General features: G+C 49.5%; 51 protein-coding genes and 2 pseudogenes (1 of these 53 cut by a window edge). 43 read left to right on the top strand and 10 right to left on the bottom strand.

The window, feature by feature from the left end:
- Window positions 1-240: 240 nt before the first annotated feature.
- The 10 genes from A0G03_RS06935 to A0G03_RS06890 all read left to right on the top strand — a co-directional run bounded on the left by A0G03_RS06935 (window position 241) and on the right by A0G03_RS06890 (window position 8,109).
- Window positions 241-876, top strand: a complete 636-nt coding sequence (locus tag A0G03_RS06935; protein WP_048258584.1) for a hypothetical protein — start codon at window positions 241-243, stop codon at window positions 874-876.
- Window positions 877-1,257: 381 nt separating this feature from the next.
- On the top strand, window positions 1,258-1,914 hold the full coding sequence (locus A0G03_RS06930) for a hypothetical protein (protein ID WP_053075286.1): 657 nt from the start codon (window positions 1,258-1,260) through the stop codon (window positions 1,912-1,914).
- Window positions 1,915-2,141: 227 nt separating this feature from the next.
- Window positions 2,142-2,855, top strand: coding sequence for a TIGR03759 family integrating conjugative element protein (locus tag A0G03_RS06925; RefSeq protein WP_011092173.1), 714 nt, complete (start codon window positions 2,142-2,144; stop codon window positions 2,853-2,855).
- On the top strand, window positions 2,855-3,442 hold the full coding sequence (locus A0G03_RS06920) for a lysozyme family protein (protein WP_048258804.1): 588 nt from the start codon (window positions 2,855-2,857) through the stop codon (window positions 3,440-3,442). The genes A0G03_RS06925 and A0G03_RS06920 overlap by 1 nt, the downstream gene beginning before the upstream one ends.
- Window positions 3,443-3,964: an integrating conjugative element protein gene (locus A0G03_RS06915; RefSeq protein WP_048258585.1), complete on the top strand. Its 522-nt coding sequence runs from the start codon at window positions 3,443-3,445 to the stop codon at window positions 3,962-3,964.
- On the top strand, window positions 3,961-4,578 hold the full coding sequence (locus tag A0G03_RS06910) for a restriction endonuclease (protein WP_048258586.1): 618 nt from the start codon (window positions 3,961-3,963) through the stop codon (window positions 4,576-4,578). Before A0G03_RS06915 ends, A0G03_RS06910 begins: the two co-directional genes overlap by 4 nt.
- The gene (locus tag A0G03_RS06905) at window positions 4,562-5,038 is read left to right on the top strand and encodes a hypothetical protein (RefSeq protein ID WP_048258587.1); all 477 of its coding nucleotides are present in this window, start codon (window positions 4,562-4,564) and stop codon (window positions 5,036-5,038) included. Before A0G03_RS06910 ends, A0G03_RS06905 begins: the two co-directional genes overlap by 17 nt.
- Window positions 5,039-5,041: 3 nt before the next feature.
- A complete protein-coding gene (traD, locus tag A0G03_RS06900; RefSeq protein WP_048258588.1) occupies window positions 5,042-7,135 on the top strand; it encodes a type IV conjugative transfer system coupling protein TraD in 2,094 nt (697 codons plus the stop codon).
- A gap of 1 nt (window position 7,136) precedes the next feature.
- Window positions 7,137-7,892: a TIGR03747 family integrating conjugative element membrane protein gene (locus tag A0G03_RS06895; RefSeq protein ID WP_048258589.1), complete on the top strand. Its 756-nt coding sequence runs from the start codon at window positions 7,137-7,139 to the stop codon at window positions 7,890-7,892.
- Between the two features lie 22 nt (window positions 7,893-7,914).
- Window positions 7,915-8,109 carry a hypothetical protein gene (locus A0G03_RS06890; RefSeq protein WP_048258590.1) on the top strand — a complete coding sequence of 65 codons (195 nt, stop codon included), beginning with the start codon at window positions 7,915-7,917 and terminating at the stop codon, window positions 8,107-8,109.
- A 104-nt stretch (window positions 8,110-8,213) separates the two neighbouring features.
- Here the strand turns inward: A0G03_RS06890 and A0G03_RS06885 are convergent, their stop codons facing one another.
- Together A0G03_RS06885 and A0G03_RS06880 are read right to left on the bottom strand one after the other, a co-directional pair.
- A complete protein-coding gene (locus A0G03_RS06885; RefSeq protein WP_048258591.1) occupies window positions 8,214-9,110 on the bottom strand; it encodes a TIR domain-containing protein in 897 nt (298 codons plus the stop codon).
- Window positions 9,110-9,397: a hypothetical protein gene (locus A0G03_RS06880; RefSeq protein ID WP_048258592.1), complete on the bottom strand. Its 288-nt coding sequence runs from the start codon at window positions 9,395-9,397 to the stop codon at window positions 9,110-9,112. Before A0G03_RS06880 ends, A0G03_RS06885 begins: the two co-directional genes overlap by 1 nt.
- Before the next feature lie 309 nt (window positions 9,398-9,706).
- On the opposite strand from A0G03_RS06880, the gene A0G03_RS06875 reads away from it, so the two are divergent.
- From A0G03_RS06875 to A0G03_RS06825, 11 genes are read left to right on the top strand one after another with little or no spacing between them, the layout of a single operon-like run.
- Entirely contained in the window at window positions 9,707-10,027 is a 321-nt protein-coding gene (locus tag A0G03_RS06875) for an integrative conjugative element protein, RAQPRD family (protein WP_039290430.1), read from the top strand.
- 1 nt (window position 10,028) lies between these two features.
- Window positions 10,029-10,268, top strand: coding sequence for a TIGR03758 family integrating conjugative element protein (locus tag A0G03_RS06870; protein ID WP_048258593.1), 240 nt, complete (start codon window positions 10,029-10,031; stop codon window positions 10,266-10,268).
- 26 nt (window positions 10,269-10,294) lie between these two features.
- Window positions 10,295-10,636, top strand: coding sequence for a TIGR03745 family integrating conjugative element membrane protein (locus A0G03_RS06865; RefSeq protein WP_048258594.1), 342 nt, complete (start codon window positions 10,295-10,297; stop codon window positions 10,634-10,636).
- A 9-nt stretch (window positions 10,637-10,645) separates the two neighbouring features.
- On the top strand, window positions 10,646-11,008 hold the full coding sequence (locus tag A0G03_RS06860; RefSeq protein WP_048258595.1) for a TIGR03750 family conjugal transfer protein: 363 nt from the start codon (window positions 10,646-10,648) through the stop codon (window positions 11,006-11,008).
- Window positions 11,005-11,661, top strand: coding sequence for a PFL_4703 family integrating conjugative element protein (locus A0G03_RS06855; RefSeq protein WP_048258596.1), 657 nt, complete (start codon window positions 11,005-11,007; stop codon window positions 11,659-11,661). The genes A0G03_RS06860 and A0G03_RS06855 overlap by 4 nt, the downstream gene beginning before the upstream one ends.
- Before the next feature lie 56 nt (window positions 11,662-11,717).
- On the top strand, window positions 11,718-12,584 hold the full coding sequence (locus A0G03_RS06850) for a TIGR03749 family integrating conjugative element protein (protein WP_053075289.1): 867 nt from the start codon (window positions 11,718-11,720) through the stop codon (window positions 12,582-12,584).
- Window positions 12,574-14,106, top strand: coding sequence for a TIGR03752 family integrating conjugative element protein (locus tag A0G03_RS06845; protein WP_048258598.1), 1,533 nt, complete (start codon window positions 12,574-12,576; stop codon window positions 14,104-14,106). Before A0G03_RS06850 ends, A0G03_RS06845 begins: the two co-directional genes overlap by 11 nt.
- 9 nt (window positions 14,107-14,115) lie before the next feature.
- Complete coding sequence (locus A0G03_RS06840; protein WP_039290443.1) at window positions 14,116-14,559, top strand: hypothetical protein; 444 nt, start codon at window positions 14,116-14,118, stop codon at window positions 14,557-14,559.
- Complete coding sequence (locus tag A0G03_RS06835; RefSeq protein ID WP_048258599.1) at window positions 14,552-14,962, top strand: TIGR03751 family conjugal transfer lipoprotein; 411 nt, start codon at window positions 14,552-14,554, stop codon at window positions 14,960-14,962. The genes A0G03_RS06840 and A0G03_RS06835 overlap by 8 nt, the downstream gene beginning before the upstream one ends.
- Complete coding sequence (locus A0G03_RS06830; RefSeq protein ID WP_048258600.1) at window positions 14,962-17,823, top strand: conjugative transfer ATPase; 2,862 nt, start codon at window positions 14,962-14,964, stop codon at window positions 17,821-17,823. The genes A0G03_RS06835 and A0G03_RS06830 overlap by 1 nt, the downstream gene beginning before the upstream one ends.
- Complete coding sequence (locus A0G03_RS06825; protein WP_317615883.1) at window positions 17,820-18,359, top strand: acetyltransferase; 540 nt, start codon at window positions 17,820-17,822, stop codon at window positions 18,357-18,359. Before A0G03_RS06830 ends, A0G03_RS06825 begins: the two co-directional genes overlap by 4 nt.
- 61 nt (window positions 18,360-18,420) lie before the next feature.
- On the opposite strand, the gene A0G03_RS06820 is transcribed toward A0G03_RS06825, so the two are convergent.
- On the bottom strand, window positions 18,421-19,467 hold the full coding sequence (locus A0G03_RS06820; protein ID WP_101749493.1) for an AcrVA2 family anti-CRISPR protein: 1,047 nt from the start codon (window positions 19,465-19,467) through the stop codon (window positions 18,421-18,423).
- A gap of 194 nt (window positions 19,468-19,661) precedes the next feature.
- On the opposite strand from A0G03_RS06820, the gene A0G03_RS06815 reads away from it, so the two are divergent.
- From A0G03_RS06815 to A0G03_RS06795, 5 genes and pseudogenes are all read left to right on the top strand, one after another.
- On the top strand, window positions 19,662-20,066 hold the full coding sequence (locus tag A0G03_RS06815; protein ID WP_048258601.1) for a TIGR03757 family integrating conjugative element protein: 405 nt from the start codon (window positions 19,662-19,664) through the stop codon (window positions 20,064-20,066).
- Complete coding sequence (locus tag A0G03_RS06810; RefSeq protein WP_048258602.1) at window positions 20,059-21,033, top strand: TIGR03756 family integrating conjugative element protein; 975 nt, start codon at window positions 20,059-20,061, stop codon at window positions 21,031-21,033. The genes A0G03_RS06815 and A0G03_RS06810 overlap by 8 nt, the downstream gene beginning before the upstream one ends.
- Before the next feature lie 36 nt (window positions 21,034-21,069).
- Window positions 21,070-22,467 (top strand): annotated as a pseudogene (locus tag A0G03_RS06805) (integrating conjugative element protein).
- A gap of 2 nt (window positions 22,468-22,469) precedes the next feature.
- A complete protein-coding gene (locus tag A0G03_RS06800) occupies window positions 22,470-22,841 on the top strand; it encodes a hypothetical protein (RefSeq protein ID WP_048258603.1) in 372 nt (123 codons plus the stop codon).
- Window positions 22,838-24,376, top strand: coding sequence for a conjugal transfer protein TraG N-terminal domain-containing protein (locus A0G03_RS06795; RefSeq protein ID WP_048258604.1), 1,539 nt, complete (start codon window positions 22,838-22,840; stop codon window positions 24,374-24,376). The genes A0G03_RS06800 and A0G03_RS06795 overlap by 4 nt, the downstream gene beginning before the upstream one ends.
- 60 nt (window positions 24,377-24,436) lie before the next feature.
- On the opposite strand, the gene A0G03_RS06790 is transcribed toward A0G03_RS06795, so the two are convergent.
- Window positions 24,437-24,862, bottom strand: a complete 426-nt coding sequence (locus A0G03_RS06790) for a hypothetical protein (RefSeq protein ID WP_048258605.1) — start codon at window positions 24,860-24,862, stop codon at window positions 24,437-24,439.
- A gap of 308 nt (window positions 24,863-25,170) precedes the next feature.
- On the opposite strand from A0G03_RS06790, the gene A0G03_RS06785 reads away from it, so the two are divergent.
- From A0G03_RS06785 to A0G03_RS06765, 5 genes are all read left to right on the top strand, one after another.
- Window positions 25,171-26,097: a hypothetical protein gene (locus A0G03_RS06785; protein ID WP_048258606.1), complete on the top strand. Its 927-nt coding sequence runs from the start codon at window positions 25,171-25,173 to the stop codon at window positions 26,095-26,097.
- A gap of 179 nt (window positions 26,098-26,276) precedes the next feature.
- Window positions 26,277-27,281, top strand: a complete 1,005-nt coding sequence (locus A0G03_RS06780; RefSeq protein WP_048258607.1) for an Abi family protein — start codon at window positions 26,277-26,279, stop codon at window positions 27,279-27,281.
- Window positions 27,282-27,525: 244 nt separating this feature from the next.
- Window positions 27,526-29,424, top strand: a complete 1,899-nt coding sequence (locus A0G03_RS06775; RefSeq protein WP_048258608.1) for an HsdM family class I SAM-dependent methyltransferase — start codon at window positions 27,526-27,528, stop codon at window positions 29,422-29,424.
- Complete coding sequence (locus A0G03_RS21950) at window positions 29,411-30,391, top strand: hypothetical protein (RefSeq protein ID WP_053075288.1); 981 nt, start codon at window positions 29,411-29,413, stop codon at window positions 30,389-30,391. The genes A0G03_RS06775 and A0G03_RS21950 overlap by 14 nt, the downstream gene beginning before the upstream one ends.
- A gap of 1,105 nt (window positions 30,392-31,496) precedes the next feature.
- Window positions 31,497-32,387, top strand: coding sequence for an integrase domain-containing protein (locus A0G03_RS06765; RefSeq protein ID WP_048258610.1), 891 nt, complete (start codon window positions 31,497-31,499; stop codon window positions 32,385-32,387).
- Between the two features lie 7 nt (window positions 32,388-32,394).
- On the opposite strand, the gene A0G03_RS21740 is transcribed toward A0G03_RS06765, so the two are convergent.
- Complete coding sequence (locus A0G03_RS21740; protein WP_072061991.1) at window positions 32,395-32,685, bottom strand: helix-turn-helix domain-containing protein; 291 nt, start codon at window positions 32,683-32,685, stop codon at window positions 32,395-32,397.
- A 439-nt stretch (window positions 32,686-33,124) separates the two neighbouring features.
- Here A0G03_RS21740 and A0G03_RS06760 point away from each other — a divergent pair, with 439 nt between their 5' ends.
- The 12 genes from A0G03_RS06760 (at window position 33,125) to A0G03_RS06705 (ending at window position 41,063) form a co-directional block, all read left to right on the top strand.
- Window positions 33,125-33,400, top strand: a complete 276-nt coding sequence (locus A0G03_RS06760) for a hypothetical protein (RefSeq protein WP_131701679.1) — start codon at window positions 33,125-33,127, stop codon at window positions 33,398-33,400.
- A gap of 79 nt (window positions 33,401-33,479) precedes the next feature.
- Window positions 33,480-33,806, top strand: a complete 327-nt coding sequence (locus A0G03_RS06755) for a hypothetical protein (RefSeq protein WP_048258612.1) — start codon at window positions 33,480-33,482, stop codon at window positions 33,804-33,806.
- A gap of 81 nt (window positions 33,807-33,887) precedes the next feature.
- The gene (locus tag A0G03_RS06750) at window positions 33,888-34,361 is read left to right on the top strand and encodes a hypothetical protein (protein ID WP_048258614.1); all 474 of its coding nucleotides are present in this window, start codon (window positions 33,888-33,890) and stop codon (window positions 34,359-34,361) included.
- Window positions 34,362-34,449: 88 nt separating this feature from the next.
- Window positions 34,450-34,854 (top strand): hypothetical protein, encoded by a 405-nt coding sequence (locus A0G03_RS06745; RefSeq protein ID WP_011092211.1) that lies wholly within the window; start codon window positions 34,450-34,452, stop codon window positions 34,852-34,854.
- Between the two features lie 207 nt (window positions 34,855-35,061).
- Window positions 35,062-35,475, top strand: coding sequence for a RadC family protein (radC, locus tag A0G03_RS06740; protein ID WP_011092212.1), 414 nt, complete (start codon window positions 35,062-35,064; stop codon window positions 35,473-35,475).
- 102 nt (window positions 35,476-35,577) lie between these two features.
- Complete coding sequence (locus A0G03_RS06735) at window positions 35,578-35,793, top strand: hypothetical protein (protein WP_039290461.1); 216 nt, start codon at window positions 35,578-35,580, stop codon at window positions 35,791-35,793.
- A gap of 17 nt (window positions 35,794-35,810) precedes the next feature.
- Complete coding sequence (locus A0G03_RS06730; RefSeq protein WP_223250551.1) at window positions 35,811-36,248, top strand: hypothetical protein; 438 nt, start codon at window positions 35,811-35,813, stop codon at window positions 36,246-36,248.
- The gene (locus tag A0G03_RS06725) at window positions 36,245-36,517 is read left to right on the top strand and encodes a hypothetical protein (RefSeq protein WP_011092214.1); all 273 of its coding nucleotides are present in this window, start codon (window positions 36,245-36,247) and stop codon (window positions 36,515-36,517) included. The genes A0G03_RS06730 and A0G03_RS06725 overlap by 4 nt, the downstream gene beginning before the upstream one ends.
- A 70-nt stretch (window positions 36,518-36,587) precedes the next feature.
- Window positions 36,588-37,073 (top strand): hypothetical protein, encoded by a 486-nt coding sequence (locus A0G03_RS06720; RefSeq protein ID WP_039310474.1) that lies wholly within the window; start codon window positions 36,588-36,590, stop codon window positions 37,071-37,073.
- 62 nt (window positions 37,074-37,135) lie between these two features.
- Complete coding sequence (locus tag A0G03_RS06715; RefSeq protein WP_048258617.1) at window positions 37,136-39,097, top strand: ArdC-like ssDNA-binding domain-containing protein; 1,962 nt, start codon at window positions 37,136-37,138, stop codon at window positions 39,095-39,097.
- Between the two features lie 73 nt (window positions 39,098-39,170).
- Window positions 39,171-40,064 carry a hypothetical protein gene (locus tag A0G03_RS06710; RefSeq protein ID WP_048258618.1) on the top strand — a complete coding sequence of 298 codons (894 nt, stop codon included), beginning with the start codon at window positions 39,171-39,173 and terminating at the stop codon, window positions 40,062-40,064.
- A gap of 78 nt (window positions 40,065-40,142) precedes the next feature.
- Complete coding sequence (locus A0G03_RS06705) at window positions 40,143-41,063, top strand: hypothetical protein (protein ID WP_048258619.1); 921 nt, start codon at window positions 40,143-40,145, stop codon at window positions 41,061-41,063.
- A gap of 219 nt (window positions 41,064-41,282) precedes the next feature.
- Here the strand turns inward: A0G03_RS06705 and A0G03_RS21945 are convergent.
- The 5 genes and pseudogenes from A0G03_RS21945 to A0G03_RS06685 form a co-directional block, all read right to left on the bottom strand.
- A pseudogene (locus A0G03_RS21945) lies at window positions 41,283-41,625 on the bottom strand (transposase); the annotation flags it as partial.
- An 82-nt stretch (window positions 41,626-41,707) separates the two neighbouring features.
- Window positions 41,708-42,955, bottom strand: coding sequence for a crotonyl-CoA carboxylase/reductase (ccrA, locus tag A0G03_RS06700; protein ID WP_039313155.1), 1,248 nt, complete (start codon window positions 42,953-42,955; stop codon window positions 41,708-41,710).
- A gap of 149 nt (window positions 42,956-43,104) precedes the next feature.
- Window positions 43,105-43,536 (bottom strand): PaaI family thioesterase, encoded by a 432-nt coding sequence (locus A0G03_RS06695; protein WP_039313152.1) that lies wholly within the window; start codon window positions 43,534-43,536, stop codon window positions 43,105-43,107.
- A 61-nt stretch (window positions 43,537-43,597) separates the two neighbouring features.
- Complete coding sequence (locus A0G03_RS06690; RefSeq protein ID WP_048258620.1) at window positions 43,598-49,984, bottom strand: type I polyketide synthase; 6,387 nt, start codon at window positions 49,982-49,984, stop codon at window positions 43,598-43,600.
- Window positions 49,981-57,671: the 3' portion of a type I polyketide synthase gene (locus A0G03_RS06685; protein WP_048258622.1), read on the bottom strand. It continues 439 nt past the right edge of the window; 7,691 of the gene's 8,130 nt are visible here — the last part of the coding sequence; its start codon lies beyond the right edge, outside the window; the stop codon is at window positions 49,981-49,983. The genes A0G03_RS06690 and A0G03_RS06685 overlap by 4 nt, the downstream gene beginning before the upstream one ends.

The following is a 57,671-nucleotide window of genomic DNA, read 5'->3' as shown; positions in this document are numbered from 1 at the left end:
ATCATGACATCTTAATCATAGCGAGTAGAACTAAGAACAGTAGCGTACGGAGTAGTGTGGCTGAGGCTGTACGATGCTTACGTTATCGTTAATATACATCCCTAATGGCCATCTATGCTTTCAACTTCATTTATCTCCGTATGACATAACGCATCTGATGGTCTATACGTAATGAATTTTATTTGATTCTTTTTTTGAATCAACTTAAGATTCATTTAAATTGTCACCGGAGATGCAAAAGTGAATGATTTTCTGTCTTTAATTGAAAACTCTAGAAAGATCAAAAAAGAATCTATAGCTTCCACCATAAGAATGCCTGAGTCACTGCATACATTTATTGAAACGCTCGCCTCCGATCTTGAGCTTTCAAAGCAAGAAATCATGCTTAAACTACTTGAACAGGGTGCCAAAGCTGCCCAAGAGGCGTTAGCTGAGGTTGAAAAAAAAGAGTTAGCTCATTTAGCTGTTACAGAAAAAAACGTGCCGCATGTAACTGCAGGTTTCCATATTTTGAATACCAACAAAGCTCATAGCGATGAAGATTCTGAATGGATGGCCACTAAAGGTATTGCTGCTGCTTTTTATGACCCTTGGAAATGGAACATTAATCGGATTGATGCCAATGATGTAGTATTCCTATACGAAAATGGTAAAGGCATAGTGGCCTATGGTAGAGGCGCTGGAGAGGTCAAAGTATGCGATTACAATGGCGATAAAGATCAATGCCACTACCAAGAGCTGGAGGGATTTAAGGTTCTTGAAAAACCGATATCGGCTGCGGAGATTAAGAAGATATTGGAGCGGAACGTAGTGTTTTTGAGGACAATGTCGGCTATGCCAGATGGTCAAAAAGTGCTGAATTTTATTGAAGGGTGATGCCTAACACTTATCTCTCCTTTTCGCTTATAACTGAATTGGCACACTAAATGTTTCCACAGTGTTGTTGGAGATAATCAGTGTAAAGATAGAGCCTCCCCTCGGCAGTGGAACTGTAAACTGCCGATTGACTTTCCGTCTGCCGAGTATTCCTCCACTACAGAACATAGCCAGATAAAGTCCGATCCAATACAACTGAATAAAGAAGAGAACCTAATATCCCTCTCATTGTTTGAGATAAAAGCTACATTCTCAACCGCCTTATCCTGCAAGTCTTAGTTTAAATTTCCCAATCTCAATATTCAGTTGTTTGTCGTCTCTGGTTCTCGGTTTTTGCAAAGTAATGGCGAAAACCGTTAACCAAAGGCAAGGATTTGAGGCATGACAACTGAGTCCTCTGTTACAGACACCGTAATACCACCTTTATCTGAAGCTCAAGAAGCCGATCCATTCGCTGAAGAGGTCGATGCACATTACGCAAAGACTTCCTCCGCTGATGTTGCTGCACGACGTATGGGGCTCTTCGAACGAGGGGAGTCTACCGATAAAGGTAACCAATCTTCGCGGCTGTCATGGCTCTTTAAAAGCCTGCTTGTTGTTTTATTTTTTGTTCCGTTAGCCGTTTCTGTCGTGCTGTTTCTAATCGTCCAACAGCAGAGTGTCCAGTTGGACTCGCTGGATGCCGCATTTCGGCATGGTCAGCTTCAGCAACTGCCGACAGAGATACAAGAATTGAAAATTAAAGTTGGCGAGCTTCGAAGTGAATTTATCACTGTGCAGGAGTTCGATACGTTCCGCCAGTCTCAGCAGAGTCTGGCTCGCACACTGGATGAAAAGCTGAATCAGTACATTAAAAACGCGGAAGGGCAATCAGCTATACCTGAACGCCTGGTACTCCTTGAACAGCGAATTAATGGTCTCCAGGGAACAGCAGATGCGCATGATAAACGTATTTCCTCTTTAGCCTCTGACTGGCAAAACAGATTTGAAAAGTTAGCGCCTCAGAAGGCTACCCCTGCAAAAAGTCTCAACGGGTGACTAAACCCGTACCTGCCCCTTTTGCATTAACCAGTATTGAACATCGGGGAGGGCAGCAATATGCCGTCATTATCCCCCATTCAGCAGGTAATCGCTGGTCAGATCTACGAATGCTAACGCCTGGTGAGTCTGTTAATGGCTGGACGTTAGCCAGTATTGACGGAAATCAGGCGCGTTTTTTGGTTAATGGGAAATCTCAAATTCTCACATTGCAGTAAGGAACCGTTATGAGATTGAAAGCAATGGCGATGGTGCTTGCTTTGGCAGGAACGGCACACGCCTCAGTTAATACCAGTATTCATGTTACACCTGAAGCGAACTCACAAACCCGAGCTGTTGATCAGGGATTATCCCGCCTTCAGTCAACGCAATGGGGTCTTACTGATGACGAGTGGGCGCGATATCAGGACATGATTCGAGGGAAAACCGGTATTCAATCCCCTGGGTTGGATCCATTAACCACGCTAGGTATTGAGGCTCGCAGTGATGCAGAACGGCGGCAGCTAGCAGAGAAGTGGGTTAAAGAAGAATATCAGCGAACTGAAAAGATCCTGAAGTTTCAACGTGAGGTTGACGCTGCTTGGGAACGTATTTATCCGAATGCATTGCCCGTCAATATGGGTAACGCGGGTGGTATTGCGCATGATAATGGCGGCAGATTGGCACTATTTATGAAGGCTAACGATTGCGGAAATTGCAATACGCGCCTTGCTGCTGTTCTTGCTGATAATCGCCCAGTTGATATCTACCTAGTTGATAGTGGCGGGGATGATAACAAACTGCGTGAATGGGCCAGAGAGCGCAATATCCCTGCCGAGCGGGTACGGAGCCGTCAGATCACATTGAACCATGATGGTGGTCGCTGGATTCGGTTTGGCAATGGCTTGATGCCAGTATTGTTGCAACAGGGAGAAGATGGATGGCGCGTTGCGGCATTCTGATGCTGATTATATTCAGTATTTTCTCTGCCAGTGTTAGTGCGTCACGACAGTCAGTGCCTGACGGGTATCAGCGTGTTGCGTATTTACATCAGGTTCCGCCTGAGCTGTTCTATGCACAATCATTACAGGAGTCTAGCCGCAAGCTGCCTCATGGCGTTCGCCCCTGGCCCTGGAGCATTAATGTCCAGGGGAGGAGCTATCAATATGACAGCCGACTGGAAGCCTGGCAGGCACTACAACGTTTTTTGAAGAAGGTTCCACATAAAAATATTGATGTCGGATTAGGGCAGGTTAACTGGGGTTGGAACGGTCGTCGTTTTGCAAACTCCTGGGATGCGTTTGAACCGTATACCAATCTGAATGTTTCGGCTCAAATCCTACGTGAATGCTACGAGAGAAAGCTGGGCAGTTGGTTGCGTGCGGTTGGTTGTTACCACCATCCGGCCGGTGGTGCCCCAGCGGCAAGATACATTTCTGCGGTACAGCGCAAGTTGGCCATGATTGAACCTTCGACAGCAGCTTCCCCCCTTCCTGAGATTGCTCATGCTACTCAACTTGTCTGGATCGAACCCCGGAGCGTCAAATAAATGAAAATTATTTCTGCATCTATGCTGTGTTTGCTGGCAATCCCATTCTTTGTTCATGCGGAGCTGAATGTTGTTGCCGATCTGGGGGGGAAAGATGCCGCGCCTTTCTTTGAGAGTATTAATCGCCAGGACAACGTCGGTAGCAATAATACTGAAAGCCGTACCTGGCAAGGCCAGCCGGGAGAAGGCGCTATGCTGCCGATTGTGACGCCAGAACTGACCATTGGTATTGAAACGCCCAGATCGCTGAATTTGCCAGGCATTGGTGCGTTATTTCTCATTGGAGGCGATCCGGCGTCGCGTTCCTGGCTACAGATGAATGCTGCAAAACTGAGTCAAATGCATGCAGTTGGCTTAATCGTCAATGTAACGGATATGGCTGCGGTTCAGTCCCTGCGCTCACTGGTTCCTGATGTGCAGATGGCTCCTGCGTCAGGTGGTGAATTAGCTCGTCGATTACAATTGCGACATTATCCCGTGTTGATTACGGAGACCTCTGTATCTTCAGAGGTACAACCATGATCCCACAGCGTCCATATCTGGCTGAGATCGCAGAACCTGTTTTGGGTATTGTACCTATTCTTTTTTTCATTCTTACTGTTGCCGCTATAAGCATGTTATTCCGCTGGCGTGGCAAAGCTAGCGTGCGTCGCCATCGGCGTTATCGTAAAACTGCCGAACGCTTGTTAAAAAGACTCCCCACTTTGGCAGGCGATGCGCAGCGTTTTTCCTATCTCCGTCGTGTTAACCCATATGTGTTTGAAGAAATCCTTTTGCTGGCAATGGAGCGTCAGGGGCTAAAGGTGATTCGCAATGCATCATATAGCGGCAACGGTGGATTGGACGGGCAAGTCTTTATTAAAGGGCAGCGTTGGCTAATCCAGGCAAAACGTTACAGCAGAGCGATAGACCCCGCGCATGTCGAGGCATTCTCGGTATTACTGATACAACATCGGTGTTGCGGACTATTTATTCATACCGGACGAACCGGAGCTAAAAGCAAGCAGCACGCAAGTTCAAGTCATAACAATACATTTCCCCTTTATATCATCAGCGGTCAACAATTACTGGCTTTGTTGGCTGGTAATCCAAATTGGATAAACTTAGAAGGTAGTGAATATGAAAGTATCTATTAATTATAGATATATCATGTCGTTTGCAAAAGACCTCAGTACCATGCTATATCGAATGCTAATTATGTGGCCGAGCCTTATTGTCGGATCATTATTGTTTTTATTTTTTGTTATAGGAACATTGAAAGGAGATGTTGAGCGTATTTATCTGAATGTTTTATCGTCTCAGGCACAGGCCTATCAAGCAGCACCATCTGGATATATGAATGTGCGAGACTGTGTCGAATTACCTATTGAGCTGGAGGGGGGGTATTTCGGTCAGTGTGTTAATAAATCGGTGGCATTATCAGAAATCGCTCATCGGGATCTTAAAAACGTTAATAGCTTTTATTGTTTTCTCGTTCTTATCTCAATGTGTATTGAGGGAGTTTATCGTTTCTGGCTATCCCATAAGATGAGTAAAGGAGTATATGGATATGGTCACGGAGGAGCTGTTTCAGCAAAGCAGCGCTGGGATGAGTGATATATGAGCGATCGTTATGTCATTGAGGCATTGCTGCGGCCCGCAGTTGAACTGAACACTGCCGTAGTTTCGGCTACAGTAGCATTTGTCTGTGTGCAGGCACCATGGGCGATTGCGTTGGCCCCTTCAGTCAGTTATGTGACGGCCGGTGGGTTCGCTGTTCTGGCCATGGTACGAACCCGCCAGGGAATGAAGGTACTGCGTTACCGTCGTAATTTACGACGCCTACCACGTTACGTGATGAGTAGTAAGCAGATCCCTGTAAGTAAACGGCGGTTGTTTATCGGTAAGGGATTTATGTGGACGCAGAAACACACCCAACGGCTGCGTGACACGTTACGTCCGGAGGTCGAGCGTTATATTCAGCCGCCAACCCTGTATCAGGCCGCCCGTAAACTAGAGAATGCAGCAGAGCATAACTTGCCCTGGCTCACGAAACTACTGAGCGTAGATTCTCCTCTGAACCCAGTGCGCCCATTACCGCCCGTCGGTGGAAAGCCGGTACTACATGGTATTGAGCCTGATGAGGTTGATGTCACTATGCCACTGGCCGATCGCCCCGGTCATACCATCGTATTGGGTACGACTCGTGTTGGAAAAACACGGTTGGCCGAACTGTTTATTACCCAAGATATCCGCCGTGGTGACGTGACGATTGTCTTCGATCCAAAGGGTGACCCTGATTTATTACGTCGAGTCTGGGCTGAAGCGCACCGTGCCGGGCGAGGTGATTCGCTCTACATCTTCCATCTGGGTTGGCCCGAAATATCAGCTCGTTATAACGCCGTTGGGCGGTTTGGGCGTGTCTCTGAAGTGGCGTCGCGTATCTCTGGGCAATTGGCGGGGGAAGGGAACAGTGCTGCATTTAAAGAGTTTGCGTGGCGTTTCGTAAATATTGTAGCCAGAGCACTGGTTGCATTGGGTGAGCGGCCTGACTACACGCTAATTATGCGTTACGTCAATAATATTGCGGACCTGTATCTACGCTATGCTGAGAAAATCATTGAAGAGGAACTACCCGAGCTACAACTGCAGATACGCAATAACTTAGGGGTATTCACTGATGAAGATGTTCCCCGAAATATGCAGGGCCAGCCTAATAGCGTGGGTATTTGGGCAATAGAAGTTGCATTAAGCTCAGAGGCTGGTAAGAAACTTTATGATCCTATTCTCGACGGTTTACGCTCCGCCGTTCGCTATGACAGAACTTATTTCGACAAAATTGTTGCCTCTTTATTACCATTATTGGAGAAACTGACGACGGGTAAAACGGCGTCCCTGTTGTCGCCGGACTATCTGGATATGGATGACTCACGCCCCATTTTTGATTGGGAACAAATTGTTCGCAAACGAGGTGTTGTGTATATCGGTCTGGACGCCCTTACAGACAGTGAAGTTGCTACGGCAGTGGGGAACAGCATGTTTGCCGATCTGGTTAGCGTGGCTGGCCATATTTATAAACATGGTATTAATGCTGGACTGCCACAGCAGAAAGAAGAAAAAGCCGTCATTAACCTGCATTGCGATGAGTTCAATGAGCTAATGGGTGATGAATTCATTCCGTTGATCAACAAAGGCGGTGGTGCTGGCGTTCAAGTGACCGCCTATACGCAAACGTCATCAGATATCGAGGCGCGTATCGGGAATGCTGCGAAAACGGCTCAGGTCATTGGTAACTTCAATACACTGATCATGCTGCGTGTCCGGGACAACAAAACTGCAGAATTGCTCACGACACAGCTGCCGCAGGTTGAGATCTACAGTAAAACGTTGGTTTCTGGTCACTCGGATACGGCTAATGTTGAGACTGGACAGGATTTTACATCCAGTACTCAGGATCGTGTTGGTACGATAAAAACCCCGTTGATTGAGCCGTCTGATGTCGTCAGCCTGCCTAAAGGCCAGGCGTTCGCCCTGCTTGAAGGTGGTCAGTTGTGGAAAATCAGGATGCCGCTGCCGACCAATGATATTGATGACGCGATGATGCCAGTAAACTTGCAGGCCGTTGCGACAGAAATGCGGCGTAACTATCATTCCTGTGAGGGATGGTGGAGCGGGCGTTCACTTGTTGCAGATCGGCAAGTAGGAGGTGAGTAGTATGGCTGAACCTGCGCGTAATCCTCCCCCACAAAAGCCAGAGCGGCCACATGGATTGCTTTATAACGTATTGTGGGGCTGGCCATGGAAGCTGATTGGTATCATTCTGGGTTCATTATTGTTGAGTCTGCTGATTGAGTATGTGGGTATTGCATTTTTCTGGCCAACGGAAGGGGCGGCACACAGTCAGCAGGTGATGAACACTGAACTTGGCTATTTATCGTCAGAATTCAAACGTAGTCTGTTGTTTTTCGAGCCCTCTGTCACCGTAATCCATTGGATCAACACCGGCTATCACTGGGCGTTTATCAACAGTGGCTTTATGGATTGGGTCAGTAACCAATATCAGATGCAGGCAAACAGTCATAGTGAGCTCAGTCGTAGCTTAAACGCCTGGAGTGGTTGGCTGGCACAATCATTGCGGGAATATTTGCTGGCTACTGTCTATGTCACAGTAGTTACCCTGGTTAGGGTCACCATCCTGGTTCTCTCGATACCCTTGTTTGCGATGGTGGTAATTGTGGCCATTGTCGAAGGTCTGGGACGTCGTGATCTGCGGCGCTTTGGTGCTGGCTATGAATCCAGTTTTCTCTATCACCATGCCAAACGTCTGGTGAAACCTGCCTTTTATGTACCCGCTATGCTGTATTTGTCCTGGCCGATGGCGGTCTACCCCAACTTATTATTGTTGCCGGCAGCGTTGCTATTTGGTACTGCGATCACAGTAACGACGGCCACATTTAAAAAATATCTGTGATTTTATAATAGGATAGATGGTAATGAGTGATGAATCCTGTGAGGCGGCTGTCGCTGCTATTCAGTTTGCGCTGGAACTGGATGCGGACGAATGTAAAATGTTCCTGCGATACTGGAATGAAGGTGAATTCGATATTCTGCGGGAAGAATGGGTTGATATTCCAGATGAGGTATTTATTGGCGCAGATCCTCTTTTTCAGAAGATGAGTGTCTCTTAATTGAGCTGGACGAAGGCGTACAAAACTTGTTTTTGTACGCCTTCGTCAGCAGACAAGCCGCTTGCGGCGCGTCAGATAAAATGCGTTGTTCTCTCCGGGGCGACTTATTTTAGCATTACTTTATTCCAGTCAATGTTGTGGCCTGCGGCCTCAAGTTCGCGTGCAAGTGCTAGTTTCCAGCCTCCACTATTGTCCATTGTCTCCCAAACAACTCCAGCAAAATCGCTTGGAATTTCTAGAGATCCACGTTTCAATGCACATACCTTATCTCTGCCCAAGCGACCAATAAAGAATCCTAATTCGAGCAATACATTCTGCCTTGCTCGGGGTTCGGGTGTTCCTCCTTTTATGCATCCCTCATCATCAGGGGTAAGCAGGACCACCGCAAATCCAACATCACTGTGTGCAACGACTTTCTCAATAACGGTTCTCCCCTGATTGGCCTGCTCATGCAATATGATAGCCTCCAACCCAATCCGCTCCAGAAATCGAGCTACTGTTTCTCGGGCACCGTCATCGTGACCATGAACAATAAAAACCTTGCTTGAAAACTGAGGCTTTAAGGCAGTTTCCGTATTTCCTCCAGATTGGACGTAGTTCTTGTAGTCGCGAATGAAGGGAATTATGAGTTGTCTAGTGAGAGCGTAGATTCCAGCGATGAGCTTATTGCCGGAATAGAAAAAGTGATGTCCAAAATTGGCAGCGTAATCAGGATTCGCAGCCAATTTCTCGATCAAGAGCAGCGTTAGTCCTAATGTCTCTCTGGTATCATTGGGCCAGGCAAGTTGTGCGCTTCCAGCCATGCCTCTTCCGGTTGTTTCACTTTCAGTAATGAAAGCCTCTAGATCGATCCCTTCCGTAAGTTTCTTGTTGGAGGGCTCGAGATCAGGATGCCTTAAAAGTTGAGCGAGTTTCTTCAGTGGGCGTTCGTAGGTCTGAAGCTGTGAGGCCTGCAAATCAAGGATCGCATTATTAATTTCATTAAATATGTCTTGTGCCATTATTCATCCTCTTCGGGCTTCAATCTGGCTTCAGTAGCTTTTTGAAGAATATTCTCTCGATACTTATCTTTCATCTGGTCAGCAAGAGGACCAATGATAGGGTTGGAGGCGTATTTTCCGAGACGTTCGTCAATCATTTGGTCAACGGATTGAAGAGCGGCCTCTATGCTGGAGGGTTCGTTGGGGTTAAAGGTTATTACTCCCAACTCACCATCTAATTCACCCAACGCACGCTCTGCTTCTTTAAGGTTTTTCTGAAGCTTATCGAGTCCGGTAATTTTAAGCATAAGTCACCTTGAATTATCTATGAGATCAATTGATTTCGAAAAATAATGTGTGTTATTGCTCTATTTGAATAATGAGGTTGCGAATGTTTTAAATACTGCAGCCATATATGCCAGTATTAATAATGCGATTGTAGCTCAGTGGTCAACGAAAATTGATCCTCTCATTAGCATTTTTGTCAGGAACTACTTTCTGACTTGCTGATTAAGCTACTTCAAATAAATTATCACCATTGCGTAAAGGGTTTATCGCTGACCAACCCTCCTTGATTCCTCATCCTATACACACCGTCAACTTACTGTGAGGTGTGCATGTTTTCTCCCTCAGTTTGGCTTGCTTGTTTTTTGGGTGCTTCATTGCTGTTTACTCATGCGGCAAATGCATCAGAGAAAGACGAACTGGCCAGCTCGCAACGCCTACTCGATCAGGTCCAGGCCTCGCTGGAACGTGCTCGCGTTGTTGCTGCGCAATCTGACCCCGCCGATCGTGCCCGATACCATTTTGACTATCAACGTATTACTGCGGATTTGAATGCCATTAGAGCAGGTATTGATACCTATCTGGCGCCATCCCGGGCGCAGCCGCGTGAAGCCAGTTCCATTGCGGGAAACTACCGGCGGGAGCAGCCCTGATATGTCTATGACTGCTGCACAATCCTCAGCCTTTAAATCTACATCTGGTTTGGATCCGCAAGTACTTAGTCTCATTTGCATCGGCTTTCTGTTGGCTGCGCTATTTCTATGGGCTGCCTGGGCATTAAGTGATGTCTGGAATGGGTGGGCTAACGAGAAAGTCAGAGATGCAGCGATGGGCCGGTTTGTATTGAGAGCTGCGATCTTGTTGGTCATCAGCATTTGGATGTTTGCCAGCTAATTTTTTCTACACAGAGGAGTTTCTCCATGTTTCTGTTTCGCCGTTTTATCTCGTTCTTATTCTACATTGGCGTGTTATGCCAATCTGCGTTTGCTGCTTTGCCTAGCGTGGAGGCTCCACAATCTAGTGGTGGCTCCGGCATCATGGGGCAGATCAAAGGATATCTACAGGATGGCATTGTTCTGGGTGGATTGCTGGTAGCGGCCATCATGTTTATTAATGTTGCGATTGCTGCTGGTCATACTTTTACTGAAGTTCGTAATGAACGTGCAACCTGGACGAAATTTGGCGCTATCGTCGTCGTAGGAGCAATCCTGCTTGTCATCATCATCTGGTTGCTGGGCAAATCTGCCAACATCATTTTGTAAGGTGCCGGCATGCGGACCATTCCTTTTTTACCCGATCGCCTGAATGCCGAACCCGTGGTGTTTCGAGGGTTTACCACGCCAGAGTTGGGGCTTGCTGCGTTGTTTGGGACTCTTACCGGCCTCCTGTGGTCCATATTTCTTATTCCTCTTGCTGGATGGGTCATTATCCCTACAGGGATGTTATTGACACCTTTATTGGTGGTTGGCTTCGGTGGCAACTGGATAGCACGAATTAAACGCGGTAAGCCTGAGAACTACATCTGGCAAAAGTTGGGAGAAAAGAAACGGCGATTTGGGTTGGGGGAGGGGACGTTGATTATTCACTCTCAGGGATGGTCATTACGCCGTAGCCAATCTAAGGGACGATCATGAGCATTTATCGTAACGCGGTGAGAAATCGCGACCAGCATATTCTGACATTACGCATTGCCTGTGGCGTTCTGGTTGTCCTGCTACTGGTCACGATACTCGGCTGGATGCGGGCACCTAGCAATTTGACGGTTCACAATCCTCCAGATCTCCGGGCTGGTAGTACCAAGCCCTGGTGGGAAGTGCCGGCACCGACAGTCTATAGCTTTGCGTTTTACATTTTCCAGCAGTTGAATGCCTGGCCAAAAAATGGTGAACAGGACTATCCCAGCAAAATTTTTAGCCTATCCCCGTACCTGACGCCATCTTGCCTGGATTTTCTGAATGCAGACGCGAAAAAACGCTCATTGGGTAATGAGTTACTGGACCGCGTTCGTGTGGTTTACGAGATACCCGGGCGTGGGTACAGCGCGGAGAGTGTAGATGTTATCAGCCGTGATAACTGGGTTGTCCGTCTGGATCTGGTGACTGATGAGTATTATCACACCGAACCTGTCAAACGCGTACTGGTGCGTTACCCGCTAAAAGTCGTTCGCTGGGATGGGGATGCTGAACGTAACCCGTTTGGCCTGGCACTGGATTGTTATGACGCTATGCCACAGCGTTTGGAAATTTCACATCAGCCTCAGCCAGAGAAAAAGGGGATTATGCAGTGAAAGTGAAACCTTCCACAGCACGATGGTTTTTTCATCGCGGGTTACTGGCATTTCTCATGACCGTATCGTGGCATGCCGCTGCTGACGAATTAATTAAATGGGAGCGGATCCCGCTGCAAATTCCACTAAAAATTGGGCAAGAACGCGTTATTTTTGCTGATAAAAATGTTCGTGTTGGTTTCCCTCCGGCACTGAATGACAAGTTACGCGTACAATCGACCGGTGGCGCAGTTTATCTCAAAGCGGACAGTGCATTTCCTCAAACGCGGTTGCAGTTACAGGATTTGGAAAGCGGCGAGATTATTCTGCTCGACGTGACAGCGTCATTGAATGGCCCGACGGAGCCTATCCGCCTGGTGTACAGCGGTGATGTGACCTCGGTTGATAATAGCGACCGTCCAGCCAAATCATCTGAGCGTAGTAGCTCATCCTCTGCTTCGGAAACGAAGCCAGACGCGAAAGCGCCTAAGACTCCCCGCTATAACGCACCCTTGCCCGTCGTTCTGACCCGTTTTGCCGCACAAACACTCTACGGTCCTTTACGTGCGGTAGAGCCAGTGAGTGGTATTCATCCCGTTAATCCTCGGCTATCTGGGAAGATCACGACGTTATACCCCTCTGAACCGTTTGATATTACCACGCTGTCAGCCTGGGGCGTTGGGGCGCGCTCCGTTGTAGCCCTGCGTATTCGCAATACATCAAGTCGAAAGGTCGTCCTCGATCCCCGTGTTCTTCAGGGACAGTTTGTTTCTGCCACGTTCCAGCATCGTTGGGTAGGGCCAATAGGCACACCAGAAGACACGACAACATTGTATCTGGTTACCGATAGCCGTCCGGAACTGGCATTTGTCGCAGAGCCGGTCGCCAAAATGAGTTCGGCATCAGGTAAGGCCAGTAAGAAGGAGCGTGCTCATGCAAATTAAGTCCAATACGCTGGTCAAAGTGATTGTGCCATCGGTACTGGCCATCGGTGCATTGATTGGCGTAAAGAGTTGCCAGAGTCCGGATCAGGCGCAGAGTACTGCTGATACCGCTAAGACGACGCTGGGATTATCTCAGGATGAACTTAAAGCGTTAGGCGTCGCCGGCGATACGCCAGAGGATACGTTACGTACGGTTGTTGGTTCGTTGAACCAGGTACGCAGTGATTTGGGCAAGCTCAGCCAACAAAATGAGGACCTGAAAAAACAAAATGATGTGTTGACCCGACGTAGTACCGATGTATCCGGACAAGTGAATGAGGCCGTTTCAGGTGTGCAACAGTCCTACGACACGCAACAAAAGCGCTTACAGGATGAGCAGTTACGGCTACAGAATAAAATCCAGGAACTGACCGATAAAGTGGCTAATACGATGAGTAATCCCGGTGGCCATATTAGCGGAGGGAGTAACTACCTGGGATCCTCAGGGCACGGTGATATCCCTCTGGGGTTAGGGTTGGACGGCATGGGAAGTGGTACCACTGGCACCCAGTCACAAGGTGCAGATGGCCTGATATGGGTACAACCAAAAGACCAGAAGCCAACGGATCCTAATAAGACTTCCAGTGCTGGCATGCCAGCGCTCCCTCAGTTTCCTACCTCCTTTCTTAACGACAATGAGCTAACGCGCCAGAAAGCGGCGTATGAGCAACAGGTGAAAGGGTACTCGAACGAAAAAAATGAGGTTACAGCAGAGCCCGTTTACACCTTACCAGAAAATTCCACGCTGATCGGTAGCCGGGCAATGACGGCGCTGTTGGGGCGCGTTCCGATTAACGGCACTGTGACTGACCCCTATCCCTTCAAGGTACTCATTGGTAAAGACAACCTGACCGCAAATGGCGTTGACTTACCTGATGTTGAAGGTGCGATCGTATCAGGTACTGCCAGTGGTGACTGGACGTTGTCGTGCGTTCGTGGCCAGGTCAATAGTATTACGTTTGTGTTTGCCGATGGTACCGTTCGCACATTGCCGCGTGCCAACGCCAACAGCAATGGCAGTAGTAGCGGCAATGATCAAGGTGCAAGTGGCGCTAATGGTGGTATTGGCTGGATTTCTGATGAAGCGGGGATCCCGTGCATAAGTGGCGAGCGAAAATCTAACGCATCTACTTATCTGCCCACTATTTTTGCCCTCTCTGCTGGATCTGGGGCAGCCAGCGCGCTGAGCCAGAATCAGCAAACGACGCAAGCAAATGGTTACGGCGGGATGACGTCCTCACTCACGGGAGACGCAGGGCAGGCCGTCCTTGGCAAAGCGCTGGCCGGTGGCCTGAATGAGACGACTGACTGGGTGAAACAGCGCTACGGGCAGACATTTGATGCGATTTATGTCCCGCCTGGCATGCGATTAGCCGTGCATATTACGAAGCAACTGGCGATTGATTACGAAGATAAAGGTCGCAAGGTTCGGTATGACTTCTCGTTGCAGGCTGATGGTAGCAGTCAACGTGGTTTAGATTAAGGAGGCGAAATGGAAGACGTTCACGCCTGCTGGGAAAATATCTGGATCTTTAGCACGGCATCCGCAACCGACAGGCTCCGGATTGATATTCATTATTGTCAGTCCGATTCTGAATTATTGGCCAAAAGCCTGGCTGAATCAGCACAAGCCTCGCTTTACTGGGTTAACAATGCTCTGTTTCTTGATGTCGGTAGCCATTGTATTCCGGTGCTGGAAGGCTGTTTTCTTGTCAGACAACTACCGCCCGCATCACTCAAACGCTTTGAACTGGCCTGTTTTCTGGAAAAACAGACCGATCCTTTCCTGATGGCTATCGAACAGGGCCATCTTAATGACTGGCACACCGTACGGATGACGGTTGCCGAATTATCCCGTCACCCGATGTGTCGGTCATTTTCACTCATTGCCGGTCATTTTCACTTATTCCGACGTTCTGGAGAACAACATGCCTAAATACCAGATTATGGTCACGCTGCTGGTCATCGCGCTCTTGAGCGGATGCTCGACCTCAAAAGAAGAAATGCTGCCGGCTGGAGAACACTCCATGTTGGAGTTATGGAATGGCGCAGATGGAGAAGGAACTACTCGACGTTCTGCTCAGGCCCGAGAGGCATTACGCCGACCGCTGAGTACCGGGGAGAACCAGGCGTCTTTACATGACGATCGGAGCTACAGTCGCACTCAGGAGAGTGAAATCAGCCAACAGTTCCCCCGTCTGCCGAATCCAGACATGGTGATATACATTTTCCCTCATTTGACGGAGGGCAGTACACCCGTTCCCGGGTACAGCACGGTCTTTCCGTTCTATAGCCAGACTCAGTATGCGATGCCGGGTGAACGCGTGGAGGCGCTGTAATGTTCTCACTATTTAATAAAAAGCGCCTATCCCGCTCTCGGGAAATTCGAGTGCCTGATGAAGTGATCGGCAGTCTTGCTGAAGGTATTCCACTCCAGGTTGCTGGACGAGCGTCACTGCAACGTCCAGGGAAGATGACGATCCAGGATGAGGTAAAGCTCAATCATGCTAATCCCTCAATCATCGATTACCTGCCGTGGGCAGAGTTCTTAGACAGTGATAAATGCCTGTTGTTGGATGATGGCATTTCTGTCGGAGCGGTATATGAAGTCTCTCCCGTTGCGACAGAAGGACGTACGGAAGCGCGCCTGGAACAAATTCGCGATACGGTCGAGGATGCCATACAGGACAGCTTTGACGAGCTGGATGAAAACCCCTGGATTGTGCAGTTCTTTTGTCAGGATGAGAACAATGTCGATACCTATATCGACCGCCTGCGGAACTATGTTAAGCCACATGCCCAGGGTACACCGTTTTCGGAAGCCTGGCTGAAAGAGACTGAGCGACACTTACGGGGGATTGCCCGTTCTGAAGGGCTGTTTACTGACACCAAAATTACCGGCCAGCCCTGGCGCGGTCAGCAGCGCCGTACGCGCATGGTGGTATACCGCTGGATTGGTAAAAACAACCGAGACCCGATGCCGCCGATCGCTATGCTCAATCAGGTCTGTGAACGTGTGACCAGCGCATTGTCGGGTGCTGGTGTAATGTGTGTGCGACAGAATGGCCATCAGGTGCATGGCTGGTTGCTGCGTCATTTTAATCCCTCACCGGAATGGGTTGATAAAGACACGTTATATCGTCAAGCCGCCTATTTTGACCGACGCGATACACCTGATGGCACCATGCCGGTACTCAATGATTTTACGGAAACGCTATGGTTCAACCCGCCACGTTCGGACGTGGAGAACGGTGTATGGTGGTTTGATAATCAGGCGCATTGTGCGTTGCCGGTCGAGAAATTACGGCGCCCGCCAAAACCCGGAGCGATTACAGGGGAAATGCTCCGGGGGGAGAAGATCAATGCGTTAATGGATCTCTTTCCGGAAGGTACCACTCTGTGCATGACCATTGTGGTGCAGCCACAAGATAAGCTGGAAGCCGACTTTACTCGGCTATCGAAGAATGCCGTAGGGGAGAACACCGAGTCTGGCCGTGTTCGCCAGGATGTCAAAACCGTCAAAGAGTATCTGGGTAACCGGCATAAGCTGTACCGTGCTGGGCTGACGTTTTTGCTGCGTGCTGATGATGTGGAAACGCTCAATCATAAATGCGTAGAGCTGACAACGGTGTTGCTAGGTGCTGGCTTGCAGCCAGTGCGGCCGGAGTATGACGTTGCACCACTGAACACCTATTTGCGGGCATTACCTATGTGTTTTAACCCGGAGACGGATAAGAAACACTGGTATACCCGGCTTACGTGGGTACAGCATCTGGCAGGGTTATTGCCTGTAACGGGCCGAGAAACCGGTACGGGTAATCCCGGGATCAGCTTTTTCAATCGCGGGGGCGACGTATTTTCATTCGATCCGTTGAATAAAGGCGATCGCAGCCAAAATGCACATAAGCTGATATTTGGACCGACCGGTGCCGGGAAGTCGGCAACGATGTGCGCGATGTTATCGCAGGTGATGGCTATCCACAGACCCCGACTGTTTATTGCTGAAGCCGGCAACTCATTTGGGCTGTTGGCCGATTACTTTGAAAGTCTGGGGCTGACGGTGAATAAGGTCAGTATCAAACCGGATAGTGGATTGAGTCTTCCGTTGTTTGGTGACGCTTATCAGTTGTTGAACAGTGATGTTCCTCTGGCCATTGATGCAGATGCACTGCCTGAGTTGGATGCGGACAGCGAAGATCCAGACGACGAGAAAGAAGGTAATAAAGAAAAACAAAAACGAGATATTTTGGGGGAAATGGAGATTTCAGCCCGCATGATGATTACTGGCGGGGATACGAAAGAAGAAGCTGAGCTGAAGCGCGCCGATAGGGCGATGATCCGTGAAGCCTTAATTATGGCGGCTAAAGCTGCCTATGCGACTTCCGAACAAATGTTGCCCTCTCATTTGCAACGTGCATTACTCAATATCTCCATGGATACCGAACGTAATGAACAGCGTCGGACTAAAGCCGCAGAGATGGCCGAATCGTTAAGCATGTTCACACAAGAGGGGAGTTTTGAAGCGGAACTGTTTAACCGTGAGGGGCAGCTCTGGCCAGAGGCTGATGTGACGCTGATTGACCTGGGCTATTTTGCGCGTGAAGGGTATGAGGCACAGATGGCACTGACGATGGTGTCACTGACTAACACCGTTAACAATATTGCTGAACGCGATCAATACAAGAAGCGAGACATCGTATTTGCCATCGATGAGGCGCACATTGCAACAGTGAATCCGCTTCTGGCGCCATATATGACCAAGATCGTCAAAATGTGGCGAAAGCTGGGTGCCTGGCTCTGGCTGGCAACGCAGAACCTGGAGGACTTCCCTGACGCGGCCGGCAAAATGCTGAACATGGCTGAATGGTGGCTATGCTTGGTTATGCCGAAGAAAGAGGTCGATGATATCAGCCGCTTCAAATCCCTGACCGATGAACAGAAATCGGTGTTGATGTCGGCCAGCAAGCTGGATAAATGCTACACCGAGGGCGTCGTATTATCGAAGAACGTCCAGGCGTTGTTCCGCGCCGTTCCCCCCAGCTTGTATTTGGCGCTCGGTATGACAGAAAAAGAAGAAAAAGTGGAACGACGTCGTTTGATGAATGAATTCCATTGTTCGGAGCTGGAAGCGGCAATGCGGGTCGCCACAGCATTAGATAACGCCCGTGGTTTGGTTGAGCAGGAGAAAGTTGCAGTATGATGACATTGAAATACCCTACGCCGACTATCCAAACGGAGAGTGGCCATTTTCCCATGCTTTTTAGTCTGAAACCGCAAGGCGAGGCGGGGATTTCCCTGAAAAACGATAACGAGCTGCAACAGTTGCGTGATGCTATTCGCCAGCGCTTGCCTATGCAGTGCAATGTAACGTGCCATCCTCACCGAGTCGGTACTCGAGGTGCAGTAGCGCTGCATTTTGATGGCGGACACGGTATCGGCCCCTGTGTTGATATCCTGATCTCTGTTGCCGGCACAACGAGTTGGCCAGAGATTGATGATTACGATCATCCCCGCTGGTACATTTCTGTTCCGGATGCTGTTGATGTGGTTTATTTGGTTCTGTATCTGAAAGAGATAGCTGCAGGCAGTATCGACGCTATCAGCGCTGATGCGTTATGTTTGCAGGGGGAATCACATCAATACGAGAAAGCCGCGGTTATTACAACGGAACGTCTACGCTATAAACTGACCAAAATTAAAGAGGCTACGTCAGAGCAGAATAATACTGAGTCATAAGTTACGCCGCATGTGGTAGAACAGCCCCCTTACAGTGAACTGATTCGGGGGCTAATGTGGGTTAAGCTTTTCTTTTGACTGTCAAAGAGTAGTCTTTATCTACGAATCCTTGGCCACTATTTGCATTGACCATGGTGGGACGAATCCAGTGAAGCTTCTCATTTCTGCGACGAATATGTCCTCTGCGAAGGTGCATTCGCTTTGTACCTCCCCCCGCCCCAATTTTAGTCGGTTCAGAGGATGTTTTTTCATCAGTGAGTTGTAGGATTTTATAGGTGTAAGCTGGGCGGTCTTTCTGAGGCAGAGGTTCGATACGACGTCCATTTACAAATTTTTTTGTGGGTTTTTTTTGTAATGTAACGGTCTGGATATTTTCACAGTTCAATACACTGCATGCTTGAATGAACGCCTGAACTTCATCACGGGTATCGATAAAAAGTTGGGCGTATAGCCGTTCACGCCCCCCTGCTTGCTTGATAAGCTCATCTGCGAATTCACTACAGGTGATAAACGGTTCCGCACTGAATTGGCGTGCATTCGGTTTCAGAAAGCCGGAATCTCGCAATGCTTCCATAGCTATTTTGGATGCGGGTAGTAAATCGTCATAGGCTGCTTTACGCATTGTATTTTCATAAGGAAAAAATACGTAACCTGTACCTAAAATCCATTTTTTTGAAACATCAGACCAGGAAATGGGAAGAATAAATACTCCACCCTCCGGATAACCATTCAAAACTTTATTACAGTCTGGTATTGGTTCAAATCCCGTTTTGCTTTCCCAGCAGAGTGCAATGCGTTTAGTTGAAAGCGATTCCGGAAAGCCTTTAAGATGCGGAACTACTGAATCCTTAACCCACGGAATTTCAAACGTGACAACTGGGTAAGGAAGCCTTGCAAGATCCAAATGGGTTTGGCGGTATTCCTCAGGTTCAAGGATATCGCAGCAGTTAGGAAGGATAAATTTGACGCTGTTATCTAGCATGTCGATGACTTGCCGCATAATGTATGATGCCACAGGAGCACCGACGCGCAATTCGCGCTCCATAAATTTAAGGTCTTTAATGGCGTCTGGCGTATAGTTAAGCGCCTTAATTGATTGTATTGTCACTGTTATGTCCCTTAACTCGATTATCAGACCAACATACCATATCGTTACGTTTTGTTATTTGCGCTAGCCAGTTGAAAAAGTGAAAGATCTGCTATCAATGTAAATTTTCGCGTGTCTAAAAAGAGTTTACCGCTGCTTATCTTCCCCACCTGCTGCAACCTGAAGGGTATTTATTAACCTAAAGGAGTGCGGTGATGAACAGCAAAATCTATGCTTTTCTTCTCCTGTTTTTACCTGCCCCATTATTGGCCAACCCTGTGGTCTATACCGACCAGCAACATCCTCCCAGCAATCTGACACCAGAAACGCAAATAGTTTGGCTGGATGCGCCGGAGCGACTGCAGCGTGCAGTGTTTGGCGAATTTTCAGCCTCGATGGATCAAGCGACAGGGCAGGCTCAGGCTGTCATGCGTTCCCCACAGTGGCAACAGCATGAGAAGGATCTGCAAACGGCCTATCGTGGCGTGGTGCATGCATGGGAAATTGGCGTACAAAAATATCCTGCTGTCGTTTTTGACGATCGCTACGTGGTGTACGGCACCGCTGATGTTGCCATGGCTATTACATATAAAATGCAAGAAAGGGGGAGTCATGAGTAAATGGCGAACCCGACTCCGTCCACTTGCTGTTGGCATTATGCTTACGACGGCATGTGAGCCTGCCGCTATTGCTGCCGTTAATACCGCGCAGATTGTTGCCAGCGCTATTTCGCCTGGATGTATCAGCTGGCGTGTCAGTGGCATTTGTTACTGGCTGTTCTGCACGAATTTCGGTTGCACCATACGAACGTCCGTCAAGGTGTCCCACTTTATTCCCGATGCGGTCGTGTCCACATACATGGCTCCAGGAGGTAACCCTTGGACAGAAATATCTCCAGTCAGCCAGGGTGCTGGAGGGTTGGAAAGTACGATTACCAGTGGATTAACTGGTGTTACTGCCGGCGGTGGTAACGCAGCAGACATTAAGGATCCTGGACGAAGAAAATCCAACATCAAATTTAGGTATGCGGATGCAATAGGTCACCCAGCCTCGACACTTATCGGTGGACAAATTCCCGGTTATTCCTGCGACAGTGTCGCCACACCGCTCATGCCGTATTTTCTGAGCACGCTAGATTCTCTCGCCTGGCGAACGGGAATTCCTGAATCACTGTATCCAGAGGCACTTATTCCTGGCCAGCGTGAAGTCGGTAGCATGGCATCAGGAAATATGTGGGGGAATGTTTATCCCCGCTCTGGATTTATCCAGCATACCGATGACGATAAAGCGTCAACTGTGGTCGCTCAGCGCGTGGCGGACATCATTACTCGCTCTGGTCAACTGCACGTCTATCAGCCCCTGACAGGCTCCCGCCGTGATGGGTATTGGCCTCCCGAACCTGTCGTGGAAAACACCAACAATCACAAGTGGCAGCGTTTGTCTCCACAGCTAACGTCCTCATGCGCCGTATTCCCTGATGGTGACCACATGTCAGCTGAGAATGGCAATGCAGCCTATGCCCTTTGGCAGCCCTACAGTTGCTGCCAACGTCGTGGCCAGCGGTTGTTATCTACCACTAATTTTTAAGGAATAACGATGAACATGAAATTTTGCGTGTTGGCTATGGGTCTGCAATGGGTTACGCCGTGCGTTCTGGCCGATCAGTTCAACGTCAATTTACCCCAGGCGAACAGCGGAGCGCTAGGGTATGGGGCTGACGTCAGTGGTGCTGTGTCAGATAAACTCTTTTATACGCTCGGTGGCGGTTCTGTGATTTCGCAGCCGGCGACGCGTATCAGTATGCAGAAGCTGGGTGTTGATCTCGGTTGGAGTTCTGATTTGCAGTGTGGCAATTTTGACCTGAAAACGACGGTCGGCAATCAGTTGAATGGCGTGACATCCGGATACAAAAACCTGATGGGGGAAGTCATTCAGGGGGCGACCGGTGCGGTCTCCAGTTTACCTGGTGCCATTATTTAACGAGCGAGCCCGGGACTCTATGACATGCTGACTAACGGTGTTCTACAGGCAAATGTCGCATTTGATAAGGCCATGTTTAACTGCCAAAACATGACTAAACGGATGATGGATTTTTCGGATTCCAGCAAATGGACGCAATCCGCACAGGCAGATGAATACAAGCAACTGGTTAATAGCGGAAAAGCGGATGCCATTCAAACGGATAATGACTCCCAGAAACTGACTGGCAATAACGGCCAAAATTGGATTGGTGGCCAGCGACGTGGCGGTAAAGGGCAGCCAGCTATTCGCCCAACACACGATTTGGCCGCAGCCGGTTATAACATGATGAATAGCCAGCCGGCGTTGAGTACATCTTCCGTCAGTACCAGCAATTGCACTGGCTCAGTCTGTCAGAAATTCCCCAACTCGGAGGAAGCCGCAAAAGCTGTCGTCCAGGTGCTTGGCGATCGCTCGATGCGGACGTGTAAGGTTGCCACTGACTGCACCAGTGGGGATGAAGGCCAACAACCCGGAACTACTCAGGCGGGAACCGGGTTTGCCCCCATGTTGGAAGAGGCAACGAAAACCAACCTTGAACAACTGGTGAAAATGGTTAATGGGGCAGAGAAACCGACTGCTGCGAACCTGGCCAAACTGAAGGCAGGTAGTCTTACTATCACCAGTGGAGTTATCCAGGCGTTGCAACGTGACCCAGATAACGCGGCGTTAACTGGCCGGCTTGCCAGCGAACTGGCGATGGCGGATACGGTCGAGACGGCATTACTGATGCGCCGTATGCTGATGACCGGTATGTCCGAGCCAAATGCCGCAGCTCAGGAAGCAGCAGTTGATGAGGGTACTCGGCGTATTGAATCGCTCGATCGGGAAATTAATGCGCTGAAGAATGAGATGGAACTCAAACGCGAGCTGGCACGTAACTCGGTGCTGACCATCATTGAGCGGGAAAATAGTCGCGTAGAAACCAATCCGCAGAAGCAAATCCAGGACAACACGGATATGCGCGTCAATCAGATGACTACCCCTGTTCAGGGTAAATAATTATGCCTGAATCTAAAAAGATACAGTCTCAGCCTGTTTTTAAACGGCTACGACAGGCAACCAGAGTGTTGCTACTCCTGTTGCCACTTGGCTTTGGATCTATGCTTATTGCGTTTCTGATAGCGAATATCGGTGTGTCATATCCAGATGAATTCTTAGCCCTTCGTCGTTGGATGCAGCGAACGAGCATTGGCTGGTTGGTCTGGCGGTTGATGCTGTATAGCGTACTGGGATGGGGGTTCTGGAAAATCTGGCATGCCCCTGGATGTAAGCCGGAATATAAAGCCCCGCTGAGACGGATGGCCATCGTGAGTGTGATGTTTTTACTGGCGTGTGAATACGCCATGTATATCGACACAGGAATGACGCGATGACCACAAACAGCTATTTCGAGTATTTTCTGACGCTGCTGGGTTGGGTCATTAATAATGGCCTGTGGAACATCCTGATTGGTACCGGACTATTTGCTGCACCTTTGGCCTTTAAAATAGTTGGTATTTGGATGAAGGTCCGGGAAGAAGGAGAGGACGAAGGAAACAAAGGAATGCTATCGCTACCCCGCATCGAAAACGCACTGTACGGTGGGTTCTTTGTGATGTTGGCCTGCTGCGTTCCGTTGATTAATTTGAGCCTGAGTACCATGCAGTACGATACGTCTCGAGCGAAAACGTGTGGAACCTGGACACCATTGTCTCCGGATGAAAGTGGGTATTCGAGCGTAGTGTCCAGCCTCAATGATCAGACGGCTGCGGTACCTTTTTGGTGGGCCGTTGTACACCGCCTGTCAAAAGGGGTGACGCAGGCTGCAGTCGCGACCATTCCTTGTCGCCCGGATTTGCGCCAGGTTCGTTTTGAGGTGCAGAGAACCAATATCAGCAATCCGGCGCTGGCTGAAGAGCTTCAGGATTTTACCAACGACTGTTATGCGCTCGCGTTATATACGTGGAAACAGCAAGATCAGGGTGCCACAACGGATAAGGATGTGCTGAAGGACATTGAATGGCTGGGCAGCTCAACGTTTCGTTCCCGCTATTATGGTGAACTGAACTCAAAAATGCCGCGGTCAAATTTTCCCTGGAGCGATGCCAGGGACAGCGGGCGACCGAATACAGGACGGGGTGGTTATCCTACCTGTAATGAATGGTGGTCCACTGCAGATACTGGTTTGCAGGATAGGGTCGTCAATCAAGCTGACCCAGGCATGTGGCTGCGTCTTTCTGCCGCATTGAAAATGATGGGGAAAAGCACGGCTGACTATAAAGAAGCAGTAATCAGGCGACTGGTGAGTCCTCAGAGCCTAAATATCTCTCAGGGGGGGCAGGTTTACGCAGGCTATGGTGGTAATGCGGATTTCACCACGATGAATACCGTCAATCGGTTTGGTGCTATTGCCGGCGGCGCGTTAGGAAGCTTGGGGGCATTTCCGGCGTTTGATGCGATGCGCCAGGCGTTACCGATGGTTCAGGCTATTTTGTTGATGGCCACGTATGTCATGTTACCGCTGATCCTTGCTTTTGGTGTCTATGAATTCAAGGTCGTGATTACTCTAACATTCGTGATATTCGCGCTGAATTTCCTGACATTCTGGTGGGAACTGGCACGATGGCTCGACAGTTGGCTGCTTGAAGCGCTCTACAGCTCAGATACCCACAGCCGATTTAATCTGGCTGGCTTTCAGAATACTTCTGACGATATGGTCATGAGCTTTGTGATGGGAACGATGTTCATCGTTCTGCCTACGGTGTGGATTGGTGCGTTATCGTGGGCTGGCGTAAATATAGGAAATGTAATGTCAAATGCGATCGGTACTGGAGTGTCTAAAGCTCAGAGTTCTGCTGAACAGGCGGGGAGTGCAGCATCAAAGGGAATCAGTTCATTCGCCGGAGGAGTTAATGAGGGCTTGAAATAGTCAAAAATGAAAGGGGGAGCGTGAGCTCCCCTTTAGTTCTAAAGTTGTTTCTGTAATTTATTAATTATAGTTTTTAACATCACCACCATAAGGACATCCGTGATAATTTGGATCATTATGAGGGTGGCTTAAATCAAAGTAATCAGTCTCTTTCGATACGTCTAGTGGTGGAGGATCAATGTATTCACTTGAACCATGACTCTGCTCTGTAGGCCGATTGACGCTACCTCGACTCATTACAGATGCTAATCCTGCTGCAAAGATAAGAACGGCAGAAAGAATCGCTCCGCCCAGTAAGACTCCAGATACGAATAGCACAATCCCTGCGACTACAGGTATATGCCCAATCAGCTCGGGTAGATGGTGTTTGGTAGCCCATGCAACACAGGTCGCATCCCATTGTTTCAGGCGGTTTTTGGTGCTTTTCCAGATACCTGCAGCCTTGAGTCCACGCTGATAGGCTTGGTTCTTTGCTGTGCTTTGCATCTGAATATCCTTCTCAATGGAACATCTCATGGTTACATTTTAGTCTAGTGAAGGGCGCAAATCCATCAAATAAAAAGAAAGTACATACTGCTTTGCCAGAGCTCTTGCTGTTATAAAACAGGCTTCAAACAAGGAGGACAGTTATCCCACTCCGACTTTATAGCCAGTATGCCGCCAATCCTTAACGGTGTCAATTTTATATAATCGTACCCTTTTAATGTAATCGTGCACTATTTGTTGTGATTGATTGTTGTTGAGTGTAGATTAGTGAAATCAAAACAATATTAAATTGATTCAGGGTGTGCCATATGACGAAACAACCCCGTTTACCGCAAGGGGCAAATGAAAACAGTATCACGATTGCCCTGCGTAATGTGTCGCCTCCATTGGATTCCACTATCACCGATCTGGCTTTTTTGGCAGGTAAACCGAAAGCGACGTTTGTTAAGGAATTTCTTGAGAAGAGCCTGAGTGACCATATCCGTAATTTCGGGATGAAGAATAGCCTCGTATTATCGCTGGACCATGAAATTGCTGCTCACATTGGTGCGGAATTGCTTGACGGAGAGTTTCACTCGGAACAAGTCAGTTACTGGAATCAGGAGTATCGTCGGCTGTTGAACATTGGCAACGAGGAAGATCTGCGTCGTATTCTGATGGCCAATGTTCCATTCCTTATTCCGCGAGCTGACCAGGTTCTGTCTGGCAATAAACGGATTCCGCGCGGTATCTCAGTGACCTTTTGCCTTTTTTCAGAGTTAGCGAGCTGCGGCAGAGATATTATTGACGAGGCTTGGCGAAATATTTTTTATTCGCCTCTTCCAGATCGCCAGCATCGCTTCTACCTTCATATTGACCAAATTCGTGTCCTCAAGAAATTGTCTCCAGTCTCTGGTGCACTCAGTTGGACAGATGAAAATGTGACAGTAAACATCTGGCAGCCTAGGGAATATAATTATGGTGCCTGGCGTGTCCTTATTTGCCTTGGTGACAATGTTAATGAACCTCAGAAGACATTTTCATTCCCAGAACTTCAGCGCCGATTGCTGTTGCCCGACACAGACTATCAGGCTGTGACTACAATGGGACTTTCTGAACCATCAATTGGCTTTCGGTTCCGTGCTCGTATCAGTGAGATGCATTTGTATTCAAATAGTGTTGCTGAAGATGACAATCCTGTCTCTCTCGAACAAGTGGCTCGTGCTCTTATTCGAACAGTGAGTCAAAGTCTGTAATATTTTGTGAAGCCAAGAATATAATTCGTGGATTATTAACGAGAAAAGCCACCGCGAGGGTGGCCTTTCCGGTACTAACTTAATACGCACGGGTCCGAAGAAATCCGCGCCTTGATGCGTGAAATCTAACAGTATCTGTTGTCCACGTCAACACTGACTTTAAGGCCCTGGAGGGCAGTATGGAACTGGAAGACTATATCTCACCCGAAAGGCTAAAAATTTACACTGATGTGTTGAAGCTAAAGCCAGGCGAAGAGCTTGGGGGGTATAACTGGAATAAGGCGCTCTCTGGTGCGATGCAACCACTGATGCACTGCCTTGAGGTAACGCTACGCAATGCCATCGATCATGCTATTCGCCGCCATCCTTTACCTGGAGCCGTAACTCACTGGCGTACTGATGCTAACTGGATATTTGATCTGCCACGTTACATTGGTGATAAGACATGGATACGGCAGGGAAACCGCTACAAGAAAAATTCACAGGGTCAGGTTATTTATCGTCGCGAGAAACCAGTGTACAACAAAACAGCTTGGGAAGAAGATTGTATTCGTAAAGTATCCAGTCGCATTCGTGATGCTGGAAAAATGCCAACGGCAGAGCGAGTCATCTCTGGACTGGATTTCGGTTTCTGGACCAATTTTTTGACCAACGCTTATGATGAACCCCGAAATCGTTCATTGCTGTGGCCTCAGTTACTACCGGAGGTTTTCCTCGGAGCACCTGCTGGGACCCCTCGTCATGTTCTGGAGAAAAAATTTACTCGCATACGTGATCTACGCAACCGACTTGCCCATCACGAAGCTATCTGGAAATTTCAAGAGGAGGACTCTGCGACTGGAAAGCCCGATTATAGCCGCCCGGTCTATGGTTTAAATGCATCATTACAGTTGCTCCGCCGAGCATGGAACGACATATTGGAGGCATTGTATTGGATAAGCCCAGCACGGCATGCCTCTTTTATTGCTGAAGAGCATCATGTGAGATTCGAGGCGCTGGCCACACAGGATGGATTATATAGCTTCATTGGGCGGGGGTTGGTAACGGAGGAACTAAATGTCCGACGTAGCAGAGAGCTCAGAAAGATGTTGCGTATGCTGCGCCAGAAAAAAATTCTGAAACTGACAACACGGGGAAATGTTGTTGCCATTATAGGACCGGATTTTATCCGGCAGGAAAAATAACCCCAATCTAAAAAATAAGCTATGAAAAAAGGAATAGCCCGTTCCGAGGGTCAGATTGATATCTTACATCTGTAGAAGATGGGCATGCAGGTTACATACCACACTGATAATCCGGTGTGACATCAGGCAGAATCAGCAGGCTACCTCTCTCTATCGTGCTAAATTAAGTTTTGCGATCGAATGAATGGTCAGTAACATCCATGTGTTATGTACAACCATCACTAAAACACACCGGATTATCAGTATGGCAAATGAGCGAGTAACGGAAGGGTTGGTACGAGATACGTTAAGGGGACTTGGTTACTATGGCGCAGACAACGGGATCAGCATTGAAGAGCAAAAGTCTGAAATATCCAGAGTTAAAACTTTGTTATCTAAAGCAAGCAAAAATGCAAAAGGGAATGCAGGATACCCTGAATTTATTATTTCTAACCTGAAAGATACGGCATTTCTCATTGTCTTCGAGTGTAAACATGATGTGAGAAAGCACGAAAGCCAGACTGGAAATAAACCTGTTGAATTCGCTGTAGATGGTGTCTTGCACTATGCCAAACATCTGGCAAAGGACTATACCGTTGTTGCCGTCGCTGTCAGTGGTGAAACAACCAGCTCAATGAAAATCTCCAGCTTCTTGGTTCCTGCAGGAACGACAGAAACGAAAATTCTTACCAATGAATCAGGTGCTCCAGTGATGGAGCTGCTTCCGTTTGATGATTATTACCGACTGGCTTCTTTTGACCCCGATGTTGCGAAAAAACGCCATGCTGATCTGCTTGCCTTCTCCCGTGAGCTTCATGAACTCATCTGGGCTAAAGCTAAAGTTTCCGAAGAAGATAAGCCTTTGTTGGTCAGTGGAACGTTAATCGCACTAATGAATGTCACGTTCATGAAGACATTTGACAGCCTGCCTGCAGGGGAGTTGCAAGATGCCTGGCTGGGGGCGATTAAAAAAGAACTGGATAAGGCAGAGATCCCCCAGGCGAAAAAAGACACGATGTTGCAGCCGTACACCTCTATAGCAGTACACCCCAATCTGGGACGTCCTGACAGTAGAACGGCAAAAGAGTATCCTGGAGGCGTGTTTAAAGAGATTATTCGGAGAATTTGTGAAAATGTCTGGCCGTATATCAACATTTATCATGATTTTGATGTTGTTGGCCAGTTTTATGGCGAGTTCTTAAAGTACACCGCTGGTGATAAAAAAGCACTCGGTATCGTACTGACACCTGGGCATATCTCAGAATTGTTCTCTTTGCTGGCAAATGTTGGGCCTGAGTCGCGGGTCCTGGATATATGCGCCGGCACGGGCGGTTTTCTGATTTCAGCCATGCAACACATGCTGAAAAAGGCGGTGACAGAAGCGCAACGCCAGGATATTCGTCGTAATAGGCTGATAGGAATAGAAAACAGTCCAAAAATGTTTGCCCTGGCTGCTTCCAATATGATCCTCCGTGGTGATGGCAAAGCCAACCTGCACCAAGCCAGTTGTTTTGATGATGCGATAATTCGCTCAGTAAAAGGCATGAAGCCTAATGTTGGAATGCTAAACCCACCTTATGCGCAATCGAAAAGTGATGCGGAACTCCATGAGCTGTATTTTGTGAAGCAGATGCTGAATTGCCTTCAGCCTGGCTCTATCGGTATTGCTATTGTTCCAATGTCTTGTGCCATATCTCCTAATCCGGTAAGAGAAGAATTACTGAAACATCATACGCTCGATGCCGTAATGTCGATGCCGCCAGAATTGTTTAATTCAGTGGGAGTTGTTACTTGCATTATGGTGTGGATTGCAGGCCAGCCTCATGAATATTCAGATCGGAAAACCTGGTTTGGCTATTGGCGTGATGATGGTTTTATTAAGACTAAGCATAAAGGAAGAATAGATTCTAATGGTACATGGTCTGGCATAAGAGATCGCTGGATCGAGATGTATCGTAATCGCGAAGTTCATCCAGGAGAAAGCGCTACATACAAAGTTTCAGCAAGCGATGAATGGTGTGCTGAGGCTTATATCGAAACCGATTACTCCTCGTTGACGAAGGAAATATTTGAGCAAGATATTAAAAGGTATCTGCTTTTTAATTTAATGCTTGATGTGCAGATTAATCCGACATCAGAAGGAGGGGAACATGAAGTTGAGTGATCTTTTTTATATTAGAAATGGCGTCGCCAGCAATAATGTCGAGGTGTTAGCGCAACCTGTCATCGACTCTGTACCTTATATAAGACCTGCAAGTACGCAACAAAGGACCATTGCTGGTTGGGTTAAAAAAAACGCTATTAAGCCAAATCATATTTATCCTAGAGGAACTATATTCGTTTCAACAGACGGTGAAGGAAGTCATACGTACTCATATGTTTCAGGTTTCGATTTTGTGCCTAACAGTAATGTTTCGGTTTTATTACCAAAAAGAGAAATGGCCCTTCAAGAGAAAATATTTTATGCTCATTGTATTACTATGAACCGTTATCGTTTTTCTTATGGGCGAAAGCCTAAAGGAGAACGACTTGGAAAGATAAATGTTCCTGGAAGTGCTCCAGAATGGTTTTCTGAACTGGATAATATATCCATTTTTGATTCAATAAATAGATTTAAAGAAGATAAAAAAACATATATTGAAAAAAGTAAAGTCTTGGAGTTGGTTCGTATCCAAGATTTGTTTGATGTCCGTTATGGACATTCTTTGGAATTAAACAGACTTAGATTATTGAGTAAAGGTGAAGGTGGTATTCCATTTGTATCAAGGAAAATGGGTGATAATGGGATTTCCTCTTATGTGGCACCGATTTACTCTATGCCGCCTGCATCAGCAGGAGAGTTAACATGTGCTTTAAGTGGTAATGGTGTGTTATCTACCTTTTATCAGGAAACCCCATTTTATACGGGTTTTCATGTGGCCTGTCTTCGACCGTTATTTGAAATGTCTCGCGAGGAGTTATTATATTATTGTTCATGTATATGGCAGAATCGCAATAAATTTAGTTATGGACGGCAGGCTAACCGAACACTTAAAGATCTATTAGTGCCATCACGGGACTCAGTTCCTCACTGGGTTTACGGGGCATTATCTCAGATAACTGAACAGGTTATAAGTAGTTCAGCACGTTAAATTGTATGAAGAGCATTATTAATATGCTATCCACATATCCACGGAAAAATAAGCCAGTGAGTCCGCGCTCACCAAAGGCGCGGGCGAACGGGAGCGGTCGGCGAGTGTCGAGCCGACTTTGTCGGTGGGTATGTGGGTAACTATTTGACGATCCCGAATCGCGTTGTTAATATAATTTTCGCTGTACCATCGTCCGCTCGGACGATCACCAATGATCTGTCAGCCTGTGAAGATCGCCTTCGGGTGGCTGAGAACACTTCTGTAGCCTGCAAGGAAGAACACGTTCAGTTACGTGTGGTAAATCTGCCCGCCTTTGGAAGCAGATATCACCAGGTAGTTTAAACGCCGTTGCGAGCGTGGTGATGAAGGTTCGTTTATCTACTCAAATACTGGCTCGTCTTACCGAGTACAGCCTGATGACTTCAGCAACTATTTGATGTTGTTCGAGGTTTTCTATTTTACGCACGATTCAAGATACGAATACGTCTAGAGCGACGTCCGCCCTTTGCACGCACGTATAAGGCCATTTGGTACATTTGGCCGCTTACGGGAGACGCAATGGAAGGTCGAAGCTGCGCGGCGTCACTTGTGCATGAGCAACGCGAATACCAAGTGACGCGCGCAGCGCGTATACGGTCAGAGCTTACGCACTGCCCGATAGACGATTCTTCTACCATCTGACCAACACGTAGTAACGGTTTTAATACGTATAAAGACGTTTTACTAGCCGTTTAATGGTCGTTCATTTAACAAACAGTCCGAATGCATGAAAGACATCATCATGAAGACATTTCTATTAGATAGAGGAGGTAATCAGCACGACATCGATGGCGACGCCAGCAATAACTGGCGTGTGGAGGTAGACTGACGAAAGTCAGCCCGGCGTAAGCCGCGAATGGGTAACACCCAGGGTGCCTTGCAACAATTCAACATTTCGCCCCCGATGCACAGATGTCTGCTGAGACGCAGGATGCGCAAAATCAAACCGTGTCGTCGGGGATGAAGTGCCTATTTTAGCTCTCTTTCAAAAGGGAGTCGGTGAGTTATGTATTCCGTTCACACGGACGGAATACATAACTCACTTCATTGGATCAGGAGGACTCATATGGCTAAGTTAAATAAGAATCTTGTGACGTTAGCGCGGGACGGTGGTGGCAGTTTTAAAACACTCAATGACCGTATGAAAATAGCCGATCGTTTTGCGGAAAGGTTAAAGAGCTTGAATGTGCAGATTAGGGATGCAAAGAATATTAAGCCCCGTCATATTGAAATGTATATCAGAAGCCGTCAGGAAGAGAAAATTTCAATCAGGACGTTGCAAAATGAAATGTCAGCAATACGATCAATTTTGCGTGCAGCGGGTAAGACCATTATGGCTAACCCGGAGCATGAGAGCTTGAGTAATAGATCGTTAGGAATTTCTGGCGCAAGTCGTGACGGCTCAAAAGTTGCTATTCCAGATAGTATATATCAAAGCATTTTAGAAAAAGTGAGGGCGGCTGATGCTGGCGCAGCTGCAGCAATGGAATTATCCCGTTTTCTTGGTTTGCGGACTGAGGAAACCATTCAGTCGGTTAAATCCCTTAAAACATGGCAGAAGGCGTTGCAAAATGGTGATGAGAAAGTTCGCATTGTTTTTGGTACGAAAGGAGGGCGGCCAAGAGATACCACCATTATTGAAAGGGACAGGTTAATCAGTGCAGTGAATAATGCAATACATGTTGCGAGCGAAAATAACGGTCGATTGATTAATCGTCCTGCTTTGCATTTGGCAATTGAAAGGTATCGTAATACCGTTAGAGATGCAGGGCTTGTTGGTAAATATGCACCTCACAGCCTTCGATATGCTTATACCCAAGATGCAACAAAATTACATATTAAAAAAGGATTCAGCAAAGAGGAAGCTGACGCATTAGTTTCTATGGATTTAGGTCACGGTGATGGTCGAGGTCGTTATGTTGCCCGCGTTTATAATAAAGCTGATCCCTCTCAGTGAGAAAGGATCAAGATGATTGTTTGACCATTTCATTGTAAATCGCTAAAGCAACCAATCTTCCTTTTTCTGTTAACGCATATGACAATTTCAATCCTTCATCTCTGTATTGTTCAACAAAACCATTTTTATGTAGAGTATGGCAGGACGTTCTTAAGTGATTTAAGTATAATGACGCACTACGGTTTTTATTTATCATTGAGAATAGCACAGTGACGGTTACAAAATGTTGATGACATTTTTTTTGTTCAATTGCATACAGTAAAAATAAGACATCACGTTGGTTTTTTGAAATACGCATACTACCTCCCTCTTGTTCGTATCGGATACGATTAAATATTCTTCTTGCAAACGGTTCAATTTTTTATTCGTATCTGACACGAATAATTTAATGACACAGGGATGGTCGAGAATATATTGAATCTAATTCCATATTTTAGTATTTTGGAAAGGCTAATCTGTCGTCTCTTCTGACGACCACCAATGATCCAGTGGCTTGTGAGGATCGCCTTCGGGTAGTCACAAAAGAACACTTCTGTAGCCTGTAAGGAAGAACACGCTCAGTTGCGTGTGGTAAATCTGCCCGCCTTTGGAAGCAGATATCACCAGGTAGTTTAAACGCCGTTGCGAGCGTGGTGATGAAGGTCCGATTCTACTACCGATCTATCAACCCTTCCGGGAAGCTACTTCCCGATGGCAGGGATGTGGTTTTCCAAATATTGTATTTTGGAGCAACCACTATGAACTCTTCTACTGCATATCGTGACGGATACTGGGCAGGTCAATTGTTGCTTTCACTGAAGAAAAAAGTGAAGACACGGCAGCATGTTTACAAGACCTACAGCTTCCTTCAATTTTTACTCATCTGGGCTAGTGTTGTCGCCGTTTGCTGCTTTTTGTATCTGAGCCGACTCGGTGGTTTCCAACATAAGCCTCAGCAAGATGAACCGACAGGTACCATCGTCGAATCTGTTACGGTTTCGACAGAACAGGCGTATCCGAAAGACTCTTTCTAAAACTTTAAGCAGGCAACCCAACGGGAAAATATCTTCCCGCTTGGGTGAGATGTTCTCCCGTTTCTATCAGGAGAACATCATGCAAATGGTCTTACGTCGTACGATTAATTTCACTGAACGTCTGTCTGTGTTGCTGAAGAAAAACACTCAGCAGCGCAATGATGGGTTTATCGGCGAATGGATACCGAATCGCTCTGGGCATATGAACTTTCGGGCGCAAGTTTCTCGAAGTAATTCCGGATGGAGTTATCAGGTAGAAAGTCGTACCGGTTGGTTAGGCTCAAAATCTTACCGATTTGACGCTCATACTTGTTCCGATAATACGTTTCCACAACGTCACCAGGCAATCAAGGCTGCACAATTGTTAGCAAAACAGTTAGCAACGCTGCGTTATCGCTTCCAGTGACGTAACTCATACCCACACGGGGATTTATCCCCATGTGGAGATAAATCCCTTTTCGTTTTGAACCGAAAAAAGGATTTATCGATGCACGATTTCAATACGAAACCTTTCGTCTCGCGCTTGGCTAGTCTTCGGCGGGACGACGAATTTCTACAGCGTTCCACAACAGGCCTCATCAGGATTGTCTCTGACATTGAATCTGTACTGATGGAAGCGACTGCGCTCATGCGTCTTGGTATCGATACGATTGACTGGGATGATTTGGCGCTGATGACACTTAACCAAAAAAAGATAGCGTGGGTTGCACGGCAGGTCGGTGAAATTATTGGCCTGAATCTGTTGCCTCCGGTGTTTATCGAAAAATACCTCACAGAGGTTCTCAATCCCAGTCTTTCTGTTGATGCCATTTTCTGGCAGCGCTATTTCAATAAGGGGCTGAAAGATGCAGCGAAAGTGCATGAGAGCCCGAACGCCAGTATCTGGCTGATTGATTACTACCTTTACGCGCTCAGTTTAGATATTGAACGCAACTGGTATGACGGCCGGACGTTCTACTGACTGGCCGCCATATCGTTACTCAAACCATGCGGGATTTATCCCGTTGGGGATAAATCCTTTTTCAAATTGAAGAGAGGATTTATCCGTTATGAATACTTTACTTAATCGTCTTGCTCGTAATCGTCATTCTGTCGTTGACCTGCTGTGTGTGATTTCTGACATAGAGGGAAAATTGATGGAGATTGATGCATTCGAGACACTTCGAATCAACTGCTCACCTGATGATGATGGTTTTACAGACAATGATTATCAGATTTTCGAAATCGCGCACTGTCTTGGCGAAACCTTTGGGCTGAATTTTATCCCTGAGAATTACAGTCATTATTTTAATGATGTGATCTTATTAGGGAAAAAAATTGGTCAGGGATTTTGGGACAAACCCTTTCAGAATGGTGTTCTGGAAGGTAAGCATTCCTGCCGGGAATTCTCTTCTTGCCCGGAGGAATGCGGCGATTTTGATAGCTACATTAAGTGGCTCAGTCGAGTCCATTGAAATTGAATGCAACTGATGCATTTAAGGTTTGATGCATTGATAGCCTGTTTTACGTCAATTATCGACCTACGATAATTTTATCTTTCCCCCAGTGGCAATGCTTTCCGCCACCAGGGGGAAAGCATTCGCCCGTAAAAGGTCTTTTATGAGCGAATTACCCCCCCTCACGCGAGCGTTTATACCGAGCGTGAAGCACGAGTCATCAATATGGCATTGGCGCTTCTTGAACGTAAGGTCAGAAAACGGGAAGCCATGACGTCTCCTGAGGACGTTAAAGCGTACTTGCGTTTCAAGCTGGAGCATATTGAACGAGAAGTTTTTGTCGCGATGTTCCTGAATAATCAAAATCGATTAATTGCCTGTGAATTCCTTTTCGCCGGAACAATTAACAGTGTTGAGGTTCATCCACATGAGGTTGTCCGACGTGCCGTTCTATTGAATGCGGCTGCGGTCATTTTTGCCCATAACCATCCGTCGGGGAATGCTGAACCCAGCAATGCCGATCGACAAATCACCGAGAAACTGACTAACGCACTCTCTTTGATTGAAGTGCGGGTACTGGATCACATCATTGTTGGCCACGGCGAAATCGTATCATTTGCCGAACGTGGCTGGTTATAACCACATAAACACTTTCGTTTAATCAGATGTTACCCCATGGGGAGAGTCTTCTCCCGCTACGGGATGACTCTCCCTTTTTTTCATTACCAAAAAGGAGAGTTCATGTCTCACATTGATATCACTCAAGAGGATCTCGTTCCGAGCGCTTCGTTTACACCAGAGCAGGAAGACGCGTTGTGTCAGTTGATACGCCGGGAATGTTTTCGGCGCGATCGCAATGCACTACTGAAACTGCTCGGTTATCTCACGCTGCTGAAAGTCGCCGGTTCCCTGGTGCTTCTAGCGCTGGTCCTGCTACTTCGCGGATTAATCCATTGAAAGGATCGGTTATGTCAATGACTTTACACATACTAATTGTTCTGTTTACAGGGCTGTGGTTCATCGTGCGCTGGACGAGCAAATTGTCTGCGCGAGCGCTTGTCTGGCTTTATCAGACCTGGCGTCAGCGTTCGGAACCGATGGAGTCGTCCGCTCATCGAATAATTTATACCGGGAAATGGCTGCTTGCTGACGATCACCAGTGCTGTGGCCGAGCCATCGTACTGCAACACCGGCACCGCTATAAGCCTGGTGTCGAACTGCTGTATTTCGGCGAGGAGACAGCTCAACCGTTTTACGGTGAACGGTACATGGATAGCGAAGACGACGCGGTTGATTCCGCATTGGCCATGCACCAGAAGCTGTTACGGAATGTGCGTCAACGTCCAAAATCTGAGCGAATACCCGCTATTGTGACGATTTCGTCAGCGGCTCAGAATGATGAAGCTGCATGATGGATAGACTGCAATCTTCTCCGGCCGTTGCGATTGATGACAGCACTTGGGCAAGACTCGTTGCGTTTACGCCCGAGCCTGCGTGCGAGACAGAGCGATTGTATCGTCTGATTCATCATGCATTGAAAGCGTTGGCTTCAAGTACACGTTCAGAAGTAACGACAGGTATTTTTTGTTTACCCAGTGACGGTGATAGAACGACACCCTTATGGCAGCAGTTTCATTTGCGCCATGAGAATGATGTTATTCATATCAGCCTGACAAACTAACACAGCATCTTATTAACCCTGACGGGGACACCCGCAGGGGTGGACTCGTCTTTTTTTCGGAGTCCATACCATGAGTTTACTAACCACTAATGAACACCACGAGTCGGCCCAGGCGACACAGGGAGCAATGAAGTCGCTGACGCGAGAGCCAGGTGTCATTGAGCGCACGCGCAGTCATTTTTATAGCTGGTTACAGGCTGAGTTTGACCGTCATTACAACACGATACGTGACGGTGGTTATCGCCGATTTCTTGAGGATCAACATCCGACGGAGCTGGAGCGTTTTGATGCGGCCTGTGAAGCGCTGCGGCGTGAAGAGTTCGGCCGTTTTGCAGAGCTTCAGACGTTGGGGCTATTTTTGCATACGCAAGTCGCAGATAAAGAGGCGCTGTTTCGCCGCCGGCGTAACCAGTTCCTGATGGCCATGTCAGCAACGGGGATAATTACATCCTCTGTCATCTGGGCCTATCTTCATCACGAGCAGTTTGTGCAGTTGTGCCATCAGGCGGTTATTGCGGGTCACGCGATCCTGCAACTGTTCACCACTGTACTCTGATTTTTGATTTTTCCCTGAGGGAGCCATCCCTCAGGGGATGGTCCCGTTTGATGGAGACCATTATGAAAACTTTCACATTGACGGATGCCGGTGATATTTGCCGGTTGTTAACCGAACGACTGATGCAGAGTATCAACGTCGGTACGGTGCCGTGGCAACAAAGCATCATTCGTCACGGCATACCCGTTCACGCATTAAGCGGACAGTTATTCACTGGTATTAACGTTTTATTGCTCTGGCAATCAACGTTACAAAACGGTTTGATATCAAACCGTTGGCTGACCGGCGATGACCTGCGTTCTCTGGGCGGCAGGATAACGCCGGGACAGCGTCCGACAACTATCGTCAGGTACAAGCCGTCACTTTCGCTGTTTCGGGTTATCAATATCGAGCAGTGTGACGGGTTACCAACGGAGCTGCGAGCAGGGTGGCCATGGCCTCCGACACCGGTCCCAGGTATGGAACGGATAGAGAAATGGCAACGCGCATCTCAGGTCCCGGTACTGTATCGAGGACAACGTCCGGCGGTTTATCTCTCTGAAAGTGACCGTATCGAATTACCTGATAGCGATCAGGGTAATCTGGATAGCCTGACGGCGTTGCTCGTCAGTGCTACGGGACATCCAACTCGACTGGGGCGCCGTTGTTTTACGGGTAGTGATGTTCCAGAACTGGATGAATACCTGCAAGAGAGTCTTGTTGCTGATGTGGGGCGTGCATTTCTTGCCGCACTGGCAGGGATACCTCTTGCTGGTACGCCGATGTGGAATGGTGAGTTGGGTTCAGACCCGTGGATACTGTTTAAATCTGCTTCTGAAGCAGGCAAGGCGGTTGACTGGCTGGAAAAACAGCGGTTGACCACATTGCCATTCGATGATGTTCAGCATTGGCAGAGACTGGCAGCACATCTGTTAACCACTCACTATGGCCAGCAACTGGATGACACGACGTTAGTGTGTGACAGCGTGGTGCATCAGCACTTGCGCTACGACATTTCACCGGGCAATGCGGTAAATGCGCTGGCCCGAATCTACGACTGGCCACGGTGTGATATGCAGACGGAATTGTTCACACCAGAGTTGAATAGCGTTGCTGATGCATTCGCGCGTTTCTCACTGAATCCCGGAAGTCTGGCTGTTCATCGTGTCGCCAGCGACATCGATGATAGCGACGTCGTTCTGGAGGCTCCGGAGCTTGGCACTTTGTTGCTGCCGCCACCGTCTGCCGAATCGGTCGATGAGGTTGCAGCCAACGATGAGGAAGAAGGAGATGACCCGGATGATCCGGGAAATCTCGCCGCGCTCCCTTGGGTAAGAAACCAGGGGCGTCCCAATCCACACCGGGCAACGTTTATCCGCCAGTTTCAGGAAATTGCACCGTATGAGAACCGTTGGACGGTATTCAGCGATTTTATTCACATGTCGGCAGCGGCGTTACATAACCGGTGCCATTTTGTGCAGGAAATCGAAGATGATTACATGCGGCGAATAAAACGTTACAAGAAAGCCGATCAGAACCGTTTACCGTTACTGTTCAACACGCTAGTTGAGGGAATGGAATTCAGTGCCTCAGATTTTCTTGGCTCTGTGTTCATGGAACTCGAGCTTGGCGATCATCAACGAGGTCAGTATTTCACGCCGTATTCTGTTGGCTACATGATGGCGAAAATGCAACTGGCTGATGGTCTGCCTGCGCTAACCAGTGGGGAACGGGATTTCATTACTGTCTCAGACCCTGCGTGCGGAGCCGGTGGCCTGGTTGTGGCGATGGCACAAGCCATGCTTGAAGCGGGATTTAATCCACAGAAACAGATGATGGCCGTTTGTGTCGATATCGATCCCGTTGCGGCAATGATGGCGTATGTGCAACTGACGTTATGTGGCATACCTGCGATGGTGATTGTCGGGAACAGCTTAAGCATGGCGTTCCGTCAAACATGGAGAACCCCGTTCTGGATGATGTTTGGCTGGGAACGTAAATGGGCTCGTGAACAGGAGCGAAAAGCTCAACAGAAAATCGCCTGATACCACAATTTAACCCCAACCGGGCGTTTCTCCCGGAAAGGGAAGCGCCCTTACTTTATTTGTAAGGAGCATCATGCTGACAGATCAGTTTATTAAACAGACATACCTGAAGGGGATGAATCTCTTTCTCCATCAGGATGAGTGGCAAATCGATATCAGTAACGATCTGCAGGACTACCTGAATACCGACATTGTGTTTCATAGCCAGCGGTTGTTACCGGTCATGCAATTTATGCTCGATAACATTCCAGGCAATCGCCAGCTACGGGCGCGTTGTCAACTGAGTGAGCGCATCTTGACCCTGTGGATTTTGGGGCTGGATGCGTTGGCCACAGCAAGCGGTAATACACGATTGTTGCCGAGGACGTCTCCGGAGAGTAGCGGTCGGGTTGACTGTTTATTACCAGGTGATCCGTCGGCATTACTGGATTTGTCGGATGCTGATTTTATCCGGCTGACGGCTCAGGGCGATCGACATACTGATGACATCATCCCTCGTGCGCAGCTGGCGCAAACGATGCAGCACTGGTCACGGTTTGAAGCGTGGCTGAGTCGTGCCCTGGCACAGACGGGAGAGCACTGTGTGGCGAAGTTGGCCGCATTGCAACGGCATTGTGACGTTGATGAACGGGTTGTCCGGCGTTTTGATACGGATTTTGGGTTTATCACGGTGAATCTGGGGGCGGTTAATCCAGATAGCGTGAGTGCGACAGATACTGTTGAGTTCGTCAAACGGGTTTGCCGCCGCGAGATACACCCCGTTGCGTTGGAGAGCCGGATCCACTACCACAATGGCGCCATCATTGGACGCTTTTCCGTTCAGAAAGATGTCGCGAATGTGAATCAACTGACTGCGACAGATTACGGTGAGGTTGTGCGGCAGGCGATAGCCTGGCTGCGTGACGAACGCCGACGTCTGCAACTTGATAACCACTCACCGGCGCCAGCATTACGTCTGGTTGCCTGATTGATTACTTAACTTTTTATCCGGCAGGGGAACGCCCTTTCGGGCCTCCTGCCATCACTATTTTGACAGGAGTACACCATGTGCATTATTCATGAATACATTCAGCAGGCGTATCAGCGGGAATTAGGCTATGCACCGGATTATGACGAAATATGCTGGCAGTTGGATGAAAATGTCGGTCATACCTACGTTAACACTCAAATGTTGTTTGAAAATGAACAACTGACGGCCGTAATGGAAACCATGCTGGAACGGCTTGATACAGACGATGCTAAACGTGAGCGCAGCCGGAAAGTCCTGACGTTGTGGATAAACGCAACCAACTGGTTGGCTAACGAGTTAGAGCATGGACACATGTATCTTCCTCGTGTTCACTCGCAAATCAGCGGTCGTACCGACCAGTTACTGCGCACTGACATCATGCCACTCTACGAACTGGATGAAGCGGTGTTTCGTGAAGCTTCAGGGCAGGGTGATAGTGTGCCAGATGAATACGTTACTTTGGCACAGTTTCGGCAGAGTGAACGTTATTGGTTCCGCTTTATGGATCACCTGGAACGGTCATTACGGGATGTCTCCCATCAATGTGCTGAAACGCTGACGCAGTTTGTCAGCAACTGCACGTTTGAGGCGCGACGGATACGCCGCTGGTGTGGCAATACAGGAGATATACGTCTGTATATGGCTCCGCAACCCATTGACGAGATAGATATCATGGAGTTTGAGGATGATTTTTTGACCCAGCATGTTGATGCTATAGCTGCAGGAATTTATGTACCAGTGACCTTCCGCGCCGATATTCATTATCGCAATGGTGCTGTAATGAAGAGTTTTACGGGTGATACGGAAGTCAATGATCCTGAACGCCCGAATACATCGGATTATTATGAGGTTATGGTCGATGCAATTGGGTGGATTAGGGAGGAGTTAGAACACGTTGTATCGTTGGTGAACACTGCCAGTCTGTCTATATCATCGTTAAATAAACTGGCGGCTTAACAACAGAAGGCTCTCCTCTCGGGGAGCCTTCTGTTTATATTTTTGTAACTGATGCAATTATATTATTGCTTTTTATTTAAGTTTCCCAGAATATATTTTCACTATTTATCGCCCATACTATTTCAAATAGACAATCGCTTCATTATCTTAAGTGAAAATTTCAGTATAAGTGCGTATTCTGCGCAATTTATTTACTGTTTCCCGTGGTCTGTGGGAAGTCGCTCTGTTTCTTGAGTCTGTCGGTGGTGATTTTGTCATGCACTCAGCCATCGACAACCACAACTAGTCGATAACATTTAGCTGCTCGCAGGCCAGCAATCGGTTCTGCTAGAATTGCTAAAAAAACCTACATTGTACTACTCTTGAAACCGACGATCGGCACAGCTTGATTAACATATTCCAGTGCCGTTGAGCGCATTCCATTGTTAGCCTGTCCTGAGCATAAAGAAAATAGCGTTCATTACGGCACGATTATTAACACATTTACAATGCGTACCCAGCAAGCGATGATTTTTGTGTTCCAGGATAAGAGCAGCGATTTTTCCCAGAGTTTATCACTGAGCTACCAATTACTGTCCGCAATATCCCCCCTCAGAAATAATCATTATTAATGATTATTTCTTTTGGGATAGGTTATTAGTCATTCAATGACTGTTTGCAGTTGCGAGTGTCTCATCATGAGAAACGCTTGAGCCGAGTTTCGGAGCGGTTGCATTGACCAGTACCGCTGCATTGCCGAATATACTTCCGTTTAATAACTCTTGGTGCGCATAAGGTATTTCATAAAAATGAAAGACTTTGTTCATGGTGGGGATAATCTTTCTTTGATTAACAAGATTAAGAAACTCATTACATTCACGGATATTGGCATAGTGAGAACCTTGTATTCTTTTCTGATGCATCCATAAATGGCGCACGTCAAAGTCACAATTATAACCCGAGGTTCCCCCCACTGTGACTACCATACCTGAGTGATCGCAGATTTGTAGTGATGTAGGGAAAGTATCTTGTCCTGAGTGCTCAATGACCAGTTTGGGCAGTTCTTTTTTTCCTAAGGCCTTAAAGAAGTCGCGTCTGAAATTGGCGAATGCTCTGGACCATGACGTATGTTCATCGGAAGTCACATCGGGAAGTCGACCGAAATGTGAGTATTTTTTCCTGACGATATATCCTACGGCCCCCAGTTTGCGAACATATTCTCCTTTCTCTTCACTTGACACAACCGCGACGGGGAGCCCACCGAGGGCTTTCACAATTTGTACCGATAATGAACCCAATCCTCCAGCTGCTCCCCATATGAGAACGGCATCGCCTGGTTTGACGTTATTTGGTGCCCAGTGAGTGAGTTGTTTGTAGGCTGTGGGTCCATTGAGCATCAGGGTCGCGCTCTCTTCCCAGGTCAGAAAGTCAGGTTTGGGAAAGCATTGATAGTCTTCAACGATTGTAAATTCTGCAAATGATCCGTAATTCCTTTCATAACCATAGATTTCCTGACTGCGGGTAAACATCGGATCGTTAGAAAGGCGTGATTCAAGCGAGGTAGCGTCATATACCGAGCAGGAAACCACCACGGCATCACCGATGCTGACGTTACTAACATTATGACCAACAGAGTAAACAATACCTGCCGCTTCTGAACCACCAATATGAAACGGCTCAGCATCTTTATTTCTTTTACGGCGCGCTGAGATAACATCGACGGGTTTTCCTAATGCGGCCCAGACATTATTATAATTCAGTCCTGCCGCCATCACTTTAATAAGAACCTGATTAGGTAATAATTTCGGAATGCTGACGGTTTCCTGTTGAATTGCAGTAATAGGATCGCCATAACGCTCTGGGCGAATAAGATAAGCTTTCATCTCTTTAGGAACAGAATAATTTGTCGTCATGTTGAACTCCTTGTCGAAACGAATAAATCTATCAATCTGCTTTATATCAGATCGCGTTGGTGGCATTACTCATTCGTGAAACGCCATGACTGGCGTTCCACTAACACGTATAAATAAAAATCGTTCTGCTACGCTTTAACTAGTAATTTTCATAGTGTTGCCTCAGTGGCTTTACTCTTTAGTACAATGCCGGTTCCTGTTGCGCAAATACCACCTCTTGCGCTGATTAGCGTGGCAGAAATAAAAGCGACATTATTGTTTTTATTATCGATGCGCGCCTCGACTCGACATGGTTTTTTACGTATCACACGTAAAATTTTGACAGAAAGTTCAACCACGCCAGCGGGTTCACGACCCAGAGCGTTAAATCCACATAGGCCTATTGCTGACTCCAGAGCTGCGCTGATCACTGCACCGTTAATACCGAGAGATGTGAGTACACCAAAGCCTCCCTGATGGCAGGGGTTGTCGTCATTTATTTCCATAACAACCGCATCGTCCTTTATTTCAATAATGTTAAATCCCAAGGCTTTAAATAAAGCCGAGTTATTGAAAAGAGAAGTCAGGTCATTTTCAGTCATAACTATTCTCCTGCATCAAGATTCTCGCGATATCTGATTTTTTATCACGCCAATATATTTATTATTCATTTTTAATATATTCAGTTTTTCGATTTTTTCTTGCGGAATAGCTCCTCTTTCGGATCGTTTTTTTTTCTGTTTCACCAAGTAAATCAGATAAGTTTTTTGCCGTATGAGCGACATATTCTGTCAGCAGTTCAAAATGGCTCCCCGGCGTGATGATGCTTTTCACCAAATTTGGCCATTCATTCGCCCAACGTTCCGGTTGTGCGGACGCTGGATAATCTTTGGCCTGAAGCAGCAGCGTTGGTGTTTTCAAATGAGAGGGTGTCCACTGCCTGCCGAATAATTCGAGATACCAGGCCATCGCCATGACTGAGGGGTCCTCATCCGACCAGAATTCGCCTTTGGCTGCAAACCATGTGCGCAGTACATCGCCCATTGTGGCTTCATTCATGGCTGATGGCGGAAAGCTGTCGATTAATACCACAGCTTTAGGTTGTCGGCCGCGAGCCTCCAACTGGTGAGCTGCGGCATGCGCGACGAGCCCGCCAGTTGAGAAGCCTACCAGCGTAAAATCGCGCCCTGATGTGCCTCTCTCTATTGCCGTTGCCAGTGCCGCCGCCGCCGCGTAGTCTGTGCCAGGCAAGGGCTCGCCATGATATCCCGGCAACGGTACGGTCAGTATGCTGTACCGATCGCTCAAGGCTGAACTTAAGCGCTGATAGGTTAAATTTGCTGTGGCGGGAATGAATGAGTTAAGGCAAACCAGCAGCGGTTTTTCCCGATCGTTACGCAGCCACACTGTCTCTGGCGCGTGCTGTTCGTGCTGTTGGTGCGAGAAATGCTCGCGTAGGCGCGCCGCGCCGGCCAGCACGCTAAGTCCTTCCTGCGTCATGTTTTGTTGCACAGCTTGCCGTAGCAGGTGGTAGAACCTGTCGGCGTCTTTTTTTATGTCAATGTGTGCCTCTGCTGCGGTAGCGTGCGTTTCCTCGGTCAGAATATTCAGTAAGAATTGCGCCAGCGCTTGCGGCGTCGAATGGTCAAAAATTGCCGTGGCGGGAATGCGAACCCCAAATGTTTGTGATAATCGGCTTCCCATTTCCACCGAGGTAAGAGAGTCGAATCCCAGTGTAATGAATTCCACGTCGCTTCTTATGGACTTCGGATCGGGATGACTCAGCACCTCACCCGCGTATTGAATGAGCACGTTAAGCAGATAAGGCAGTTGCTCTTTTTCCGGCATGTTTGCGATCTGTGGCGGTGCATCGATGCTACCTCTGGATGCTGTGCGAGCAGAGAGTACCTCTGACAATAGCGGGATATCGCCTTGCTCACGTAGCGCTTCCAGATTTAAACGCGCAGGTATCAGCAGCGGCGGATGGTTCACTACTTGTGCACCGACAACGGTATCCAGGAAGGCCAGGCCTTGCGAGCGAGAAAGTGGGATTTGGCCTGTTGCGATAATATGCTGTATATCGTCGTCACCAAGCTGTTCTCCCATTTCCGAACGTTCGGCCCACATACCCCAGGCCATTGCGGTCGCAGGAAGACCCTGATGTCGCCGATGGTACGCCAGTGCATCCAAAAAGGCGTTGGCGGCGGCGTAATTTCCCTGTCCTTTTTGCGCAAGAATGCTGACCGCAGAAGAATAGAGAATGAATGCCTCAAGATCGTGATGCTGCGTGAGCTGATGCAGATTCCAGGCGGAAACGGCTTTAGACTGTAAAACGTTATCTATCTGCTCTGCACTCATTGTTTTCAGCGTCGCCGTATCCACACTTCCTGCTGTGTGAATGACGGCGGTGAGCGGATGTGCCGTCGGTATAGTATCAAGCAGTGAGGCCACGGCTGCCACGTTGGCGATATCACAGGCGACAATCGTCGCCTGTGCGCCAAGCTCGGCGAGGTCTTTTAATAACGCATTGGCGCCTGGAGCGCCCTTACCGCGTCGGCTGGCAAGAAGCACGTGACGAACGCCGTGATGCTCCACCAGATGTTTCGCGATAACTTTGCCCAGCGCGCCCGTACCGCCGGTGATGAGTACGGTGCCGTCAGGGTTAAGGTTACGGCTCGGGTTTTCCGGCTGGTCGGCGTGGTTGTAATCGGTAAGGTCGCCATTGCCGACGGCTTTTACCAGCCGCGGGGTGAGTATTTTACCCTCGCGTAACGCCAGTTGAGGTTCATGGGACAACGTGTTAATTGCGGTATGAATAGAAGACAATGCTGTGTTTTCTACCTCATTGATATCAAGCAGGTAGAATCGTCCCGGATATTCAAGCTGTGCGGTGCGCACTAATCCCCACAGTGGGGACTGGGCGAGATTCGGGACATTCTCTCCATCATTGGTGGCTATTGCGCCTTGCGTCACGATAAGAAGGGGGACATCTGCGGTACGTGGCTCGTCGATCCACGTTTGCAGCGCATTCAGTACGCAGTGTGTCGGGTTATGATCGATAAACTCAGGGGTATCGTCGCCATCTGGCGCGATGAAGACGGCGATCTCATCTGGCTGCGGTGAGAGCGTCGTCAGAGCTTGATGCATATCGTCATACGTGCAGGAAGCATCGTGCTCCTTGATGAGCCCGGAGAAGCGTTCCCGTAACCTGTTTTGCGGAACAATCCAGTGAATTTTCTGCTTCGTGGTGGATGAGTCTGGCGCAATCTCACGCCATGCCAGACGGTAAAACGGCGGATGTGACGGGGCAAGGCGCGGTGAGTTTGACGATTTCAGCACTATGGAGTCGATGATTGCGGCTGCTCGACCGGTATCATCCGCGAGTCGTAACGCATATTCGCTGTAGCCTGATGTCGATGGCTCAGTGGTTTTTCGCACCAGGTGACCTCGCAGACGCTGTGCACCCCTGATGTATTGTCGTATCCCGCTCAGGGAGAAAAGTAAACGGGGCTGAATGTTTTCTTCGTCTGGTTTCAGTTGCTCCAGTAATGCTGCTTGCATTCCCGCGTCTAGCAGGGTCGGGTGCAGAATGAAATCCTCTCCCAGTTCCGCATGACTCTCTGGCGACGTGGCTTCGATATACAGCCCGTCTTCGTGCTCCCATACATTAATGAGCCTTTGAAACGCGTTACCTAGAATCACACCCTGAGCAGCGAGGTGTTCATAAATCGGGGTAAAATCAACGGGTTTGGCGTCGGCGGGCGGCCAGTTGTCATTATGAAAATCCGGCCACTCCGGTGATAACTTTCCGTCTGGTACAAGACGGCAAGTGGCATAGCGTTTCCAGGGAGCCATCTGATACTCACGCGGTTCTGGATCGCCAGGCTGATGAAAATAGGCTTCCACCGTTCTACCGCCATCCGCTTCTGGTGGGCTGACATGGAGTTGGATGGACGTGGGAATACACTCATTCAGAGGCAAAATCGCGTGCAGGAAGAGATCGTCAAGACGCTGGCACCCAAACTGCTCCCCGATAGACAGTATCATCTCTGCGGTCATCGTCCCCGCGCCTGCGGGGATGTCGGCGACCCGGTGCTCCAGTATCCAAGGGTGTCTGGCTGCGTCTAATTGTCCGGTAAAAATCCAGCTTTGCTGAGCAGCGCTATCGATCCCTGTATGTAAAAAAGGATGATTAACCGCAAAAAATCCACCATTTAAGGTTGGGCGTGTCTGTGGCGCTTGCAACCAATAGCGACGGTGCTGGAAGGGATAGGTAGGTAGCGGTACGATCGGTGTCTGAACGAGCAGTTTCCTCCAGTCCAGTGGTTGCCCTTGTGCGTACAATTTGGCCAGAGCGGCAAAGAAGGGACGTAACTCATCCCGCCCTTTACGCAAGGGAGCAATCCACGCTGCGCTGGGAACACCGTTGGATTCGCCGACTATACTGGCTCGACCCAAAGCCGTCAGTACGCCGTCAGGGCCGACCTCCAACGCGACAACGATATTGTGTGTCTCAAGCCATTGTATGGCAGCGTCGAATCGCACCGCACAGCGGGCTTGATTTGTCCAATACTCAACGGAACAGGCCTGTTCATTGGTCAGCCGTTGACCGGTCACCGTTGAAACAATTGGAATGGCGGGAGCCTGAAATGACAGCGTTGACAGGGTACGGCGTAAGGTATCAACGATGCCATCAATATGGGGCGAGTGAAAGGCGTGGCTGGTTCTTAAGCGATGTGTACGGTAGCCGCGTGCGCGCCACTCTTCTGCAAGGCTCAGCACCTTGTCGGTGTCACCGGATATCACTACAGAAGACGGCGAATTAATCGCGGCGATCGCAATGCATTCTTTATATTTCTGCAACGACGGCAAAATCTCCGCCTCACTTGCTTCAATAGCAACCATCGTACCATCGGCAGCGATGGACTCCATCAGCCGCCCACGCGTTGCAACAAATATCGCGGCATCGGCCAGACTGAATATGCCAGCGATATGCGCGGCGGCGATCTCGCCAATGGAGTGGCCGATCAGTACATCTGGCTGTACGCCGAGATGCATGACAGTCCGGCACAGCGCGACTTCGAACGCGAATAACGCCGCCTGGGTAAAATCGGTACGATCCAGCAGCAGCGCGTCGGTACTGTTCTGTTCGGCGAACATGACGGTTTTAAGGGGTTGCGACAGCAGCGGATCGAGATGCTGGCAGACGTCGTCGAACGTGTGAGCGAAAACCGGAGATTGATGGTATAGCCCTTGTCCCATTGTCGGCCACTGTGCACCTTGCCCCGTAAAAAGGAAAGCGACGTTGCCTGACGGAGAACGGACGCCTTGAATGATGCCGGGAGCGTAGCGATTGGCGGCCAATGCCTCCAGTGCGATAAGCGCATTGTTACTGTCTTCTGCGGTAATCACGGCACGATAGTCAAAATGGGTGCGGGTGGTGGCTAGCGAATAGGCGATGTCGGGCATCGAGCTTGCATTCTGAGTCAACCATGCGTGCAACTGCTTGGCCTGAGCGCACAGCCCGTCTGGTGAGGCCGCAGACAACGGTAGCGCGATGCCAGGCACGGGGAAAGTCCTTGCAGGTGCGGCTTCTTGCACCGGAGGCGCAATTGACGGAGCCTCTTCGAGAATAAGGTGAGCGTTGGTGCCGGAAAAGCCAAATGATGATACCGCTGCGCGTTTGGGACGCCCGGTATCAGGCCAGTCGAGTGCCGTGTTGAGTAACTTAATGTTGCCTCGTGACCAGTCTATTTTTCCGGACGGTGTCTCGGCATGCAGCGTTTTGGGCAAGCGCCCGTGCCTGATAGCCATCACCATCTTGATGACGCTGGCGACGCCAGCGGCAAGCTGGGTATGGCCGATATTGGATTTTAGTGAGCCAAGCCATAGCGGTTGATCGTCAGACCGATGTTTGCCATAGGTGTTGAGCAGTGCATGTGCTTCAATAGGGTCGCCAAGCGTGGTGCCGGTGCCGTGCGCTTCTACGACATCAATATCGGAAAAGGTCAGCTCCGCATTATTCAGCGCCTGACGGATGACCTGTTCCTGCGCAGGGCCGTTTGGCGCAGTCAGCCCGTTGCTGGCACCATCCTGATTAATTGCGCTCCCTCTAATCACGGCGAGTACGCTGTGACCCGCTTGTAATGCATCGGAGAGTTTCTCCAGCAAAATAAGCCCAACGCCTTCAGAAAACCCCGTTCCGTTGGCATGGTCAGAAAAGGCTTTACATCTTCCGTCTGCGGCAAGACCGCCTTGACGGGTGAACTCGGCAAAGACCTCTGGAGAAGCCATAATCGTTGCTCCGCCTGCGATAGCAAGCGAACACTCGCCGCTCTTCAGTGAGCGAATGGCTTGATGGATCGCAGTGAGAGACGCAGAGCAGGCTGTATCTACCGTGATAGCCGGACCGTTAAGTCCCAATGCGTAAGCGATGCGCCCGGAACTGATGCTGCTCAGGCTGCCTTGTAAGCGATAACCATCGGCGGCGGGGTTGCGCCGCTCGATATCGCTGAGATAGCCGTTGTGCGTGGCGCCAATAAAGACGCCGGTCTGACTGTTTTTTAGCGTGGAGGGAACGATACCAGCACGCTCAAGAATTTCCCAACTCACCTCCAGCAGTATGCGTTGCTGAGGATCCATGGCCAATGCCTCACGATCGGATATCTTAAAGAAGCCAGCGTCGAAGCCTGCTGCATCCTCCAGAAACCCGCCTTTCCAAGCCTTGGCGACGGCGCTGAGTGCCGGGTTTTGTTCAAAGAGCGTCTTCACGTTCCATCCCCTATCGGCAGGGAAGGGGCCGATGGCGTCCTCGTCATTGGACAACTGTTGCCAAAGCTGTTCGGGAGAATGAATGCCTCCGGGTAAACGACAGCCCATTGAAACAATGGCGATAGGTTCATGCGCCGCATGCGCCAAATCCTGATTACGCTGTTTCAACTGTTCGTTCAGCAACAGGCTGTGGCGTAACGCTTCAACCAGACGCGGATCGGCAGCTCCTTCGCCCGCGGTGGTATTTTTCGCGGTGTGGCTCTCTTTTGGGTGCGTCATAGTATGTTCTCCTTGTCAGACAGAGCCATAGACACCAGCTCATCCAGACTTGCGGACTCAATAGCGGTAACCTGAGGCTTTTTCAACGCGTCCTCCACGGGTCCGATACCGTTTGCTATCTGAAGTAATTTATCCAGCAAGCCAGCATCGCGTAGGCTGGCAAGCGGAATACTGGCAATATGCTCGCGTAAATGCGATTCATCCTCTTCCGTCATCGCTCCGTTGTTCGTCGCTTCCTGCCCAGCGAACAGTTCCACATCGAGATATTCCGCTAGCGCGACAGGGGTCGGGTAGTCATACGTCAGGGTTGCCGGTAGACGCAGGCCGGAAACTGCCGCCAGACGGTTACGTAACTCCAGCGCCATGAGCGAGTCGATTCCGCTCTCTTTAAATGGCTGTTCGGGCGCAAGAAGCGAACCGTTATCAAGGCCAAGTATGCTCGCGATGTTATCGGTGATGGCGGCCTGTAACTGTTTTAGTCGAGCTGTGGGTTCCAGCGTGGATAGCGATTTTCGTAGGTCGGGCATCTTTTCTCCGTCTGATGACGACCTACGCGCGCTTACGGGACCCGCCAACCGTTCAAATAACGGATGAAGGCGCCCTGACTGTGCATTTTTACGCAACATCTGCGCGTTCAACGGCGCTGCGGTATAAACCGCATAAGGTAATGCCAGCGATGCGTCGATCATCGCATTCCCATGTTCTGGTGTGATAGGCGCCAGACCCGTTCGCGCGATCCGCGCGTTGTCGGTATCGCTGAGCCGGCTCGATAGCCCGGTGACCGGCTGCCACCAGCCCCAGGCAAGGGACGTGGCACTCAAACCCTGCTGACGGCGGTTATGTGCCAATGCGTCCAGCGCGTTGTTCGCAGCAGAGTAGTTGCCTTGCCCCGGACTACCCAGCGTTCCCGCGCTGGATGAGTAGAGAACGAAAGCCGCGAGATCATGTGTGCGGGTTTTATGGTGCAAATGCCAAACTGCGTCGATTTTGGGTGAAAATACTGTATCGAGGCTTTCCGCTGTCAGGTTGGCGATGGTGGCGTCGGCCAGTACGCCAGCGGTATGGAACACGCCGGTTAGCGGATGTGTGGCTGGAATCGCTGCGAGTAGTTTATCCAACGCCTGAGAGTCGGTGGTATCACAGGCGACGATCTTAACTGTAGCCCCTGCGCTTTCCAGTTCTGCTTGCAATTGTGCCGCACCATCGGCGCGTGAGCCGCGACGGCTGGCCAATACCAGGTTTTTGCTCTGATGTGACGTCACCAGATGCCGTGCGAGTAGCCCAGCCAGCGTTCCCGTCCCCCCGGTAATTAACACCGTACCGTCGGGATTGAGTTTCTGGGGAAACGTCAACACCACTTTACCGGTATGACGGCCTTGTTGCATCAACCGGAATGCGGATACCGCTTCTCTGATATCAAAGGCGGTAATCGGCAAGGGGGCGAGTGACCCCGCGTGCATTAACGATAACAGCGTGGTAATCATCTCCGTGGTTAGTTCAGGATCCTTGTCCGGTCGATCAAGGTAGTGATAACTCAGATCCGTAGGGAAATCCTCGCGAATATCGGTTTTACCCAGTTCGACAAAGCGTCCCCCTGAAGCCATTAGCGACATAGAGGCATCGATAAATTCTCCGGTAAGCGAGTTGAGCACCACATCAATCCCTTTATCACTCAGTAACGGACGGAATTGCCCGGTGAACTTAAGGTTGCGTGAACTGGCGATGTGATCGTCGGCGATACCGAGCTGGCGGAGGACTGGCCATTTATCTGGATGTGCGGTGGCAAACACTTCCGCCCCCAGGTGGTGCGCCAATTGAATAGCGGCTTGGCCGACACCCCCTGCCGCCGCGTGAATCAGCACGCGTTCGCCCTGACGCAGCGCAGCGAGCTGCGTCAACGCATAGTAGGAGGTAAGAAAGGCGATGGGGATACCGGCGGCTTGCGCGAAAGTCCAGTCGTCAGGAAGACGGAAAGTTGTCGCCCGGTTGGCGATTACCGTTGGCCCGAAAGCGCCTTCAGTCAGCACCATCACGCGATCGCCAATGTTGAAGTCTTTAACATTCGTCCCGACTTCTGTGATGACGCCCGCGGCTTCCGTACCGAATTCATGCTGCGGTGCGATTAACCCTAATGCGCATACGACATCATAGAAATTAACGCCAGCCGCACGCACGCTGAGCCGAATTTGTTCCTTACCGAGCGGCGTGCCAGCTTCAGGAGCGGGTTTCAGCACCAGGTTGTCGAGATTCCCGGCGTCCGCAATATCCAGACGCCACAGAGTGCTGTCGGTCGGTGGGGTTAACAGTCCGGTTTTCACTGTTCTGGTCAGATGCGGAATGAGCAGTTGCCCCTGGCGCAGTGCCAATTGTGGACGATCGCTAGCCAGCGCTGCGCTGAGTAATGCGGTATCGATGAGAGGACGATCGGTATCAAGCAGTACGATGCGGCCTGGGTTCTCGTTCTGTGCCGAGTGGAGTAACGCCCATGCGCTGCTCTGTGCGACATCTAGCCGTTCATGTGAACCGTGCTCTGTCGCATGGCGTGTGATCACCAGCAGTGTGGTGTTGGCCATGCTTTCATCGGCCAGCCAGGGTTGCAGGTGGTTGATAACCTGCTCGCATAGCGCACGAGTGGTGAGTGGTACATCGTCAGTCTGCGCCGGATTGTTACCTGGCAACGGCCAAACGAGTACCGTTGGTGCCGTGGATGACGCCAGTGCCGCGTTTAAGGCCGACAGTGAATCATAGCGGGCGGTGATGTCTAGCGGGCTGGCTTCGGTATCAAGTAACGCCCAACTGGCGGTAGAAGAAACGTCTTTTGCTTTAGACGCGCTGGGCAGCGGGCTCCAGGTCGTGCGCAGCAGGTCATACTCTGGCTGGATGCGTAACTGATTGCGCAGATTATCCCGTGTGGTTTCCCGTAAGCTAAGCGTTTCAATGGAAACGACCGTTTCACCCGTCTCATCAGTGGCAATCAGGCTGATATTATCTTGAGTTTTCAAATGCAAACGTGCGCGTAGCTGACGTGGTTGCTTGTCGGCTATCGTCACACCGCTCAACGCGAACGGTAGCCGCAGCGTTGTCGCATCATCGTTTGCGCCATCGGGCAGCGCGATGGTATGCAGTACGGTATCGAGCAGCGCAGGATGCAGAAGGTGTCCGTTCGTCGACAGTTCTTCAGGCAAACTGGCTTCGGCATACAGGCTATCGCCATTGCGCCAGGCTGCACTAAGCCCTTTGAAGGCTGAACCATATTCATATCCAGCGGCAGAGAGCCGTTGATGAAGGTGGGCGAGATCCAACGGCTCACTGCCGGCTGGCGGCCAGTCCGCGTTGTCGAATGGGCGTTGTACCTGTTTTGAGGCATCGCGCTGTAATAACGCGTTGGCGTACAGTGTCCATTCCGGGGGGGCGTTCTCCTCGTCGCTATGATGCCGTGCATGGATCGTAACGGTACGTTGCCCTCGATCGTCAGGCCGTCCGACTCTGAGTTGCAGATCCAACTCCCCTTGTTCAGGCAGCACCAGCGGCGTTTGTATCACTACTTCCTCGATTTTTTGGTAGTCCGTGAGTAACGCGGCATAGCGCACCATATCCAGATAAGCGGTTCCTGGAACCAGAGCAACACCAGTGGCAGCGTGATCGGCGAGCCAGGGCTGACTGGCTAGCCCAATACGCCCGGTCAGCAGCATGCCTTCGTCGTCTGGAAGGTCGATGATTGCACTGAGTAATGCATGCTCCGTCGGTCGTTGTCCGACTGTGGCGACATTGCTGGCGGCAGGGGGCGTCAGCCAGTAGTGACGATGCTCGAAAGGATAGGTGGGGATATCCACGAGGTTGGCTGTAGGATGAAGCGCACGCCAGTTGAGGTTATGTCCGTTGACGTACAACTGTGCCATTGCCTGCGTTAGGCACTCAATGGCGGGTTTGTTACGCTGCATCGAACCGACGATCGTTGCTGTGCTGTCTGTTGTTTCTTCGAGCGCGGGCAGTAACACGGCGTGCGGGCTGCACTCCAGAAAGGCTACTTTACCCATTTTGTTCAATGCCGATATCGTGTCGAAAAAACGTACCGGGCAGCATAGGTTGTCACACCAGTATTTGGCGTTGAGGGTTGTGCCATCAAGAGGCATATCGGGCGCGTGGCCGTCCACGGTACTGTAAAAAGGAATGCGCGTGGCGCTAGGTTTTAAACCGGAAAATAGCTCCATCAGGATAGGGCGTAACGTATCGAGCTGAGGAGAATGGCCTGCGACATCTACCGCAATGCGTTTGGCGCGGATTCGCTCTTTTTTACAGCGACGGAGTAGCGCCTCGATCGATGTGGCAGCGCCTGAAACCACGGTTGCTGACGGGCTGTTGAAAACCGCGAGGGTAATCTCCCCATCATCTGGAGTCAGGAGGGCGCGAGTCTGTTCTTCGGAAAGGCCGAGCGTGGCCATGGCACCGTGTCCTGACTGGCTGAGCATCAGTCTTGATCGTAACGCCACGATCCTGATCGCATCTTGTAGCGACAAGGCACCTGCGATATAGGCGGCAGCGATTTCGCCCTGAGAGTGTCCCACGACGGCGTGCGGCGTAAATCCGAAAGATTGCCAGAGGCGAGCCAGTGCGGTCATCACCGCGAAAAGCGCTGGCTGCACGACGTCAACGCGATCCAAAGGCGGAGTGTCTGGGCTACCACGCAGCACGTCAATTAGCGACCAGTCGACATAGGCGCGCAGCGCGTCATCAACTTCGTCGATAGCCTGCCGGTAAACGGAAAAGGCGTTATACAGCTCCATTCCCATTTCAGGCCACTGCGACCCTTGACCAGGGAAGATGAATAACAGTTTTCCTGATTCGCTGGCGGGGGAGGCACCGACAGTTAGCGTCGGGTGATCCTGCCCATTTTCAAGCGATTGTAGCCCTTTTAACAGCGCTTCTTTTGATTGACCTCTGACGGCGGCTCGGTAGGGAAATTGACTACGTGAGATACCGAGTGAGTAACCCACATTAATGGGATCGATAGCTTGTTGGTTAGCCAGATACTCCCGTAATTGCGCCGCTTTTTTACGCAGCGCAGTATCGGTTTTTGCAGCAATTGGCCAGAGCATCTCCTGTGGCACAGTGACAGCCTCGGTCTGCATGTGGCCATTCGACACCGATACTGGTGGTTGTTCCACGATGAGGTGACTATTGGTGCCAGAGACGCCGAATGAAGAGATTGCCGCACGATAGGGCCGATCGACCTGCGGCCAAGGGCGCGAAGCTGAGAGTAGCTGTATCGCACCGCTTGACCAGTCGACTTCATGAGAAGGTTCCGTAATGTGCAGACTGCGCGGCAACATATTGTGGCGGAAAGCCATCAGCATCTTGATCAGCCCGGCAACACCGGCGGCGGCTTGCGTGTGTCCGATGTTGGATTTGATTGACCCTAGAAGCAACGGCTGTTCGGCTGAGCGATGTCGGCCATAGGTTGCCATCAGCGCATTCGCTTCGATTGGATCGCCAAGACGAGTACCGGTGCCGTGCGCTTCAACCACATCGACATCCTGAGGCGTCAGGCCTGCGTTGGCCAGCGCGTGGCGAATCACCTGTTGTTGTGCGGAGCCATTGGGCGCGGTCAGTCCGTTAGAGGCGCCATCCTGATTGACTGCGCTGCCGCGGATGACGCCCAGAACCGTATGCCCGTTGGCCTGTGCCTGAGACAGCGGCTCGAGTAATAGCATGCCGATGCCTTCCGAGAGACCTACGCCGTCCGCTGACGCAGAAAAGGCTTTGCAACGGCCATCGGGCGCGAGCACGCGCTGTTGGGAGAAGTCGATAAGTACGCCTGGTGTTGGCATAATCGTGATACCGCCCGCTAATGCAAGTTTACAGTCATTGCTGCGTAGCGCTTCACAGGCTGTATGGATAGCAACTAACGAGGAGGAGCAGGCGGTGTCAATGGTCACCGCCGGTCCATGCAGGCCAAGGCTATAGGCTACCCTGCCGGAGGCGACGCAAGTGGCGGTTCCCATATAGCCGTAGCCTGAAACGTCTTCTGATGCATGCTGAATCTGAGATCCATACTCTGTCGCCATGATACCGGCGTATATTCCGGTATTGGAACCATATAAGCTCGACGGCTCGATTCCTGCCCGTTCAATGGCTTCCCACGAGACCTCAAGCAGAAGTCGTTGTTGAGGTTCCAGAGTCAGGGCTTCACGTGGTGAGATGCCGAAAAATCCAGCGTCAAACAGCGGAGCGTCATATAAAAATCCGCTGGTGCGGGTGGATATTTTACCTAGTCGGCCCGGTTCCGGATCATACAGTTTGGTGATATTCCATCCACGATCCGACGGGTAATCACCGATTGCATCTCGCTCATTAACGAGTAAATCCCATAATGCTTCTGGACTGTTTACGCTGCCGGGATAACGGCACGCCATACCGATGATGGCAATAGGTTCATCGTGGTTACGTGTCTCCAGTGTTTCCTGCTCGTCATCGGATGATGAGAGGCCAAGCGCTTGTCTCAGATACTCGCTTAATGCACGCGGTGTCGGGTGATCGTAAACAAGCGTGGAGGGGAGTTCTATCCCTGTGGCGACTGAGAGTCCACGTGAGAACTCGACAACAGTCAATGAGGTAAATCCAATATCACGAAACGCCTGCATGTCCGAGGAAAAGGTTTCGCCCAGCAGCGCGCTGATTTCTCGTGATACGAGCTCCAGCAGGATGTCATATTGTTCCGATGGGCTACGATCTTGCAGCGCTAACCGATCGATATTGTCGTCTAGCGCGGTATTAAATGCATTAGCGGAAAGCGAAGAGGGCTCATTGGCGATGGGCGCGGTTTCATTTGCGTATGCTAGCGCAGTGCGATAGTGCTCCGCATGCTCAGGAAGAAGTTGATTGAATACGCTTGCCCAATCAACCGATGCGCCGTTGATAAACGCGTGAGTCAACGATTGAAGGAAACCCTCCCGATCGTTTTTCCGGCGATCGAGCGTGGAGATGGCGGCGCCTTTAACGCCGGCTTCGCGCAGATGTTCTTCTATGATGGAGGTCAGAACGGGGTGTGGGCTGACTTCAATAAAAAGACGATGCCCGTCGTTGATCAATGCCCGGATGCTGTTTTCGAACAAAACAGGCTCCCGCAGGATACGATACCAGTAGTCTGGCTGAAAATCTTCGTTGCTGTAGCGCACGCCGGAGACGGAAGAATAGTATGCCGCATGCGCTGAAGAGAGAATATCGTGCGGCGCGTGCGCTATTACCTCGGTTTTAAGTCTGTCCACCTGAGGAGAGTGCCCTGCAACTTCTCCACCCGGCACTTTCCAGGCCCAAAATCCCGCTTTAGTTAATTTGTTGAGTAGGGCTTCTGTGTCTGCTGTACCGCCACTTAATGTAACGCTTTTATTGCTGTTGATAGCGGCAATAGCCAGCCTGCCATCCCACTCTTTGAGTAATGGCGTAACATCTTCAACGGAGGCTGCGACCGACACCATCGCACCTTGTCCTTCAATGTTTGAGAGCGCTTTTCCCCACAGTGTCACCAGTTTGGTGGCGTCCTCCAGGCTTAAGTAGCCAGAGGAATAGGCTGCCGATGCTTCGCCGACAGAATGTCCGACCACGGCTGCTTCACGGATGCCAAAAGCTCTCCATGCATCCGCAAGCGCGGAGGATATCGTGAACTGTATGGGTTGGATTTGTTTCAGAC

This window comes from Pectobacterium peruviense (genome assembly GCF_002847345.1).
In the GTDB taxonomy this organism is placed as follows: Bacteria; Pseudomonadota; Gammaproteobacteria; order Enterobacterales; family Enterobacteriaceae; genus Pectobacterium; species Pectobacterium peruviense.
The sequence above is the reverse complement of the archived record's forward strand: the minus strand, read 5'-3'. Positions and strand labels throughout refer to the sequence as shown.

What these genes read in the sequence shown, in the direction of transcription:
- A0G03_RS06800 (WP_048258603.1), top strand. Translation starts at nt 22,470, where the DNA reads ATGCCTGAATCTAAAAAGATACAGTCTCAGCCTGTTTTTAAACGGCTA.
- A0G03_RS06720 (WP_039310474.1), top strand. Translation starts at nt 36,588, where the DNA reads ATGAGTTTACTAACCACTAATGAACACCACGAGTCGGCCCAGGCGACA.
- A0G03_RS06775 (WP_048258608.1), top strand. Translation starts at nt 27,526, where the DNA reads ATGGCAAATGAGCGAGTAACGGAAGGGTTGGTACGAGATACGTTAAGG.
- A0G03_RS06750 (WP_048258614.1), top strand. Translation starts at nt 33,888, where the DNA reads ATGCACGATTTCAATACGAAACCTTTCGTCTCGCGCTTGGCTAGTCTT.
- A0G03_RS06710 (WP_048258618.1), top strand. Translation starts at nt 39,171, where the DNA reads ATGCTGACAGATCAGTTTATTAAACAGACATACCTGAAGGGGATGAAT.
- traD (WP_048258588.1), top strand. Translation starts at nt 5,042, where the DNA reads ATGAGCGATCGTTATGTCATTGAGGCATTGCTGCGGCCCGCAGTTGAA.
- ccrA (WP_039313155.1), bottom strand. Translation starts at nt 42,955, where the DNA reads ATGACGACAAATTATTCTGTTCCTAAAGAGATGAAAGCTTATCTTATT.
- A0G03_RS06880 (WP_048258592.1), bottom strand. Translation starts at nt 9,397, where the DNA reads ATGCTTAAAATTACCGGACTCGATAAGCTTCAGAAAAACCTTAAAGAA.
- radC (WP_011092212.1), top strand. Translation starts at nt 35,062, where the DNA reads ATGGCATTGGCGCTTCTTGAACGTAAGGTCAGAAAACGGGAAGCCATG.
- A0G03_RS06905 (WP_048258587.1), top strand. Translation starts at nt 4,562, where the DNA reads ATGAAAGTATCTATTAATTATAGATATATCATGTCGTTTGCAAAAGAC.
- A0G03_RS06925 (WP_011092173.1), top strand. Translation starts at nt 2,142, where the DNA reads ATGAGATTGAAAGCAATGGCGATGGTGCTTGCTTTGGCAGGAACGGCA.
- A0G03_RS06815 (WP_048258601.1), top strand. Translation starts at nt 19,662, where the DNA reads ATGAACAGCAAAATCTATGCTTTTCTTCTCCTGTTTTTACCTGCCCCA.
- A0G03_RS06840 (WP_039290443.1), top strand. Translation starts at nt 14,116, where the DNA reads ATGGAAGACGTTCACGCCTGCTGGGAAAATATCTGGATCTTTAGCACG.
- A0G03_RS06855 (WP_048258596.1), top strand. Translation starts at nt 11,005, where the DNA reads ATGAGCATTTATCGTAACGCGGTGAGAAATCGCGACCAGCATATTCTG.
- A0G03_RS06890 (WP_048258590.1), top strand. Translation starts at nt 7,915, where the DNA reads ATGAGTGATGAATCCTGTGAGGCGGCTGTCGCTGCTATTCAGTTTGCG.
- A0G03_RS06870 (WP_048258593.1), top strand. Translation starts at nt 10,029, where the DNA reads ATGTCTATGACTGCTGCACAATCCTCAGCCTTTAAATCTACATCTGGT.
- A0G03_RS06715 (WP_048258617.1), top strand. Translation starts at nt 37,136, where the DNA reads ATGAAAACTTTCACATTGACGGATGCCGGTGATATTTGCCGGTTGTTA.
- A0G03_RS06755 (WP_048258612.1), top strand. Translation starts at nt 33,480, where the DNA reads ATGCAAATGGTCTTACGTCGTACGATTAATTTCACTGAACGTCTGTCT.
- A0G03_RS06695 (WP_039313152.1), bottom strand. Translation starts at nt 43,536, where the DNA reads ATGACTGAAAATGACCTGACTTCTCTTTTCAATAACTCGGCTTTATTT.
- A0G03_RS06760 (WP_131701679.1), top strand. Translation starts at nt 33,125, where the DNA reads ATGAACTCTTCTACTGCATATCGTGACGGATACTGGGCAGGTCAATTG.
- A0G03_RS06730 (WP_223250551.1), top strand. Translation starts at nt 35,811, where the DNA reads ATGACTTTACACATACTAATTGTTCTGTTTACAGGGCTGTGGTTCATC.
- A0G03_RS06810 (WP_048258602.1), top strand. Translation starts at nt 20,059, where the DNA reads ATGAGTAAATGGCGAACCCGACTCCGTCCACTTGCTGTTGGCATTATG.
- A0G03_RS21740 (WP_072061991.1), bottom strand. Translation starts at nt 32,685, where the DNA reads ATGCGTATTTCAAAAAACCAACGTGATGTCTTATTTTTACTGTATGCA.
- A0G03_RS06860 (WP_048258595.1), top strand. Translation starts at nt 10,646, where the DNA reads ATGCGGACCATTCCTTTTTTACCCGATCGCCTGAATGCCGAACCCGTG.
- A0G03_RS06795 (WP_048258604.1), top strand. Translation starts at nt 22,838, where the DNA reads ATGACCACAAACAGCTATTTCGAGTATTTTCTGACGCTGCTGGGTTGG.
- A0G03_RS06790 (WP_048258605.1), bottom strand. Translation starts at nt 24,862, where the DNA reads ATGCAAAGCACAGCAAAGAACCAAGCCTATCAGCGTGGACTCAAGGCT.
- A0G03_RS06875 (WP_039290430.1), top strand. Translation starts at nt 9,707, where the DNA reads ATGTTTTCTCCCTCAGTTTGGCTTGCTTGTTTTTTGGGTGCTTCATTG.
- A0G03_RS06735 (WP_039290461.1), top strand. Translation starts at nt 35,578, where the DNA reads ATGTCTCACATTGATATCACTCAAGAGGATCTCGTTCCGAGCGCTTCG.
- A0G03_RS06745 (WP_011092211.1), top strand. Translation starts at nt 34,450, where the DNA reads ATGAATACTTTACTTAATCGTCTTGCTCGTAATCGTCATTCTGTCGTT.
- A0G03_RS06895 (WP_048258589.1), top strand. Translation starts at nt 7,137, where the DNA reads ATGGCTGAACCTGCGCGTAATCCTCCCCCACAAAAGCCAGAGCGGCCA.
- A0G03_RS06725 (WP_011092214.1), top strand. Translation starts at nt 36,245, where the DNA reads ATGATGGATAGACTGCAATCTTCTCCGGCCGTTGCGATTGATGACAGC.
- A0G03_RS06765 (WP_048258610.1), top strand. Translation starts at nt 31,497, where the DNA reads ATGGCTAAGTTAAATAAGAATCTTGTGACGTTAGCGCGGGACGGTGGT.
- A0G03_RS06910 (WP_048258586.1), top strand. Translation starts at nt 3,961, where the DNA reads ATGATCCCACAGCGTCCATATCTGGCTGAGATCGCAGAACCTGTTTTG.
- A0G03_RS06845 (WP_048258598.1), top strand. Translation starts at nt 12,574, where the DNA reads ATGCAAATTAAGTCCAATACGCTGGTCAAAGTGATTGTGCCATCGGTA.
- A0G03_RS06885 (WP_048258591.1), bottom strand. Translation starts at nt 9,110, where the DNA reads ATGGCACAAGACATATTTAATGAAATTAATAATGCGATCCTTGATTTG.
- A0G03_RS06915 (WP_048258585.1), top strand. Translation starts at nt 3,443, where the DNA reads ATGAAAATTATTTCTGCATCTATGCTGTGTTTGCTGGCAATCCCATTC.
- A0G03_RS06920 (WP_048258804.1), top strand. Translation starts at nt 2,855, where the DNA reads ATGCTGATTATATTCAGTATTTTCTCTGCCAGTGTTAGTGCGTCACGA.
- A0G03_RS06865 (WP_048258594.1), top strand. Translation starts at nt 10,295, where the DNA reads ATGTTTCTGTTTCGCCGTTTTATCTCGTTCTTATTCTACATTGGCGTG.
- A0G03_RS06825 (WP_317615883.1), top strand. Translation starts at nt 17,820, where the DNA reads ATGATGACATTGAAATACCCTACGCCGACTATCCAAACGGAGAGTGGC.
- A0G03_RS06830 (WP_048258600.1), top strand. Translation starts at nt 14,962, where the DNA reads ATGTTCTCACTATTTAATAAAAAGCGCCTATCCCGCTCTCGGGAAATT.
- A0G03_RS06930 (WP_053075286.1), top strand. Translation starts at nt 1,258, where the DNA reads ATGACAACTGAGTCCTCTGTTACAGACACCGTAATACCACCTTTATCT.
- A0G03_RS06705 (WP_048258619.1), top strand. Translation starts at nt 40,143, where the DNA reads ATGTGCATTATTCATGAATACATTCAGCAGGCGTATCAGCGGGAATTA.
- A0G03_RS06835 (WP_048258599.1), top strand. Translation starts at nt 14,552, where the DNA reads ATGCCTAAATACCAGATTATGGTCACGCTGCTGGTCATCGCGCTCTTG.
- A0G03_RS21950 (WP_053075288.1), top strand. Translation starts at nt 29,411, where the DNA reads ATGAAGTTGAGTGATCTTTTTTATATTAGAAATGGCGTCGCCAGCAAT.
- A0G03_RS06780 (WP_048258607.1), top strand. Translation starts at nt 26,277, where the DNA reads ATGGAACTGGAAGACTATATCTCACCCGAAAGGCTAAAAATTTACACT.
- A0G03_RS06850 (WP_053075289.1), top strand. Translation starts at nt 11,718, where the DNA reads ATGACCGTATCGTGGCATGCCGCTGCTGACGAATTAATTAAATGGGAG.
- A0G03_RS06690 (WP_048258620.1), bottom strand. Translation starts at nt 49,984, where the DNA reads ATGACGCACCCAAAAGAGAGCCACACCGCGAAAAATACCACCGCGGGC.
- A0G03_RS06785 (WP_048258606.1), top strand. Translation starts at nt 25,171, where the DNA reads ATGACGAAACAACCCCGTTTACCGCAAGGGGCAAATGAAAACAGTATC.